The sequence below is a fragment of the Neobacillus niacini genome (genome assembly GCF_046591715.1).
Classification (GTDB): domain Bacteria; phylum Bacillota; class Bacilli; order Bacillales; family Cytobacillaceae; genus Neobacillus; species Neobacillus niacini_L.
In genome coordinates this window covers 1-43,402 of sequence record NZ_JAWVNQ010000021.1, presented here as the reverse complement: position 1 = coordinate 43,402, position 43,402 = coordinate 1, and the positions used below count along the sequence as shown (strand labels likewise).

Below are 43,402 nucleotides of genomic sequence, written 5' to 3'. Positions count from 1 at the left end.
TGATGTCTTAAGCGACAGTGATATTATCATATCACAACTCTATTATTATTTCAATATAATAATTTAAGTTTTTTTCTTATCGCTTTTAACTTGAAAAGCTGTCGTTAAAAGCAACTTCCTTATAGTAACACCTCAGATTCACTTATGCAACAAAAAGTTTTACTTTTTTTCAAAATAACTTTTCTACATTACCTTTCTCCAGGAAAAGATCTAATCCCTTTAAGCTTTACCTTATGTATCAAAGAAACGAAAACATTATAATAAAGAAAGAATCTACTATATATAATGGAATATATTTTTAAAGGTTTAAAAAGGCTCCACAGGAAATGATAGTTTTTTTTAATAGAGAGGAAGTTTTTATGGTAGCTGAAATCTTTTCCACGCTTTTCAACGTGATCGTACCGCTCTCTTTACCTGTAATAGCAGGAGCATTGTTATACAGGTTTGGGAAGCTGAAGATCAAACCGCTTTTAAACTTTGCGTTATATTACATAACTCCGTTCTTGATTTTCGATACATTAATGGAGGCACGCTTGTCGCGTGAGGATGTTTATTTGACCCTTCTGTATTCTCTGTTAAATCTGATTATGCTTGCGATTGCAGCGAACTTACTAGGGAAGCTGCTCAAACTGCCAGCCAATGATATCGCTGGGTTAACCTTGATTTCCTCCTTCACCAACGCAGTGAACTATGGAATCCCACTTACCTTGCTCGCTTTTGGTCAGCTGGGTCTCGAAAAGGCATCGGTATACATTGTCATGCAGATGGTTATGATGCATACGTTAGGAATCTTTTTTGCAGCACGTTCTCATTTTACAATCAAGAATGCCGTTAAATCAGTGTTTGCTCTGCCGGCTATTTATGCTGTATTGCTTGCCCTGATGTTTCGCACATTTGATGTAATCCTGCCAAGCGGTCTCACTACTGGGGTTTCCATGATTGCTGAAGCCTACCCGCCCATTGTTCTAGCGGTTTTAGGAGCACAGATGGCCAGCGTAAAAACAGAAAGTATCACCAGAAATACCCGGATTACCTTTTGGTCAGGCATGGGCATGAGATTATTAATTGCTCCGCTCATCGCTTTATTGTGTCTTTACCTATTAGATATTGAGGGAATTATGTTCTCCACTCTATTAGTATTATCCTGTATGCCTGTCGCCATTAACGCCGGCATTCTGGCAGAAAAATTTGACGCCTCACCAAAAGTGTTAACCAAAACCATTCTTTGGACTACTCTATTGTCCTTTTTTATATTACCGATTTTGATTGTTTTGGTTAAATAGAGATCAGCTGTCTCGTAAGCGGAGATTTTCCGGTTAAATGGAGAATGGAGCTTCTTTTGGGGAATATAAGGGGAGGTTTTCCGGTTATTCATAGGAAAAGCCCCCGTTTTCACGTTTTTCGAGTATATAAGCGGAATCTCTCCGTCTATATAAGCCTTTTTTAATAAAAATTACGAATTAGGCGGAGTTTCTCCGTCTATTTATCAGTTCAGGCAGCTCGGAGTTCTTATCCTTTACCTGATCCCCTAACCTAAAGAATACTAAAGAAAATTTATAGCGGATTCGGTTGTGATGTGTAAGAAAACCTTAAAAGTATGAAAACGTCGTTTCCAATAATTGAAGTATTTTAATCTAATCCAAAAATTTGTATTAAAATATAAATATGAAACCATAAGATTATACACAAACCACGAATAACAAATGAGGGGGATTTATATGAATTCATTTATCGAAGTAACTGATGAAAAATCAAAAGAAAAAATACTGATAAACACCTTGTTAATAGTGGATGTACGAGGAAATTGCATAACAACAACCAGTGGTGCCACAACGAAACTAGGTTTTACTAATCACAAATACAAAACTCTAGAAACTTATGAAGAAATAATGAAAAAATTAGGCATGAGATAACTTCCCTATTATAACAAAATCCGGCATACAGACCTTAAATGTCTTAGCTGTCTTTATCTTGATACTAAAAATCTATATCTAAACCATTCAAAATGTTGGATTTATTGAAATGGATGAGAAGAACTGAGATATTTCAAAGATAGATACTTTTTAAACGGACAGAGTAATAGTAAAAAAACAATAGCCGCAATCTATAAATATCTCACATATTAAAAAGAAACTCCCTTCATCATTTGAAGAGAGTTTTTTTGATGCAGCTCTAGGGACATTACATCTCCCGTTCTGCCATTTTTTCCTCATATACTTTTTCAGCAATTCTGCGGATGTAGATTTTTATTCCTAATAAACTAAGTGCCCCTATTAACAAGGCGGAAAGGTTCGGAATAAATATCGTCCAAATGATCGAAAGCAAATAAAAAACATAATAACTCCCAATGGAAAGATTGGTTTCCCTTTCTGTAATGATCCCGCTTTTCAAAAATTCCACATTTATGGCCCGTATATATTTTATCGATAGAATTAGAATAACCCCAACCACTCCAATAAAGATAAAAAGATCCTCCGCTATAAATACAGCAATACAAAAAGCGTAAAACATATAATCTAGTCTTGAAATGGCTTGATTGATTGGCGTTTCATCCAAAGCCTGCCCCATCTTATAAAACAATTTAACTTCCTTCATTAGATCAAACTGGTGATTCTCCAAGATTTCTTTTATTTTGTAGTTTAGTACGTTCGACAGGACAAAGAGGATATTAAAGAGTGCTATGTGCAAAATAATCGTATTCCATTTGATGTGAATCATATGACCAAATGTAAGGAATAGAATAATTCCGCAGCACATGATTCCTGCATTCATATTGGAATAGATCCTGACTGCACGGATTCTTTTATTAAAAGATAGGACAATGTAAAACGTACATAAAAAGATAAATAACCCGATTGTTGCTATAAACAATATTATTTTAAAAATATTGGCATCGGTGGTTCGGTGCGGAATGGCTAGGATAAATAGTAATAGGCAGAGATAATAAACAATATGAAGTCTCATCAATAATTTCATTCATTATTTCCTTTATTTTTAATATGGCTGTCATAAAAGTTTTTAAATAGTAATCATTTTTTACAGATGCTCTTTTTCCTTTAAATGATAGATTAACAAGTAAATGGAAATTAACACCTACTAGGTACATATATTAACTAAACCATTTCAATAGATAAATAGGGATAAGTAACTAATTCCCTTTTTATGGATGGTGAATTCCGGGAAAAATATATTGTGATAATTAGTTTTTCTCAGAAATATTATTGCAATATGACTGCCACGTAAGTAAACGAATTAACACCTCCCTGTTCTTTTTCTCAGAAAATTCTATGTTAAGATTATTTTAAAATTAGCAACCAAAGAACATGGAGGGTAAAAGAATGCTTAAGAAAATAATATCTATTTTAGCAGTTGCTGTACTCTCAGTAACTGTAAGTGCTAATGTGTTCGCAGCATCCATTACGGTGCAAAAAGGGGACACCCTTTGGGCTCTATCACGAGCAAATAACACGTCAGTAGAAAATATCCAAAAGTTAAATAAACTTACTTCAGATCTAATTCATCCTGGGGATATCCTAACCGTAGCCCCTGAAACACGTTATACCGTTGTAAAGGGCGACACATTATGGGATATTGCAATGGACCATGATGTAACTGTTTCTCAATTAATGGACTGGAACAAACTATATAGCGATCTCATCCATCCTGGATTGAATCTCGTAATCTTTGAGGGAGTAAAAGATACTACTATTTCATTAAACGAAACACCAGCTCAGCCTGCAGCAGAAACTAAAGCGGAAAGTGCACCTGCAGTTGAAGCTCCTGCACCTACCCAAGCTGAAAGCGCACCTGCAGTCGAAGCAGCAGCACCGGCTCCGGCAGAAGCTGCACCTGCAGCAGAAGCAGCTGCACCAAGCGGTAAGGAAATCATTGTAGAAGCTACAGCTTACACTGCTTCTTGTGAAGGCTGCTCTGGTATAACAGCCACTGGAATTGACCTATTATCAAACCCAAATCAAAAGGTCATCTCGGTTGACCCATCTGTTATTCCACTCGGCAGTAAAGTGTATGTAGAAGGATACGGGGAAGCAATTGCTGGAGATACCGGCGGAGCTATTAAAGGGAATAAAATCGACATCTTTATCCCTTCTAAACAAGATGCAATCAATTTTGGAAGACAACAGGTAAAGGTAACAATTTTAGACTAAATAATATAAAAAACGTGCAGAGCCTGAAGACTCTGCACGTTTTTATTATCTATTTATGGCTTTCCTGCGTGATACTGCATAAAAGGCTGCTCCTAAGACTACTAGACCAACACCCGCTAGTAACAAATTAAAACTATTGGTTGCTGTGTTTGGAAGGCGTCCTGTTTTTGATGTTTCTTTGGTATCTGGTGTTGAGCCATTTTCCGTTACTTTGCCTGGGGCAGTTTCTTGATCTGTTGGATTCTTACCTTCTTCAACAGCTCCATCACCCGGCTCCTCAGGGTTTTGTTCAGGATTTTCTTCTGGGGTTTCACCAGGATTTTCACCAGGTGTTTCTCCTGGGGTTTCGCCAGGATTCTCCTGTACCGCTGCTGTCTTTACAATAGCAGTTCCATAAGCAAAGCGTTCCAAGTCCACACTCAGACCCATGATTTCAATACTATACTCTGTATCTGGTTGAAGATCATTTAAATTGTAGGAAGTACCATTAAAATCGGTTGCGACTTCCTCTCCATCAACAACTATATAGTAGAGGAAATCCCGATAGTCATCCACCGTTACTGGAACCCAGCTAATCTCAATGGAATTCTCACTCACTTTATTAACGGAAATATCAAGATATTCATAATTAACCATAACCCCATTGTCTTCTAGTGCCCGAATTACCATTTGCGCCTCAGAACCTTCACTAAAATCTAATGGATTCTTCATTAGTAAAACATATTGCAGGTTATCTAATGTTAGCAAGCTGGAAATATCCTCAATTTCATTATAGCCGATATTAAGATATTCAAGATTTAAACCAGTTAACGGTTTAATATCTTGGATTTTATTCCCTTGTAAGGACAACATGTTAAGCTTTGTAAAAGCAGATAGAATACTAATATCTTTTAGTTCATTATTATCCAGCAATAAAGCTTCTAGATTTGTTAAAGGTGCTAAACTCGTAAGGTCTGACAATTTATTATTACTAATTGATAATAAGTATAAATTGGTTAATCCAGCGATTGGCTCCAGATTCTGAACCGAATTTGAATCCAAGTGCAATTCCATCAGATTAACCGCTGTCTCTAATCCATCAAGCTCACGAATCCCGCGATCACTTGCTTCTAAGCTTGTTAACATGGTCATATCACTCTCGTAGAGATCACGGGAGTAAAGATGCAGGGCATCACGTACCGCTTCTTTTAGCGCTGCGTCTTTAAACTGAACAACCTCACCCTCTGGTACTGGCGGAGTTGTTAAGTACGTGAACGCGCTGCCCCAAATCGAACCGTCTTGATCAACAGCGTCTACTGTAATCTCATAATCCGTTAACGGGTCAAGATTTGAAAACTCGTATTCTGTCTCGCTAGCTGGAATTTCTGCCACTAGCTCACCATCAAGGTAGAGTTGATAGTTGCTAATGAAGTCCGCGAGTCCAGGGAAAACAAGTTCAATTCCAACCTTCGATTCCGTTGCTTCCTTAATGAGAATTTCATTGCTGTCTAACAGCCATTCTACACTAACACCTGCTGTGATAAGGCTTTTCAACACTTCAGCATCCTTGGAACCTTTGGTGAAATCAAGGCCCTCGTTTCCGTATAGCGTCACACTGGAGAGCTTCGGGAACTCTTTTAAAATCTGAATATCTTCAATTTGATTAAAAGCTAAGAACAGAGTTTCCAGGTTTTTTAACCCACGTAAATCATCTAAACTCGTAATCATATTTTCATCTAAATCTAGAAACACTAGATTTGTCAGGTTTTTAAGTGCTGACAGATTTTCTATTTGATTGCCATAAAGCATCAGGTCAACCAGATTGACTGCGAATTCAAGACCTGTTAAATCATGAATTTCTGAATAGCTTGCGTCAAGGAAAGTTAAGCTTTCCATATCATCGGTATAAATGTCGCGATGATCAATATTCAACTGCCTTTTGATTGCATTTTTTAGGTTGTCATCGTCAAAAACAACTACTTCCCCTTTTGGAACAGGTGATGTAGTGACATCCGCACTCAGTGTTTCTATGGTTCCATCCTTGTAGACATACTCTACTTTTACCTGATAGAACGTTTCAGGCGATAACCCGACAGCACTGTAATACGTCGTGAATGGATCGTCGATAGTTTCAACGAGCTCGTCATTTAGATAAACAAGGTATTTTTCTACTTCCTCGGTATTATACGGCTCATCCCAGCCCATTGTTATTGACTGATCATTTACCGCTTCAATTTTTATGGCTTTTTTTATTGCAAGTTTTTCATCTGGTAACACCATTTCAACAGGGGTTGTTACATAATCCTTCCCACTCTCAATGGTGAACTCCTGAAAAATTTCTTCTTCAGTCGAGTAGTTGTACGTTCCCAAACGATAAGTTCCAATCGGAAGTTCAAGGTCACGGGATTCAGAATCATAGTCTACGAAAAAGCCATCCTCATCCAGGTAACCATAATAACTAATTTCAGCTGTCTCATCGCTAATTCCTTCAACGGAAAAATCTAAAGCCCAAGGGATATTTCCTTGATCCGACACTACTTTGATATTGGTCGTGACGACCTCTACTTCAGCTTCATCGGATGCTGCCAATTTGGTTTGAGTGTCTTCATCTACTTCTTCTGCTGCCTCTGCTGCTTCTCCAACAAAAGTAAGTTCAAATGGAGCACTTACTAGTTTTTCACCTGTTGCTGAGTTTGCAGTAATTTCATATGTATATGCGGCATTCTTTTCAACATTTTGGTCTTCATACGAATACCTTTTAACATCATCTTCTGCTGATTCTTGCAGCGGAACTGGCTCAATATCGAGTATTTCACCATTTTTTATTAATTGATAGTTTGTAAGTTCTTCTTCCTTGTCGTTCACCACTTCCCAAACAATAACAGTGGATTCCTGTTTCTCTGTCACATCTAGTATTTGCAGCCCTGCCGAAGCATAGGTTTTTAAACTAGTAAAAGGGTTAAACAGAGAAAATAGTAATACTAGAACGATAGTCAGATTCGTCCATTTTCGATTATGCAAACTGCTCTCTCCTTACTATAAAGTTATCCTAACCAAGCAATTATATATCGAAAACGTGCCATTTGATATATGATTTTTCAAAATTTTTACATATTTCGCTAAGCTAAATATAATTTTACGATATGTTTACTTTTATTGTTACCGAACTACTGCTGTTGCGTAATTTTCAGGCATAATTCAGCTGCTATTGTTACCTAATTTCTGCTCCTGCACGATTTTCGGGCACAATCCTCACACTATTGTTACCCAATTTCCACTCCTTCCCGAATTTCGGGCACAACCCAACACCCAGCCTGATTTGGATACAAAAAAGCCTGACCCCAATAAGAGGCCAGGCTAATGTTTTGAGGCAGCTGTCCGCCTGAGGTGGACAGTGTCCACGAGCGGTGACAGGCACCGAAACAGATTCTAAACAGCGCAACGGTGACAGCACCGAAGCTGCCTATCTCTTCTTCTCAAGTATCCGAACTTCATACGTTTCCAAAGTAAGGTCCCCGCTCACTTCTTCGCCAGTCACTAGGTCTCGCACTGGTGTTTCAATCACTACCGGCTGTTGTTGTTCGGTGAAGTTCATGATAAAGATGTAATCACTTTCGACACCTTGTCTAGCTTGTACTGAAACTCCCTGTTCGTGTTTCACTTTAAACACGGGTTCAAGTGACAGTTCATTGATTAATTGCTGATAGAAATCCCGGTGGAACTGATCTTCTAAACGGCCGCCGATATAGTAGGCTTTTCCGCCTTGATATTCATTTACTGTTACCGCTGGTGTCCCTTTGTAGAAATCATCTTCATAGGTCGCTTCAACGGAACCTGTTCCAACCTTAATCACCGTTGCATAGTCTTTTAACTCATAAGACTGATTGCGGTACATCACTGAATTCCGGTCAGAAGGATAGTACGTATCAGTTTCTACAGGGTTGATGCCGAAGATTTCTTGCAAATCCTTATGCCAGCCGCCCAGATAGGTTAAATCATGTTCATTGACAATACCGCTGATATACGTTGTGACTAACCTGCCGCCGCCGGCAACAAAGCTCTTCAAACGGGCAATGGTTTCTTCACTCATTAAATAAAGCATCGGGATAATCAATAATTTATATGAACTAAAATCCTGTTCCTTGGTGATGACATCAACAGGAATATCCTGTTCCCAGAAAGTGCGGTAATGCTGTACCAAGGTTTGCGGATAGCGCTTTGTCTCCAAACCGTATCCTTGTGCATCATTTAATGCCCAGTTACTTTCCCAATCATAGAGAATACCCACGTCACTTGGACGGTTCGTTCCAACAATCTCACCCAATTTTTCAAGTGTCTGACCCACTTCTGCCACTTCCTGGAACACACGGTTATCTGTACTATTGTCATGGTCCACAACGGCACCATGGAATTTCTCAGATGACCCGCGGGATTTCCGCCACTGGAAGTAAAGGATGCTGTCCGAGCCATGCGCCACCATTTGCATCGAAGCAAGCTTATGCATGCCTGGTCGTTTCGCTTTATTCACAGGATGCCAGTTCACCATGCTTGGAGTGGATTCCATTAGCAAAAACGGCTGTTGCTTTAAACTGCGGTACAAATCGTCAATAAAACCAACGCGCATCGCCAAATCTGCCGTGCTCTCCCAATCATTATGCCAAGCAGGATAAGCATCCCAGCTGATCACATCCAGGTGCTTCGCAAATTTGCTGTAATCAAGCGCTTGAAATGGGATTAACTCATGTGTGTCTGCCATAAAGTTTGTCGTAATCGGAACATCTGGCGTTAGTTTCCTAATCGGTACAATTTCATTCTCATAGAAATCAATCGTTTGCTCCGTAATAAATCGGCGCCAATCAAGATTTAATCCGTGAACCATGCTTTCTCCAATCGACGAAGGCGATTCAATTTGAGACCAATCTGTGAATGTATGACTCCAGAACGGCCCCCACCATGCATCATTCAGGGATTTTATATCGTTATTGTATTTCTTTTTCAACCAGCTTCTAAAAGCATCTTGGCAAAGATCGCAATGACATTCGCCGCCATACTCATTAGAAATATGCCACATCAATAACGCCGGATGATTGCCATAGCGCTCTGCCAGCAGCGTGTTAATCTTCTGAGTTTTTTCACGGTAAACAGGTGATGTAAAACAGTGATTATGCCGTCCGCCATGCAGCTGCTTCACTCTAGCCACATTCACGCGAAGAACTTCAGGGTATTTGTGAGACATCCAAGCAGGACGAGCCCCGCTTGGTGTCGCCAAAATCACTCGGCCATCAATACTATAGATGTCATCAATCACCTTATCAAGCCATTCAAAGTTGTAGACGCCTTCTTCCGGTTCTAACGCCGCCCATGCAAAAATTCCAACCGAGAACGTATTCGTATGGGACAGCTTCATTAATTTAATATCATCTTCCAAAATATCAGGACGGTCCAGCCATTGGTCCGGATTGTAGTCTCCGCCATGAAGCATAAAGTCTGCTTTTGTCACGTAAGTTTTTTCATGTTTAGACATAATAATCTCCTTTTAAAAACTAAAGATTCCTTCTTAGGGCAAATCCTTTTGTTACCTTTAAAGTTTTGTTTTTAAGGTCTATTGGTTTAGGACAAATCTGATTCCTTCCTCGGGAGATCTGTCTTTTATCAAGGTTCTTAAGGACAAATCTGATTCCTTACTCGGGAGATTCGTCCTTCATTAGGGTTCTTAAGGACAAATCTGATTCCTTCCTTGAGAGATTCGTCCTTCATCAAGGTTCTTAAGGACAAATCTGATTCCTCCCTCGGGAGATTCGTCCTTCATCAGGGTTCTTAAGGACAAATCTGATTCCTCCCTCGGGAGATTCGTCCTTCATCAAGGTTCTTAAGGACAAATCTGATTCCGCACTCGGGAGATTTGTCCTTCATCAAGGTTCTTAAGGACAAATCTTCTTCCGCACTCGGGAGATTCGTCCTTCATTAGGGTTCTTAAGGACAAATCTGATTCCTCCCTCGGGAGATTCGTCCTTCATCAGGGTTCTTAAGGACAAATCTTCTTCCGCACTCGGGAGATTTGTCCTTCATCAAGGTTCTTAAGGACAAATCTGATTCCTTCCTCGGGAGATTCGTCCTTCATCAGGGTTCTCAAGGACAAAATTAACCCTTCGTTCCACCTGCAGTCAATCCAGATACAAATTGCTTTTGTAAAAGCAAGAAGGTAATCGCAATCGGAATACTAATTAAAATCGCACCCGCCGCAAAGGTTGTATAGCTCGCACCCATTACATCATTGACTAATTTATATAATCCAATTGGGAGCGTGAAAGAATCAGGTGTTCTGAGAATAACCGAGGATAAGACGAAATCCCCAAGCGGACCTGTGAATCCGTTCATCGCCACAACCGCTAACATCGGTCTTGATAAAGGCAGGATAATCTGCCAAAAGATCCTTGTGTTGCTTGCGCCGTCAATCTTCGCACTTTCATCCAGGTCCATCGGAATGGAATCCATATAGCCCTTCATGAGATAGGTATTCATCGGAATTTGTCCGCCGATATAAAGAAGGATTAATAACCAATGGCTGTTCATCATTCCTAACAGCTGCGCTAAAACGAATAGTGCAATTAACGCCGCAAATTGCGGGATCATTTGAAGTAACAAAAACAGCATTAATGCATTTTTTCTTCCTTTAAAACGAAAACGCGAAAAGGCATAGGCAGTAAAAGATACCGTAATCATTGTCCCTAGCATGGTAAATAGGCTTATTTTTAAAGAGTTCCAATACCATCTGCCATATTGAAGACTCTCTTTTCCTGCAAATAACTCTTTATAGTGCTCAAGTGTTGGATTTTCCGGGATAATCGAGGTACTGATCAAACTGTTCCCTGGATTAAAGCTTGCCCCTACAGTCCAAAGCAAAGGATAAATAATTAGGACAGTCATAAAAAGCAAAAGGCCATAGGTAAAAAATAGACGGACGAGCCGGTTCGTTTTCATTGTTGTCTGCATTTTTTACGCCCCCTCTTTAAATGAATTTGTACGTCTGAATTGCCATAAGGCGATACCGATTACGAAAATCGATAACAAAATCGTTAAGGCTGCTGCCAGTGAGTATTGACTTGATTGCATCGTCAATTTGTAGATCCACGACACCAGAATATCGGTTCCGCCGGCTGTTGAGCCTGCAACAGCAGGACCGCCGCCATTGAATAGATAAATAATATTAAAGTTGTTAAAGTTAAAGGTAAACTGAGTAATAATGATCGGTGCCATTGCAATTAAAATCATTGGCAGAGTGATGTTTTTAAATTTAGCAAATATGGATGCGCCATCAATTGTAGCAGCTTCATATAAATCCTCAGGAATCGACTGGAGGACACCTGTTGTTACGATGAAAATATATGGGAATCCAAGCCAGCCCTGCATAAGAATAAGTGCTACTCTTGCCCACTTTTCATCGGTCATCCAAGGAATCGGATCCATACCGAAGAATGCTAGAATATCATTGTTAATTGCACCAAAACTATCATTAAATAGTCCAGCGAAAATCAGGATGGTGACAAAGCCAGGTACTGCCCATGGTAAAACCAAAATCGTACGGAAAAATTTCTTAAAGCGCACTTCCTTTTGGTTGACCACAATCGCTAAGAATACACCGAGACCCACTTGAAGCGAGGAAGCAACCAGCGTCCAAATTACCGTCCATGCTAAAACATCAAAGAATGTGGAACGCCAAATATCAACAGTGAAGATTTCAGCAAACGTCTCAAGCCCAACCCAATCCGCCAGGTTTGCTGGTGGCGAATGGTATAAGTCATAATTGGTAAACGCTAACGCGAAACTAAATAGAATAGGAAAGATTACCGCAAAAATTAACAGGAACAATGATGGACCACTAATTAGGTAAGGATATCCTTGGCCAATTAAATTTTGATACTCACTCTTTAATGAAGTAACAGGGAAATTTTCATCTCGCAGTTTCCCATTATTATAAGCATCTTTAAGATTCCAATAATAAATACCTAGTCCAAATGCAGTTACTATTAAAGCAATAATCCCTTCTGCTAGAAGAAAGATGGAGTTATCCCTTGGCACTTGTGTACCGAGGGTAAATAATCCCCAAAACCCCATATTTAAGAGATCCCCAAATGCCACAAAAAACGAAGCTGCCAGGATAAGGAATACGAGACCCTTCACCCATTGCTTATTGTAAAACTGTCCGAGTCCAGGAATGATGGATAACAGCGGGGCTATCGTACGATGCTGCACTTTCTTCACCTCTTTATATAGATGACCATTAAATTGAAGGGTTTAATGGTTCTGCAATTCGAATTCATATAAAAAATATGGTGTCAAACATAATTAGCGTTTGACACCATTATTGATTACTAATTATTTTCCGCTATGTTTTGCTTCAATTTGGCCTTTAATGGTTTCTACCGCTTGGTCTAATGCAGCTTTTGGTTCTGCTTTACCTGTTGCGATTGTTTGTAATGCTGAGTCTGCAGGTGCCCATACTTCATTCATTTGAGGAATATTAGGCATTAGGACAGAGAATTTAGATTGCTCAGCAACTGCTTTTGCTGCTGGACTTTCTGTAACAACTGGATCACTAGCTAAAGATGCTACAGCAGGAACTTCTTGTGTAATCTCATATCGCTTTTTAGAGTTCTCTTCGTTTGAAATGAATTCAACAAACTTTTCAGCCAGCTCCGGATTCTTAGAATAAGAGCTTACGTTGTAGCTTTTTACACCAATGAATGCTGCCATGTTCTTACCGTTAGATAGCTCAGGTAACTTTTGTACACCAAAGTTTACGCCAGCTTTTGTAAATGGCTCGATGTTCCATGGACCAGAAATGATCGCAGCCGCTTTTCCTTCAGTGAATAGTGATTCAATTACATTAATACCTTGTTCACCCACGATACCCGCTGGGAATAAACCTTCTTTATAGAACTTCTGGATATATTTCGCACCTTCAACAGCACCAGCATTGTTGATTCCGATATCTTTTGGATCGTAGCTTCCATCATCTTCTTGACCAAAGATGTAGCCGCCATATCCGCTTAATACGCTGTTCGCGTAGTAAATTTGATCAAATAACGCTAAGAAACCAAACTTTTCGCCATTGGCAACACCTTTAGAATAGTCATACCAACCTTCAAGTGTAGTAGGGAGCTTGTCCTCAGTAATTAGATCCTTATTGTAGAAAAGCATGGTTGTTTCTACTGCCTTTGGCAGACCGTAAACTTTACCTTCTACTTTTTGTGCATCCATTGCTGCTTCTGTATAGATACCTTGAGTAGCATCATCTACATCTAGTTCTTTGATTAATCCTTCTGTAACAGCAGTACCAATCTGGTCACTTGGCATCGTTAGAACGTCTGGGCCTGTACCAGCTGGTCCATCAAGACGCAAGTCTTCAATTTGTTTTGTATATTGTTTTTCTACCATTTTTACCTTTACATTGTTTTCTTGTTCAAATTTGGCGATGGCATCTTTGATTCCTTCACCCTTCATAATATCTTCCCAAACGAGTAACTCATTTGATTTATTGGCCTCATTTTTGTTACCGCTTTCTTTCGTATCATCATCCTGCGGGCCACAAGCTGCTAAAGATAAACTTAAAGCTACACCACTCATAACGCTAAAGTATTTTTTAAACTTTTTCATGGATGTACATCCTCTCAACAGATATTTTGTTGTTCTTTGCCATGCACTTTTTTGAAAGCGTTTCATTAAATCAAATATATCATCACATTAGGAAAATTGTAAACAATTTCTTTACCAAATTCGGTAAATATTTTTACGAAATTATTAACTCTTCAGTAAATCAATTTGTACTCTTTCTAACCACCAGTTCACAGCCAATATATAAGGTTTTGACGAGTTTCCGTTTTTCTACCACTTGTTCAAGCAATAACTGAATAGCATTCTTACATATTTCCCTCATATCAATGTGGAACGTAGTAAGCGGCGGAGCCACATACTTTGCCACACTAATGTTGTTAATGCTGACAATATTCACCCGGTTCGGTATCGCAATACCATGTTCATTTAACGCTTGCAGACAGCCTACAGCTATCGGGTCTGCAGCAATAAAGAATGCCGTTGGCAATTGATCCCCCAGCTGCTTTATAGCCTTCTTCATCAATGAATAGCCCGTATCAACCGAAAATCCCCTGCCATGAAAAACATATTGATCCTTAAGTAACCCTTTTTTCTCCATATACCTGCGAAATACGCGTTCACGCAAATCCATTTCATCCATATCAGTGTTCGGATTATGATACGTACCGCCAATAAAACCAATCTCTGTATGCCCTTTTTCCATTAGGAAATCGACCGTTTTTCTAGTAATTTGCGGCAGATCCGGCCTGACTGAGTCAAAATGATTCGGGTCAGGTGAAGTATCTAGAAAGACTCCATTGGATGTAATACTCCTCAAATATGCGAGCTCTTTGTCTGAAAACGTACCGACAGCAATGAATCCTTCAATCGAATCGGGGATTTGGTGAATACCATCGCTAATTTTGTAGGTAATCATTTCTACATTGAATAGCCTTGCCATTTTTTCTAACTCAATGCGCATTGTTTTGAAATAAACATCCTCTAATTCTTCTATATCTGTTAACCAATATAAAAAGGCAATATTTTTAACGAGGAGCCTCAGTGTTTTCTTGCGGTAATTCAGTTCTTCTGCCACTTCGTAAATTCTTTCGCGCGTTTCATCCGAAACCGAAAGGCTTTGATCATTGTTGAGAACCCGGGAAACCGTAGATGTAGAATAACCCGCCTTTTTGGCTATATCCTTTATTGTGGCCATAACAAAACCTCCATATGATTTCTCATTCATTACTAACTAAAGATTAATGAATTTTAGTAAATTAATTTACTAAAATTCTACTTCATTTTATTTATAGATTCAATAGCCTTTTTGTGGTTGATGGTAATAAGAAGCATTTGTGTGGTCATGTTCACACTGCATTAATAATTTTTAGGAAAAAGCATGGTGAACAGATTGAGGGGAGATGTAGTTTATTTTTTCGCCAACAGCGAGATTTTTTGCTGTCCTTTTTTGTATTAGTTCCCTCTGTATCAACCAAATATCCCCCCTTTTTTTCAATCCCTGCCGCTCCAAATCCATCTAAATAAAAATTTCCATTTTATTTACATAATACGACAAAGATTTCACTATTCAATCTAGTAAAATAGGAGTATATTAGGAAAGATTATATAGCATTTCTGAACATCAACTTATGGACTTTGAAATGCTGGGTGTAAAGGTATGCGGGGGGATTTACATGGAAAATGCGATTCAAGAATCACGGGTAGACATATCAAAGGGAAATTCTTTTAAAAAGTTTAAGAATTGGAAGTTCATTACAGCTGGGGTCATCATTGTAATAGCACTTATTTGTGGCGCATTGAGCTTCTACCAGGCCACTCACTTCAATTCGAAGGTTAAGATTAACGGCATTGAGGTTGGCGGCTTAACTGCAGATAAAGCACTTGAAAAGTTAGAAACAACCGTTTTAAGTAACGTTGTTTATATTGGAGATCAACAAATTATTGATGGAAAAGATACTTCCTTAGGCTTTACTAAAAGTGATCTGCCTGAAGTTAAAAAACTCCTAAAAAATCAGTGGACATTTATTCCTACAGCTGATTCAAAAGAGTTTTCATTAACGCCAAGCGAGCCCGATCCATATCGCACTGGGAGCTTGAAAGAGGAACTAGAACAAAAACTGATTTCCATGAACCAGAATTTAAAAGCTCCTACAGATTCCCAGGTCAAACTGGAACAAGGTCAAATTGTGGTTACAAAAGGTGTAATCGGAGAGCAATATGATGTAGAGGGGTTGCTTGAGGACTTTCAGAGTCAGAAATTTACGAGTGAGATTCATTTAAACCCTGTACTTTTACAGCCGCTTACGGAGGAAAGTACAGAGATTGTAGATCAAAAGAAAAAGCTGGAAGCATTGCTTCAGCATACGGTGGAATATAAGGTACAGGATAAAGTACATTCTTTAAAGGGCAGTGACTTGATTAAGAATGCCTCAGTGACAAAGGATTTGACTGTTACGATAGACCCAGGCATCCTAAAAGAGAAAATCGCTGAAATTAATAACACTCAATCAACGTTAGGCAAAAATTTCTCCTTTAAGACTCATTCAGGGGCCGTGGTATCGGTTAAGGGTCAAGGGTATGGCTGGGCGCTTGATGTCGATAAGGAAGCCGCACTGGTTCAAGCAGCTTTTGAAAAAGGAGAGAAGGCAATCGCCGCTTCTAATATTCGTGGAAATGGCTGGAGCGGTGAGGGCTATGGCTATGAAACGCTGGCAAACAACGGTATTGGCGGTACGTATGCTGAAATATCGATTGCCGAACAGCGAATCTGGCTTTACAGAGATGGACAATTAGTATTAACGACGAATGTGGTCACCGGTAAACATAGTACCGGCGAAGATACTTCACCTGGGGTATGGTATGTTCTCTTTAAACGAACACCTTATACCCTTAAGGGCAGTGCTGTCGGCAAACCGGATTATTCCGTTGAAGTCGATTATTGGGCGCCATTTACGAACAGCGGCCAAGGATTCCACGACGCCGGCTGGAGAACAAATTGGAACAGCAATGCTTATCTCACCCAAGGATCAGGCGGCTGTGTCAACGTTTCTCCAAGTATGATGAAAGCCGTGTATGATAACCTCAGCGTGTATCAACCCGTTGTTGTATATTAGAAAACATCAATCAGGGAATCTAATGATTTCCTGATTTTTTTCTGTAAAAATACCACTATAGAAATGGTGGTTCATTATTAATTCTACAAGCTTGGACTTGGGAATACCTTAATAACAGCAGGTGATGGATGCTGCTTTTTACATTGGAACAAAAAGGGTGAGTACTCTATGTTTTGGAATAGGAATAGTAAGGACCGCCTCTTACCCGTCATTACTAGAGTTAGAAATACGCGAAGCCTATCCTTTAAACTGGTGGTTTCTGCGTTAATGGGATTAATTGCTGCCATATTGCAGAGTGCAGGTGGAATCATCCCTGGGATTGGGATGCTTATCAGCCCTCTTGCCACTGCCCCAATCATCATAAGCATGTTAATCTACCCCGCCTATGGATTATTAAGCTATTTTCTAACTATCTTTCTATTACTGCTCATACAGCCTTCAGAACTTATTGTCTTCCCCTTTACAACAGGTGCCATGGGAATTGGAATCGGCTTGGGATTATTACTTTTTAACAAGGTATGGAAAGTGGTATCCCTTTCAAGTTTATTTCTAACCACAGGGATATGCCTCCTACTCTATATCATTCAATTCCCTATCCTAGGGCCGCTCTTCATGGAAATCAGCATAATCAACATCCTCATGATCTACCTCTTTTCACTGCTCTATTGCTGGATGTGGACCGGGACCGTGGGGACGGTTCTCGCGGTCTTTTTTCCTCGTGACCATAGGTGACCGTGACCAGGTGACCATAGGGACGGTTCCGATGGTCTTTTTTTCTTGGGATGACCATCGGTGGGGTGACCACAGGAACCGTCCCTGTGGTCTTTCCCATGGGTACAAAAGAAATGTGACCAGGAGAACCGTCCCCGCGCCCCCATCGCATTTTTTCGTGAAAAAAGGAGAAAATAGGAAAAAGGCAGTTTGAAAGGGGCTTATTATGAAGGCAGCAGATTTACTTGTTCAGTGCTTAGAAAATGAGGGTGTTGAGTATGTTTTTGGCATTATGGGAAAGGAAACGCTGGATTTGATGGATTCATTGTCTAAATCCAAACAAATTCAGTTTGTGAATGTTCGTCATGAACAAGGAGCCGCTTTTATGGCGGATGTATATGGTCGATTGACAAGAAAACCGGGCATTTGTTTAGCGACATTAGGTCCCGGGGCAGCAAATCTTTTGACCGGTATAGCCAGTGCCACTCTTGATCATTCACCAGTTGTGGCGATTACAGGACAAGCAGGCATAGAGCGGCAGTATCTTGAATCCCACCAATATATAGATATCGTTCGATCCTTCGAACCTGCCACCAAGTGGAGTGTTCAAGTTAAGGACCCAAACACCCTATCTGCCATTATTCGAAAAGCGTTTAGAGTCGCACAAAGTGAAAAGCCGGGCGGTGTTTTAATCGAATTACCTGAGAACCTAGCTTCTCAAATCATTACAACCCAGCCATTACCTGTCACACCTATTCCAAAAAGCATACCTATCACACAAGCAATCGTGAATGCTTTGACGCTAATAAATCAGAGCAAAAAACCAGTTGTCATAGTAGGTAACGGTGTTATAAGGCAGGATGCAGCGGCAGAACTGCTCGAATTTGTCGTGAACCTGCAAGCACCTGTGATCCATAGTTTTATGGCAAAAGGAATTTTACCAAAAAACCATCTGCTAAATTACTTTACCTTTGGTTTTAACAAAGACGATGAAGCACTTCCACTCATAGAGGAAGCTGATTTATTACTTGTGGTAGGTTTTGATTTTGTTGAAAAACTCCCAAAGGACTGGAATAAAAAGAGCATCCCCATTTTACATATTGATCCATTGCCAGCCGAAATGGACGAGCACTACCCTGTTAGAGGAGAATTGGCTGGTGATTTAAAGGAGACGTTCCTGCTCCTAAATAAACTGGATATCCCTGCTAAGCCATGGGTTCCGAACGGGAATTTAAAAGAACGGATTGAGACAGCTTACCAACTTCATTTAGACATAAAAGGAAATCAATCTTTATCGATTGAAAATGTTTTAACGGTTATCGAAGGACTAACAACGGAAAAGACAATCGTCGTTTCAGATGTCGGTGCCCATAAGGTATCCATTGCACGTACCTTTCAGCCAAACCAAGCCGGCACCCTTATTCTCTCCAATGGATTAGCCTCAATGGGAATTGCCCTTCCCGGTGCCATTGGTGCTAAACTAGCCTGCGGTGATGCTCCAGTTATTTGTATTACCGGGGATGGCGGCGCCTTAATGAATATTTCAGAATTAGAGACCGCAAAGCGATTAGGCCTGTCGTTTGTTTTGATTGTTTTAAATAACTCTGGGCTGAAACTAGAAGAACAAATGATGCAAGAAAAGTTCAGTCATAGCTTCGGTACAGACTTTGGAAACCCTGACTTTGTACAGCTGGCAGAAAGCTTTGGTATCAAGGGCTTCAGACCGACTCACTTAAGTGAATTTGAAGAAGTTTTGAAGGCTTCATTAAATCAGACAAATGAAATTACACTGATTGAGGTTATCCAAGATTAGAGGAATGACCGCGGGGACGGTTCTCGCGGTCTTTTTTCACTTTGTTGTTAGATACTAGGCAGTGATGGAATACCTGCCTAGTATCTAGGAGTGACCAGGAGAACCGTCCCCATGGTCACAATTTATTAATTTCGTCGACGAGGGTTTCCAGTGCGTTTCCCTTTTGGGATGCTTTCATGTTCTTTTTGAATTCGTATCTGTTTTTATAGACAGTGTTTACCTGTTCGATGAGTGTTTTTGCAGTCAGTTTTTCTTCTTCCAAGGTATGGGAGTATCCTTTTTCTTGGAAGGCCTTGGCATTTAAAATTTGGTCGCCTCTGCTCTGGTTTAATCCTAATGGAATAATCAGCATGGGGATATTTAAGGCGAGAAATTCAAAGATGGCATTTGAGCCGCCTCTTGTGATCACGATATCTGTCGCTGCTAAGATATCTGATAGTTCGTCATGAACATATTCAAATTGTTTATACCTTGGATGAGAGGATAATCTTTCATCTAGGTTATTTTTCCCGCACAAATGAACAATCTGGTAACTAGCTGTTAGTTGATCTAGTGATTGGCGGACTGCTTCATTTATTTTCTTTGCTCCTAAGCTTCCTCCCATAATCGTTAAAATCGGACTATGGTGATCAAACCCAAGAAACTCTCTTCCCTTTATCGCAGACCCGCTTAATATTTCTTTCCTAATGGGTGAACCAATATCAACTGCCTTATTTTCCGGAAAGAACTTTTTTGTTTCTTCAAAGGAAGTAAATATCCGCGTCGCAAATCTTTGTGAGATTTTATTCGCCAGGCCGGCGTCATGTCACTTTCATGAATATAAATCGGTATTCCTAAGGTTTTTGCACCGATGATGACAGGTACCGAAACAAATCCCCCTTTTGAGAATACTAAATCAGGCTTGATCTTTTTCAGCACCCTTCTCGCTTCAAAGCAGCCTTTTAGGACACGAAATACATCCACGAAATTTTCAAAGTCGATATATCTTCTAAGTTTCCCGCTGTTGATACCGAAGTAAGGAATATTAATTTTTTCAATTAGCTCTTTTTCAATTCCCTTTTTCGAACCGATATAATAGCGGTCCCAATTGTCCAGCTCATTAATCAAGGCAATATTGGGCGTTACATGCCCCGCAGAACCTCCACCGGTAAATACAATTTTTTTCTTTGGCATATATCCTCCTAATTCCTCATAGACCTATTATTCATTATACGTTAAATGAAATTTTCCTACATTTGTATTTGTGCATTGTCACATTTATTCCCTCCTCCTCGTCATGAGTAATGAAAATACCGACGGAGGTTATGTGATGACTAATAAATATGATGTTGTGATTATCGGCGGCGGAGTGGCTGGTTATGTGGCAGCAAATTATTTAGCGAAAACCAATTTATCGATATTAATTTTAGAAAAAGGAAAAAAAGCCGGCGGCAGAGCTCGGACTGATGTGATTCGTCAACAATATTTCAATGTTGGCCCGCATGCTATATATAAGAAAGGAAAAGCCAAAGCCATTCTCGAAGAATTAGATATACAACTAAATGGAGGATCTCCAAAGACCGATGCCATACTCGTTGAAAACAATTTGGAATACCAAGCGCCCTTTTCTCCTATCGGGCTATTGACTACTAGACTATTAAACGTGAAAGAAAGGTTGGAATGGGCCGGTGTTTTGTTAAAAGTTGTGTCAGCGGATACTGAAAAGCTAGCATATCAGACCTTCAAAAATTGGGTCCAGCTAGCAGCCCGTTCAGAAAAGATTCAATCCCTGCTGTATGTATTAGGAAGACTGGCGACGTATTGCCATGCCCCCGAACAGGCAAGTGCAAAAATCATCGTATCACAATTAAAGGCCGTCATGAGCGGTGTACTCTATCTTGATTACGGCTGGCAGACCCTCATCGACCAGCTCCATAATAAAGCGGTGATCTCGGGAATACAAATTCGGACCCATACATCCGTAAAACAAATAGATCTAATTGAACAGGACCATTTTCGATTGGTATTACCCCATAGTGAGGAAATCTTTGCGAAGAATGTGATATGTACAACAGGTCCTAAGGAACTAAATCTCATGTTAGGTGAACATTCTCCCAACTCCCTGAACCACTTTTTAACCAACCTGCAGCCGATAAAGGGTGCCACTCTTGATGTTGCATTAACACAGCTGCCAAATCCTAAAAAATTGTTTGTCCTAGGCTTAACTAATCCGCTCTATTTTTCCGTACATTCACCTATTGCTCGTCTATCAAATCACCACGGGAATGCGGTTCTTCATGTATTTAAATATTATTGTCCAGAAGAACCCATAAATGAAACAAGCGTTAGGACTGAACTTGAACAGTTCTTAGAAAAACTCCAGCCCAGATGGCAAAATTATCTCATCACCAGCCGTTTTATTCCTCAAATAATCGTAAATCAGCGCCTTCCTCAAGTTGGAGAGGAAGAAATGTTACAAGGTATGAAAACGGAAATTCCAGGTTTATACCTTGCGGGCGATTGGGCTTCTCCTGATTCAATTTTGTTAGAAGGAGCAGCGAGCAGCGGAAAACAAGCTGCGGAAGAAATCATTAAAAAAGAAATGGGTTGATAGTGTGCAGATTAGTAATGAGGATTACCAAGAATTTAAACCATTGTTGTTCTCCATTTGTTATCGTATGTTAGGTTCCATCACAGAAGCAGAAGACATTGTCCAAGAAACCTTTTTAAAAGCCTATCAAATAAAGGAGCAAAATCCAGATAACAAGAAAGCCTACCTATGCAAAATGGCGACAAATCGCTGTCTTGACGTATTAAAATCCGCACGGCACAAACGAGAAACTTACACCGGACCTTGGAATCCGGTGCCGTTACTGCTAGAAAAAACAGGTGAATTTGACCCTTCGGATGCTGTGCTGCAGAAAGAAGGATTGAGTATCGCCTATTTACGAATGATGGAGCATTTATCACCAGATGAACGCGCCGTGCTTCTATTAAAAGAGGTATTTACCTTTTCATATAATGAGATTGCTAGCATCATTGAAAAGAAAGAAGAAAACTGCAGGAAAATTTTCAGCCGGGCTAAGCAAAAGATTTCCCTAATCGAAGGGGAAAGCTTACATTATGAAAAAAATAAGTCTTTGGTGGATCACTTTATAAAAGCGTTTCAAGTTCAAAATAGAGACGCCTTATTAGAACTTTTATCCGAAAATGTCACACTTTACTCCGATGGCGGCGGAATCGTTAAGGCTGCTGTCCGGCCAATTGTATCCTCAGCCAATGTTCTCGCCTTCTTATTAGGTATTTTAAAAAATGTCCCTGAAGACTTCTACTTTGAAGTGAAAAATGTAAACGGCCAGCCCGCCATCATCAATCACATAAACGGCTCCATTCAAAGCATCATCAGCTTCTCTATCACAAACGGAAAAATCAACGAAATCTATCTCACCCTAAATCCAGAAAAACTTCCTGGATAGGGGGACCGGGGGGACGGTTCTCCTGGTCTTTTTTTCATTTGGATGGCACCTCGGGGCATCCGCCAAGTAAAAGCCAATGATTGTGACCACGAGAACCGTCCCCATGCCCATCTACCAACTATTACCAAAAAAATGACCGCGAGAACCGTCCCCACGGCATTTTTTCACAGACTGAATTTCGGTAAAAGCGCTTGCATTTTTTGAGAATGCTATTATAATACTTGTATACAAGTATTCTTGTATTATAATAAGAGGGTGAACTTATGATAGAATCAAAGGAATTTTTATATCCCGAAAAGAGTCTTTCGAAGGCTTCTGCTGGTGAACGTGTTGCAAGTGAACTTAGAATGCGTATCATTTCTGGCTCTGTTGAAAGCGGCACCATCCTATCGGAGAATAAACTAGCTGCGGATTTTGCTGTAAGCCGATCACCGATTCGTGAAGCATTAAAAATCCTCGCAGCTGAAAATCTTATTCGCTTAGAAAGAATGGGCGCAGTTGTGATTGGTTTAACCAAAAAAGAAATACAGGAGATCTATGAAGTCCGTCTCCTCATTGAAACATTTGTGTTTGAACGTCTTTTAAAGATGGAAACCACTCAACTATCACGAGAACTGGGTAAAATACTAGAGATGATGAAAGTTGCGATTAGATATCGCGATGCTGACGAATTTGCCCTGCAGGACGTCTTATTCCATGAAACGATTATTCGTTCCATTAACCATTCTCATATGCTGATGATTTGGAATAACCTAAAACCTGTGATGGAATGCTTAATTCTATTATCGATGCGTTTCCGGCTAAAAGAAGAGTACGAAGACTTTACCAGGGTTATTAGAAATCACGAGATTTATATTGAAGCGATCGAATCGAAGGATCGAGGGCTGATGCTCGAATCTCTACATTTAAACTTTGATGATGTACAAGTTCAAGGAACGGTTGATGACCTTTGGTTGTCACAGCAATTGCTGGCAAAAGGGTCTCCGCAAAAAACGGACTAAGCAAAATAGCTTACATCATACAACTAGACATAGAACAGCACGGAGGAATTAAAATGCCATTAATAATTGTAGCGTTAGGAATTATCGCCCTGCTAATTTTGATCATGGGCTTGAAATTAAACACCTTTATTTCATTAATCATCGTATCGTTTGGTGTGGCGTTAGCCCTTGGAATGCCATTAGAAGAAGTAGTTAAAACGATTGAAGCCGGATTAGGAGGAACACTTGGTCACATTGGGTTAATCTTTGGACTTGGTGCCATGCTAGGTAAGTTAATCGCTGATTCCGGCGGTGCCCAGCGAATTGCGATGACGCTTGTAAAAAAATTCGGTGAAAAAAATACGCAATGGGCAGTAGTCGTCGCCTCTTTCATTATCGGTATCGCGTTATTTTTTGAAGTAGGTTTAGTATTATTGATTCCAATTGTCTTTGCGATTTCAAGAGAATTGAAAGTTTCTATTCTTTCACTTGGTATTTCAATGACTGCGGCATTATCGGTCACTCATGGTTTCTTGCCGCCTCACCCAGGGCCAACAACAATTGCTGGTGAACTAGGTGCCGACATTGGTGAAGTATTACTTTATGGTTTTATTGTTGCTGTACCTACCGTGATTCTAGCGGGTCCAGTTTTTACAAAATTTGCGAAAAAGCTTTTACCGGAGTCATTTAAAAAAATGGGCAGCATTGCCTCATTAGGGGAACAAAAGTCATTTAAATTGGAAGATACACCGAGTTTCGGCATTAGTGTTTTCACAGCTTTGCTTCCAGTTATTTTAATGTCGATTGCGACCATTATTACCCTGCTTCAAAAAACATTAGGCTACGAAGATAATACAGTATTAGAAGTGATCCGATTTATCGGTGATGCTGGAACGGCTATGTTGATTTCGCTGTTATTTGCAATTTATTCTATGGGAATTGCTAGAAAGATTCCGATGAAAGATGTTATGGAGTCCTGTACACAAGCCATTCTGCACATTGGAATGATGCTATTAATTATCGGCGGCGGCGGCGCCTTCAAGCAGGTATTAATTAACGGCGGTGTGGGTGACTATGTAGCAGAATTATTTAAAACAACTACGTTATCACCGATTATCCTTGCTTGGATCATCGCAGCCATTTTACGTATTGCATTAGGTTCTGCTACCGTTGCAGCCTTAACAACAGCAGGTTTAATCATTCCTATGTTAGGACAAAGTGATGTTAACCTTGCGCTGGTCGTACTTGCAACAGGTGCAGGAAGTGTTATTGCTTCCCATGTTAACGATGCTGGTTTCTGGATGTTCAAAGAGTATTTTGGGTTGAGCATGAAAGAAACATTTGCAACCTGGACGATGGTTGAAACGATTATTTCCGTAGCGGGACTTGGATTTATTCTATTGTTAAGCTTATTTGTATAAAAATTCCTGCCGTGAAAACCCTCTTTTCGAGAGGGTTTTACGGCGTAATCTTAAATTAGAGGAGCGAAATGAAATGTTACATACAATCGGTGTTATTGGTTTGGGAGTTATGGGCAGTAATATTGCTTTAAATATGGCGAATAAAGGTGAACAAGTGGCGGTCTATAATTATACGAGAGATTTGACTGACAAGCTTGTGGGAAAGCTTGATGGACAGAGCATTACTCCCTACTATGAAATTCAAGATTTTGTTCAGTCATTAGAGACTCCGAGAAAAGTCTTTATGATGGTTACGGCCGGTAAAGCAATTGATTCGGTGATTGCGTCGTTAGTACCACATCTTGAAGAAGGCGACGTCATTATGGATGGCGGTAACTCCCATTACGAAGATAGTGAACGCAGGTATGATGAGTTGAAGTCCAAGGGAATCGGATATATAGGAATTGGGATTTCTGGCGGCGAGGTGGGCGCATTAACTGGACCTTCGATTATGCCAGGCGGTGATAAAGAAGTTTACGAAAAAGCTGCACCCATTCTTACAAAAATAGCAGCTCAAGTGGACAATACCCCTTGCTGTGCGTATATGGGTCCAAAAGGTGCCGGTCACTTCGTGAAAATGGTACACAACGGCATCGAATACGCCGATATGCAGCTCATCGCTGAAGCCTATACCTTCTTACGCGAAAAATTGGAACTGCCTCTTGAAGAAATTGCGGATATCTTTGAAACCTGGAATCAGGGTGAACTGAAAAGTTATTTAATCGAAATTACGGCTGAAATTTTACGAAAAAAGGATGAAATTACAGGCTTACCGCTGATTGACGTGATTTTGGATAAAGCCGGCCAAAAAGGCACTGGTAAATGGACCAGTATCCAAGCGATTGATAACGGCATCCCTGCATCGATTATCACGGAGTCGGTATTTGCACGATACATCTCTGCTTTAAAAGAGGAACGGGTACAGGCACAATCCATTCTTACAGGTCCTAAGAACAAAAAGCAGCAATTGGATAAAAATGAATGGATTGACTACATTCGACAGGCGTTATATATGGGGAAGGTTTGTGCCTACGCACAAGGATTCACTCAATATAAAATGACTTCTGAAGCGTTCGGCTGGGATTTGCCGTTAAAGGATATAGCGCTGATTTTCCGCGGCGGCTGTATCATTCGTGCAGAATTCCTAAACGTTATCAGTGAAGCCTATCAGGAAAACCCAACACTCGAGAATCTATTAATCTCTCCATATTTCTCTGAAAAGGTAATAGATTACCAAATGGGCTTACGAAAAGTAGTATGTGAAGGAATCAATTCTGGTATTTCATTCCCATGTTTAAGTGCTTCCCTCACCTATTTTGACAGCTATCGCAAAGGCAGCTCCAATGCCAGCCTGCTCCAAGCACAACGTGACTACTTCGGTGCACACACCTACGAACGCAACGATCTAACAGGAGTTTTTCATACAAACTGGTAAGCTAAAAGACCAAGGGGACGGTTCTCTTGGTCTTTTTTTCATTTCTGAGAGCATGGCGTATGGGGACGAATGGGGGCACAGGGACCGTTCTGCTGGCAATAAAAGACCGGTAGAACCGTCCCTGTGCCCCCTTTCCCCACGTTCCAAAAAGGATTTTCAGAGGTTTTTAGAGAAATTATGTAGTATCTAATAACAATATTGAGTGTTTGCAGGTGATGCTATGAAGATATCAGTTGAAGAGATAAGCTATGAACAGCCAGAGGAAATCCTGATTCGCTGTCATGATTAAAAGGCATAGGCAAATTCAACCCTGAAGAAACGTATTGATAAAATACAGCTAGCAAGGAAATTGACCGCGAGAACCGTCCCCATGGTCACCTGGTCACCCCCTCGGACACCAAAAAAAGACCAGGAGAACCGTCCCCATGGTCTTTTTGTCTTTTATGCTTCTCCCATTTTAAGTCCTTCGATGTCGTGGGCTTGGACGATGATTTCGAGTTCGTCGACTAGGCGGCACATTAGGTGTTTTTTCAGGTCTTCTGGTAAGGTGTTGTAAAATTTCTTTGTGATTTGCAGGTCGTGTCTTTCATGGTTGTTTGCTCCAGGTGCATCCACACCTAAAACAAGTACTGGTCTTGCTTTATCGGAATGGTTTGTAGTTCCGCGGTGAATGGTTAAGGCTGAACGGACTGAAATATCGCCCATCTTTGGCATTTTCTGCTCAGCTAACCCCTGATAACGGGAATACAAATCCTTAGATGGGAACATTTCGTATTCAAACTCACTGCCATCATCCCACTGCGTTCCAGGGGCAATTTCAAATGGTCCCATATCTGGTTCTACATCGATTGTCGTCAAGTTGAAAGCAAGAGAATTCAATCTTCTTCCTTTAACTGTGTCAACTGGAGCTGGGAAATCACGGTGCCATGGCTGGTTTACAGCACCTGGATTTGGTACGTCAAACCCAATTTCGACAATTTTATACTCAGGTCCAAGCACGGTTTCACAAACTGCCTTCACCCATGGGTGTGTTACGATATCGACGAAGCCGCGGATATTTTCCGGATGGATTTCCACGTAGTGGCGTTTCGGGCCGCGCGGTACTGTACCGCCTTCTCTTTGAAGAGCATCCTTATAAAGCACGTCGATGTCTTCCGCAAGCTGAGCGATCAATTCGCGGTCGTAAGCACCTTTTAAGCCGTGAATTCCAGGACCGTAAAGAGCTCCCATAATTTCAGCAGGTTCGTAAACTACATTTGTTTTTTGAGAATCTTTCGTCATAGTCATGATAAATTCCTCCTATAAAGTAAGTATTTTAATAAAATACGAGATGGCTGATTTAATCGGTTTTCTTCTTTATAAAAACACTTTTCTGATTCATTAGCTGTGCTTGAATAATAACAATCGCTAACAGAAAGGTTCCTCGAATGACAGGCTGCCACCAAGAATCCAGTGTTCCTTGCAGGTTAATGACGTTCAATACCACACCCAAAAGCATGACACCGACAAATGTTCCAAACACTCCGCCGCGTCCGCCTACAAGAAGTGTTCCGCCAATGACGACGGCTGCAATCGCGTCCAACTCCCACATGTTACCTGCAACCGGCTGTGCAGCTCCGCCCAGACGGCCGGCAAGAATAATTCCTGTGAACCCTGCCAATGCACCGCTCAAGGCATAAACCATAATTTTCATTCGGTCGACACGAATTCCCATCAGGCGGGTAGCATCCTCGTTGCCGCCAATCGCATATACATTTCGGCCAAATTTCGTTTGATGAAGAATGAAGGAAGCTAATCCTAAAATGATCACAAAAATCCACACCGGATTTGGAATTCCGATAAATGCTCCATTGCCTAAATCAAGGAAGAACTGTTTTTGTTCCGGAACAACCGAGATGGTCTTTTCCTCTGTAAACGCATAAATAAATCCTCTGACTCCAATCATCATCGCAAGAGTCACAATGAAAGGTTCCATTCTAAGTTTTGCAATAATCCATCCATTGATACAACCTAACAGTGTTGTAATCAAAATCGGTACCAGTACGGCAGCGAAAATACCGTAAGGCGAAAGTGTTGCCGCCATTACGCCGCCAAGTGCAAGCAATGAACCAACCGATAAATCGATGCCTTTCATTAAGATGACAAATGTCATTCCAATCGCGACGATCCCGATCATACTGTTTTGTTTTAAAATATTCATGATATTTAGGCTGGTTAGGAAGTTATCGTATTTAATAGAAGCAAAAATAATCAGCAGCACTAAGGCAAGTAAGGCACCCTGCTTTTGAAAAAATGCTCCAGGATTTCCAATCAGTTTGTTTGTAGGCTGATTCGCTATTGTTTTCAACGGTAAGCACCTCCCTGCTATTTATTTTCTCTTTGAAGGTAAATGGCTCCTACGATAATCACGGCTTTGATTACCAATGAATACGAGTACGGAATGTTGTTCATATTGAAGGTGGCCGTGATGATTCCCATTAGAATCGCACCAAATACCGTTCCCCAAATAAATGGCTTTCCGCCTGTCATTAATGTTCCGCCTACGACAACGGCTGCGATAGCGTCCATTTCGATCAATTCACCGATTCTGGTTGCATCCGCCGCGGCCAGCCTTGCTGTTTCAATCATTCCAGCTAGTGCTGCTAGAGCTGCTGCAGCAATATAAACAATCATTTTGACCTTTTTAACATTTACACCAGCCAGAGCTGCTGCCTTTTCATTGTCACCAATCGCTTCAATATAACGGCCAAACGTCATATAGCGGATGATGATAAACGCCGCAATAGCCACTAAAAACATGAGAATGACCGGGACAGGAATGCTCAAGATCTTCCCTTTTCCAATCCATTCAAAGGCAGGATTAGAAAAAGTAACAAGATAACCGTCCGTCATTACCTGCGCTATTCCTCTGCCAGCGATCATGATCGCCAGGGTTACAACAATGGGCTGTACTCCCAGATAGGAAATAATCGCGCCATTGAATAAGCCAATACATGCACAAATTAAGATGGTGCCTATAATAATCACAAAAATATTATAATCAAGCAGGAAAGTAGAAACGACTGCTCCAATAGCCATTACCGCACCAACAGAAAGGTCAATGCCTCCAGTGGCAATTACCAGTGTCATCCCAATGGCAACAAGTGCCGTGGTGGATACATGCAGGAGGATATTCCATATGGTGGCAGCTGCTAAAAAGTTATCTGTAAAGATACTGTTCAACGAGAAGAGAATCAAAATGACAATCGGCAGCGCAAACGTTTTGACTAGGTCTTTATTAGAAGAAATCCGCGCCTTTTTTGCAAAAGGAGGATTGATTTGTGCTGTTTTTACATTAGACTCTTGCATATTGATCCTCCTCTCTGGTTTCTTCGGAATAATGGTTTTCAACAATGACTTTCATGATATTATCCTGGGTTCGTTCCTTCCCTGTTAACTCACCGATTTTCCTGCCTTCCCTCAAGACCACAATCCGATCAGAGTTGTGAATCAGTTCATCAAATTCAGAAGAAATCAAGAGGATGCTTAAGCCATCGCGGGAAAGGTCACTAATCAGTGAATGAATCTCTGATTTCGCCCCGACATCAATGCCTCGTGTCGGCTCGTCTAGAATAAGCAAACTTGGATTAAGAGCAAGCCACCTTGCCAGTAAAACTTTCTGTTGATTACCGCCGCTCAAATTTTTAATTTTTTGATCGGCACTAGGCGTTTTAATGCCCATTCTCTCGATAAACTCATTAACAACCTGATCTTGTTTCTTTCTTGATACAAAACCAAAGGAAGAAAAGTTTTTAAGATTGGCCAGCGTGATGTTCTCTCTAATCGACATGTTTGGAATAATACCTTCTGCTTTTCGGTCCTCCGTACACATCGCAACACCGGATTTAATCGCATGACCTGGTGATTTGAATTTCATGGATTGTTCTTGATAAGTTAAGCTGCCGCCATCAGGGGAAGTAACACCCGCGATAACCTTCGCTGTTTCCGTCCTTCCAGAACCAAGGAGACCCGCTAAACCAAGAACCTCGCCCTTACGTAATTCAAAACTCACATCCGTAACCCGATTTCCTTGTTTTACATTTTCAAGGGAGATGACAATTTTTTCATTCGATTTGTTTACCACTTCTTTCATCTTGGTCAACTGCGCGGCTTCCGCTTCGCTCTTCCCAATCATCGAAGCAATCAATTGATTTTGCGAAAGTTCACTAATCGGCCATGTTCCCACAAAGGAACCGTCACGCAGAATGGTAATTCGGTCGCAAACCGTATAGATTTCATCGAGCCTGTGACTGACAAAAATGATCGAAACATTGTCTCTTTTTAACTTTTCAATCACCTTGAAAAGGACTTCAACCTCTTTATCATCCAGGGAAGAGGTAGGTTCATCCATGACGACCAGCTTCGCTTTCATGGAAATCGCTCTGGCAATGGAAACCATTTGTTGGAGGGCCGTGCTATAGGTATTAACCGGTTTCCTGACATCAATGGAAATTCCCATATTACTCAGCACTTCACTAGCGTCCTTATGAGCTTTTTTCCAATCAATCGTTCCAAATCTTGTTTTTGGCTCTCGGCCTACAAATATATTTTCTGTAACACTTAAGTAAGGAATGAGACTAACCTCTTGGTAAATGGTACTAATCCCCGCCAATTGGGCATCGATGGGTGTTTTAAAGGCTACCTGCTGTCCATCTAGAGAAATACTTCCTTCATTATGATGATAAACACCTGTCAAAATTTTGATCAGAGTGGATTTACCTGCACCATTTTCACCCATTAAGGCATGAACCTCGCCTTTATTAATCTCTAACTCTACCCCTTTTAACGCTTTTACACCCGGGAATTCCTTTACGATGTTTTCCATTTTAAGCAACAGCTCTGTACCCATTTGCTTCCCCCTTTCCTTTCGCAAGGATCACATGTGCGATCCTTGCGAAATACAGGATGTTGTTAATATGCTTCTTTTACGAAATCTTTCGCATTGGACTTATCAAAAAAGCGGTCCTCGATAATAATCTCTTTTTCTACTTCTTTGCCATCTTCTAGGTCCTTGATTACATCAAATACACTTGGTCCGAAGAATGGAGAACTCTCAACCGTTGCACCCATTTCACCATCAATGATTGCCTGCAGGGCATCTTTTGTTCCATCCACAGAGACAATGATGATATCTTTTCCTGGTACTTTTCCAGCTGCTTTGATGGCATTAATTGCGCCAATCGCCATCTCATCATTATGTGCGTAAACCGCGGTAATCTTATCGCCTTCGGATTGAAGCAGGTTCTCCATAACCTTTTGTCCATTCGCACGTGCGAAGTCACCTGTTTGTGAAGCGATAACCTTCATGTCTGGAGCCTTTTCCTTCAGCCTGTCACCAAATCCTTTTTGACGATCCATTGCTACGGAAGAACCAGAAGTTCCTGTTAATTCAACAATATTTCCTTTACCGCCCATTTCTTCAATCAGCCAATCAGCAGCTTTTTGCCCTTGTTCGATGAAATTAGAACCTAGGAAACTTACATAATCCTTTCCAGCTTCTCCAGCTACTTTTCTATCAACAAGAATGACAGGAATATCTGCCTTTTTAGCCGTTTCTAACGCAGGTGTAAGTCCTTCAAATTCGCGGGGAGCTAGAATAATATAATCGACTCCCTGTGCGACCATATCCTCAACATCAGAGATTTGTTTTGCTGTATCACTTTGCGCATCAGAGTAAACCATCTTAATGCCGCGCTTCTCAGCTTCTTCACGGATACTCTTTGTTTCCGCAATCCTCCATGGATTATTGTTTTCCATCTGAGACCAGCCAACAACCAATTCACCATCATCCCCTGCAGTGTTTGTTGCTGCCCCGCTCGTATCTGACCCGCTCGAACAACCAGCCAAAGCAATCATTGCAGCAGAGAACAACGGAATTAAAAACTTCTTTTTCATTTTGATTTCCTCCTCATTTTCCCTAAATTAATTTTTATAAAATGAATAAGTATAACCAGGTGACTGAATATTTAGTTTTATTAACAACTCATAAACCCTATAACTTTTTGGGTAGTAAATATTATAAAATGAATAACAATTACTGTTTGCGGAATCAACAGCCGATCCGCGGCCTAAAAGCGATAGAATAAACCCTTTTCAACTGTGAATACCCTTACAATTCATTTTAAAGAATATTCTGAATAAATTATGTAAAAAAATTCACCCTCAAAAAGGAGGCAATTACGATAAAAATGCGGTAATACAAGTGTTTTAGGTCATTTATCATGTTCCAATATCTTTCCAACTGGGACATTCCACTCACTATTACCGATTTTTTGTTTCAAACATAAACACTGTAACTAAATGATAAAGTCTCCCCTTAAAAAGGTCAATCCTTTTTATGTAAAAATTTTAAGTTTTTTCTAAATTATTTTAATATATAATTTATAACTCTACTTATACAAAAAACCATAAAAAAAAGTCACCTTTATCACAATAAATTGTAATAAAAGAGACCTTTTGAAACCTGCTTAGGAATAGATAATTCTCATTAAAATGTCCTGATCATAATCCCCAAACCCTTTACCAAATAAGTTAATTCCCCCAACATTCACAGCATCACCTTTAACGCCAACTCTTAACTTAATAAAATGCTGCTGAAAAATATCAATATCCTCTAGTGTGATCGGTGAAACTTTAACATCATCTAAATAGCTGCCAGTATCGTCTACCTTCCAATTCTTTAACAATCCGTACTGGGTATGGTTATCCCGGAGCCACGTCGGGTTTAGTTTCCCTCTTCGATCACCGAAGTCGCCTGGGCATGTCCACGTACATATCTCTACATCATTAATCCAGAGTGTAATATCGGATGGCCAATGATGATCATAGTTTGGCGCCTCTGAGCAAAGCTCCATTGAAAATTGAAGCGACTCGATATTAGCACTGCTGGAAACTGACCTTGGAAAACGATACTCAAGAAAGCCCTGACGCAGCCAGATTAATTGAGCTGAAGTCCGATCTGGATGATAAAATAAGGAAAGATCATCCTCCACTCCTTTTTGGTTGATGATTCCGCATGTAGGTGTAATTTCACAATCAACATAATGCCCAATCGGCATCTCTAATTCATAATAATGTTTTGGGTCATTGTGGCCAATATTCATATTTAGAACCATATGAATATCATCAAAATTTCTTGAGCAAACCTTCATCTTTCCCCGAGTAGCTGACTGTATCTCCGTTTTGATAAGTCCCGAAACTTCTAAAACCTTTATATTAGACGCAATCGTTGAAACAGGGAGCTCTAGCTTTTCAGCGATCTCTAGAATATTTAACTTTTGAAAGTTGAGTAATTTTATAATTGAAATCCGAATATCTGATGCCAAGGCATGTGCTACTTTAATAAGGCGATCAGATTCGTCGATGGTTAACTCTAGCAATTTTTACCCTCCCATCATTTTTTAAATTTTTTTAATATTATACAGTTTTTTATGGTAAAAAACACTGTTTTATTTGTAAACGGTTTCGCGTCATTCCAGAGCTGCTAAAAATTCAGATTGTCGTGTGACTGTTTTTATTGTATAGTAAAAATGCAATCGTTTGCATAGGTGGTTATTGACATTTGTAAGCGATTACTATCTTAAAATAAATAGATTAAGAAGTTTCTATATTATGTTCTGAAAGGAATCTAACTAGTAGATTTTTGGAACCTTGAAGGACATGCTTCTTCTTTTTTTATAATTTGCGCAAACGATTGCACACTAGGGTACTCTAAGAGTAACAGACCTCTTTCGCAATTGACTCCCAGACAACCGCTCTTATCCTTCCCTATCAATAATTTAAAGGGGGTATATCAGTTAATGAAAAAAAGCACAAAAAGGACTTTCTCCGTGATTATGACGGTCGTTATGCTTCTCGGCTTGTGGATTCCTTATCTCCCAAGCCTGGAAGCTTCTGCGGCCGAGGAGACGGCGGAGACATCGGCTTCAACTGAACGCGAGATTCGGTTCACGTACATCCGTGAAGATAAGACATTTGGCGACTGGAATATTTGGACTTGGAATACGGGTGTCGCTGATGGTCAAGTGAATTTTGATTCCTATAACGACAAATATGCCAGCGTTAGTATTCCCGTAAGCTCAGAAACCACCCAAATGGGCTTTGTCCTTCGCAGCACCTATGACTGGAATACAGCACAGAAGGAATTTGGCGACCGATTCATTCCGGTTAATAAGAATGATAGTATTACAAAAGCTTACATTACAAGTGGAGTGGAACAAATCCGTATCGTTCCTGATGGATCCTCCCCTGTTATTGATAAGGGAAATGCGTCGTTCTATTATCGCGATAAACTACTTTTTGCAAACGATGCTATGGACACCATCGAAAAAGTAGAATTAAAATTTGATGGCAAAACAACACCAATGACGTTTGAACCAGAGAATGAGAGATTTGTCGTCACATATAACAACATTCCAAATGGCAAAAACGAATATTCCTACCTTGTGACCAAAAAAGATGGCACAACGGAAGAAGTCAGTGATCCTTACAACACTGTTGACGGAGTTTCTTTTATAGACTTCCAGAAAGCTGATTTGACGGTGACAGGCACCATTCAGCCTGCACTGGTTGACTATAATCAAAATGCCGTTCTCTCTGTTGATGTAGAGGGCTTGACGGATGAACTGAAAGTCAGCAAAATGTTTGCCGACATCTCTTCCCTTGGCGGACCTGAGAAGCTTGAGATTGACCCGGCTCTGAAGGAAATCACCATTGCCGTGGATGACGATATCCCAGCGGGAACGAAAACAATTCCTCTTACTGTGATTGACTCCTATGGAAACTACTATACTAGTTCTACTTCAGTTGAGGTGAAAGCCCGCCAGGCCGTGGGGGAAAGTGACTTTGACTGGGATGAAAGCATCATCTATTTCATGCTGACAGACCGCTTCTTTGATGGCGATGTGTCAAACAACGACCCTTATAACCAGAATTATGATGCCAAAGGCGACCGCGGAACCTACCAGGGCGGAGACTTTAAAGGCATCACTGAAAAATTGGATTACTTGGACGAGCTTGGGGTTAACACCATCTGGATCTCTCCAATTGTCGACAATATTAAGTACGATGCGCGCTATAACAACCCGGAAGGACATTCTTACTATGCTTACCATGGCTACTGGGCAAACAATTTTGGAGAATTGAACCCACACTTTGGCAGTATGGAAGATTTCCATCAACTGATAGACTCCGCCCATGAACGCGGCATCAAAATCATGCTCGACGTGGTAGTAAATCATACGGGTTATGGATTAAAAGAGATAGATGGAACTGTAGCAAATCCGCCGTCAGGCTACCCAACGGACGAAGACCGAGCAGTATTCAGCTCCCTTCTCCGCCAAGGTTCGAATGTTGGAACTGATGAGGTTGTTGGGGAACTCGCAGGCCTTCCTGATTTAAAAACGGAAGATCCAGCTGTAAGAAAAGCAATCATTGACTGGCAGACAGACTGGATTGAAAAGTCTAGAACAGATAAAGGAAATACCATCGACTACTTCCGTGTAGATACTGTAAAACACGTGGAAGATGCTACTCTAATGGCTTTTAAAAATGAACTGACTAAAATCATGCCAGAACACAAAATGATTGGTGAATTCTGGGGCGGCAGTGCCGATAATAAAGGCGGATATCTTGAGTCAGGAATGATGGATTCCCTGCTCGACTTTGGTTTTAAAGACATCGCCCACAATTTCGTTAACGGCAGCCTAAAGGGTGCAAACGATGCCCTGATTGCACGCAATGAAAAAATCGATAATACTGCATCTCTTGGCCAATTCCTAGGAAGCCATGACGAAGATGGGTTCCTGTTCAAGGAAGGAAATGACGAAGGCAAGCTGAAGCTGGCAGCCTCTCTGCAGGCAACAGCCAAGGGTCAGCCGGTTATCTATTACGGCGAAGAGCTTGGCCAAAGCGGCGCGAACAACTATCCACAGTATGACAACCGTTATGACCTTGCCTGGGATCAGGTAGAAAACAATGATGTCCTTGAACACTATACAAAGGTCTTGAACTTTAGAGCTGATCATTCTGAGGTGTTTGCAAAAGGTGAACGCTTGACAATCGGAGGCTCTGACGGCGACAAGTTCCTTGTTTTTGCAAGAAACTACGAAAACGAAGCAGCCTATGTCGGCTTGAACATTGCAGACAGCCCTAAGGAAGTTACTTTTACCCTGGACGCAAAAGACGCAGTGGTGACAGACCATTATTCAAACAAAACTTACAGTGCTTCGGAAAATGGAACCGTTACTTTGACCATCCCTGGAAAAGCTGATGGCGGTACAGTTCTGCTTACCGTTGATGGCGGAAACATTACTGATGCAAAAGCTGCTGACAGTGAAGATGGTGATGGCAGTGTAGAACCAGTTCCTGCAAATCACCTTCGTATCCACTACAACCGTAGTGACGGTAATTATGAAAATTACGGTGCATGGCTGTGGAATGATGTTGCTTCCCCTTCTGCCAACTGGCCGGTTGGAGCGACGATGTTTGAAAAAACAGACATCTACGGTGCTTATATTGATGTGCCGCTTAAAGAAGGCGCGAAAAACATTGGATTCTTGGTTATGGATATAACCAAAGGTGATGCTGGTAAAGACGGCGGAGACAAAGGCTTCACCATTACATCACCAGAAATGAACGAAATCTGGATCAAACAAGGATCCGACACAGTTTACAACTATGAGCCTGTAGATTTGCCGGAAAACACAGTCCGTATCCATTATGTTCGTGACAACAGTGATTATGGAAATTACGGCGCATGGCTCTGGGGTGATGTGGAATCACCATCTGCCAACTGGCCGACAGGTGCAACGCTTTTCTCTGGTACAGACCGCTACGGTGCGTATGTTGACGTGAAGCTTGCACAAGGTGCGAAAAGCCTTGGATTCCTTGTGATGGATGTAACCAAAGGCGATACTGGTAAAGATGCTGGAGACAAGTCCTTCAACCTGCTGGACAAATACAATCATCTATGGATTAAACAAGGTGACAACAATGTCTACATCTCTCCATATTGGGAGCAGGCAACAGGAATCACGAAAGCAGAAGTCATTTCTGAGAATAGTATTCTGCTAGGTTTTACGATGACAGATGGTTTGACACCAGATGGTTTGAAGGAAGCACTGGAAATCAAGGATGCTGACGGCGGAGCAGTATCAATTGAATCTGTTGAAATTACAAGTGCTTCTTCAGCAAAAGTAACAGCTTCCTTCGACCTTGAAAAACTTCCATTATCCGTTACTTATGCAGGCAGAACTGTTTCAGCTACGACGGGCTGGAGAATGCTAGATTCTATGTACGGATACGATAGAAATGACCTGGGTGCGACTTATAAAGACGGCTCTGTAACTCTGAAACTTTGGGCCCCAAGAGCTAGCAAGGTTGTGGCAAACTTCTTTAATAAAGATAATGCAGCGGAGCAAATCGGCACGGTAGAGCTCACAAAGGGTGAAAAAGGAATTTGGTCTATTGAGGTTGATCCGGGCAACTTGGATATAGCTGATTTAAAGGGTTATTTTTACCAATATGAAGTAACCAATGATGGAGTAACCAACAAAGTTCTTGATCCTTATGCCAAGTCAATGGCAGCTTTTACGGTCAATACGAAAGGTGAAGCGGGTCCTGATGGAGATACTGTCGGCAAGGCAGCGATTGTTGACCTGAGTGGCACAGACCCGAAAGGCTTTGATTTTGCAAAAATTAAAGGCTATGAAAAACGCGAAGATGCCATCATCTACGAAGCACATATTCGTGACTTTACTGCGGACCCATCGATCGAAGGGGATTTAAATGCCCGTTGGGGATCCTATAGAGCCTTTATTGATAAACTCGATTATCTGAAGAAAATGGGCGTCACACATGTCCAGCTGCTTCCTGTTATGGCTTGGTATTATGGCGATGAAACGAAAATGGGCCAGCGAGAGCTGAACTACTCCGCTGGAGGAAATGAATACAATTGGGGCTATGACCCTCATAGTTACTTCTCTCCAGACGGTGCTTATTCTCTAGATCCAAGCAATCCTGAGAAGCGCGTGAAAGAGTTGAAAGAATTGATTGATGGTATTCATGATGCTGGGATGGGTGTTGTTCTTGATGTCGTTTACACGCATATGGCAAAAGCAAGCATGTTAAATGATATTGTTCCAAACTACTTTGCTTTCCAAGACGATAAGGGCAACTTCCTTGGCGGCTTCGGAAACAACCTGGCAACTAGCCATAAAATGGCTGAAAAGCTGATGGTCGACTCGGTTAAATACTGGTTTGATGAGTATAAAATCGACGGCATGAGGTTTGACATGATGGGTGATGCTACCTATCCTTCCATCCAAAATGCGTATGATGCCGCAGCTTCCATCAATCCAGATGCCCTGTTCATCGGTGAAGGCTGGAGAACATTTGCCGGTCATATCGGCGAGCCTGAGCTAAAAGGAATGGGCGCGGACCAGGATTGGATGGATAAGACGGATAATGTGGGAGTATTCTCTGATGAAATCCGCAATGAGTTGAAATCTGGCTTCGGTTCAGAAGGCGAGCCACGATTCATTACTGGCGGAGCAAGAAGCATTGATACAATTTTTAATAACATTAAAGGCCAGCCGTCTAACACAGCTGAGGATGATCCTGGCGATATGGTTCAATATATTGAGGCACATGACAACCTGACACTTTATGATGTTATCGCCCAATCAATTAAGAAAGATCCTTCTATTCCGGAAAACAACCTGGAAATCCATAAACGGATCCGGATTGGAAATTCCCTGATTCTGACTTCACAGGGAACCGCCTTCCTCCATGCAGGACAGGAATACGGCCGGACCAAGCAATGGCTCGGTGAAGGGGTGCCTGAGCAGAAATACCATGAACTAAAAGATGAGCAAGGTAAGTCATTTGGATACTTTATTCACGATTCTTATGATTCATCCGATGCCATCAATATGTTTGACTGGCAGAAGGCTGTGAATAAGAAAAAATATCCAATCAATACAGAGACGCGCGAATTTACTCAAGGTTTGATTGAACTAAGGAAATCAACCAACGCTTTCCGTTTAGGCGACCAGCAGCTAGTGAACCAAAATGTGAGTTTGCTTGACCTGCCTGAAATAAAGGATACAGACCTTGTGATTGCGTACAAAGCTGTTTCCACGGACGATACTGGAAGCTATTATGTGTTCGTCAATGCCGATACTGAGACACGCACTTTGACACTTGGAGACGTTAACCTCTCTAAAGGCAAGGTAGTAGTCGACAGCGACGAAGCAGGCAAAACCCCAGTTTCCAAAAAGTCAGGCTTCACACTTAAGAATGGATCACTGACCATTGATCCATTAACAACAATCGTAATCAAAGTGGCCGACAATCCTGGTAAAAGCAAATAGGATAAACCGAACATAAACAAAAGAGACCATGCTTTTTGCATGGTCTCTCTTTGTTGTCCAAGGTTTCCGTGGGAGGGGTGACCGTGGGGACGGTTCTCCTGGTCCTATTTAGTTTAGTAGTGACCACACGAACCCTCCCCATGGTCCCAACCAATGAAAATAAGCATAAGAATATACAATATAGATAGGAGTTGATTTCTTGAGCCAATTCAAACCTGAAAAACTATCGGTAGAGTTCACGAACGGTGTTACCGCCAAGGGGCCAATTATTCAAAGACGTTACACACTAACTCACTCTGATGTAACAGGTGAATTATTTTTAACCATTGGAACTCAGTATGCCTGGGATAAAATCAATCCTGCTATGAGAGATGAAGTATTAGGCGAATGGAGATTTAACGGAAACTCTTTACTTTACTGCGTTTATCTTTATATCGACCAAGGCGAATATAACGAAAATACAGCAGCCAAACGCACCGAAATCTTTAGACGTGAATTACCTCTTGCACTGACAGCCATTCGATATGGCGATAGGCTTCTATTTGATACCTATCCTCTCCTCGATCATGCATCCATAATCGTCACCTTCATGTCCAGCTACCCTCACCTAGCAAAACAAGAGAATTGGGGAACCTTCGAGAAAAGACCATAGGGACGGTTCTGCTGGCAATAAAAGACCGGCAGAACCGTCCCCATGGTCACTTAGTTTTTCAATAGAGTTAGGTGCCCAACGATTTCTTTTGCTTCAAACTTCTCCATCGGCGGCAGTGCTATAACGGTCAATGAACCGGATTTAATTTCGGTTAATCCACTATCATGAATACTGAAAAACCCTTTATTTTCTAACTTCTCAAGCTCAGTTTGTTTGCCCTTTAAAATAATTTTCTTCATGCCTGTCTGTACCCATTCTACAAAGTCTTGGTGTCTATCAGGGAAAGGAGATTGTGGAGAAAGCATGTTAATTGTGCTAAGTGTTGCCGCATGAGCCACTTGGGCAGCTGTTTTCCCCTTCGACATGATTAAATCTTGATTTACAATAAAATATTGAACCAGGTCACGTTTATCCATCTTTATGATCATTCCTTTATTATCGATATCTTTCTATCATACAAGCTATGCTTCTTTTGGAAAACTAACTTAAACCCGGATTTTAGAAACGCCTTAGTCGTAGTTCGATTCTCATCACTTCGCTAGTGACCAAGAGAACCGTCCCCATGTCCCGAAAGCGATGAAGGATTATTTTCTTTAGCTTCATCTGCCTTAATGTTGTAATTACCGTTATTATCCATCTAATTTTTTCTATGATAATATTATTATATTTAATATAATTTTTTTGTAGGATTCAGGTGTTTAAAAACCTCGTTTATAAATGTTTAGCGTCCATTAGTGAATTGTATATGATTGAAGCATAATAACGTGTAATGAAAAGGCATCTCATGCATGTTCTAAAAAGGCAGGTGAAAAAGGTGGATATTGAAAAAATTCATAGTAAAAATGTTTTGTTAATCCGTATTTTATGGGGCTGCTTTATTCTGTGTATGTTGGTCCAAATTTTAAAACATAAAGATCCTCAGTTTATCGGGATGCTTTTCGGAAGCGGGATATTAGTTTGTGGCACCATATCCATTTTCGTTTTGAGAAAACAGTTTATTAAGCAAACCATGTATTTATGTGTACTGGGGATGTCATTTGTTACCTTTGTACTAATTGATTTTGAACCGGTAATCTCTAACTTTTATCTCATTTTTTTAGTCATTTTTATTTTAACTTTATATCATGATTACCGTCCCGTCATTTTTATGAGCATTCTTAGTATTTTTATTGGTGCTTATTTTTATCAACTCGAAGAGCGTCTTAATTATACTTATCGTGATGGTGACTTTTCTTACTTTTTATTTACACTTGCTGTTACCTTTCTCGTAGCCTTCCTGCAAATTCGCTATAGTAGAGCGGTTGAAAGAGATGATCATGCGAAAAAGGAAGAAGTACGAAAGGATAACGAACAACAAATTTTAGCCCTTATCAATTCTATGCCCGATTTAATTTATATACAGGATGGCAGCGGAAAATTTACTGAAATGAATCATTATGCCAAAGCCCTATTTAAATTGGAAAACATTGATTATAAAAATAAACATCTAGACGAACTTTTCTTCCAAAATGAATGGTTTAGAAATTTCCAAAATTGCTTTTCGAACGATGAAATTTCTTGGGAGAAAGGCACTCCTTATCGATTCGATTTGGAGCTGTCGATAGAAAATCAATTCTACGCTATTTTCGATATCATAAAAGTTCCTACTTTCTTTTCAGATGGCAGCCGGAAAAGTTTATTAGTGATTGGCCGCGATATTACAGAACAAAGGAAGGCATATGACCTGGTACTAAGATCAGAAAAGCTTGCAGTCGTTGGTGAGCTTGCTGCGGGTGTTGCCCATGAAATCAGAAACCCTCTCACCTCCATCAAAGGGTTTTTGCAGTTAGCTGAACAAAACCGAGAATATGATCACCAATACGTACAAATCATGTTAAGTGAAATATCGAGAATGGAGTCGATTGTTTCTGAATATCTATCATTGGCAAAACCAAATCAAAACTCACCTAAATCTCCTCATGATATTGTTACTCTCATTAGAAATGTGATTACTCTATTTGAGAGTCAAACAAACTTGAGAAATATTATGATTCACTCAGAATTAAATCATTCTTACCAAATCATGTGTAACCCAAATGAGATTAAACAAGTGTTGATTAATATTTTTCAAAATGCGCTTGAAGCGATTGGAAGTAACGGAGACATTTTTATCAATTTACGGGATGTCCCAGAAGGTGGAGTAGAAATTACCTTTGTTGACAATGGATGCGGAATTGAGAAAGAACGATTACGGAAGATTGGCGAACCCTTCTTTTCAACCAAGGAAAAGGGAACAGGGCTTGGGTTATTAACTTCGAACCGTATTATTGAAAAACATAATGGAACGATTAAGATTAGCAGTGAGGTCAATAAAGGTACAGAAGTCAGAATTACTTTGCCTACAGTCAGCTAAATTACCACACAAACCAATGTTCATCTAAAAAACAGCACCTTTTTGTAAAATGGTGCTGTCGGGCTGTCGAGAAACCTCGACAGCCTTTTTAATAACTTTAACATCGGACCACGTTTTTCTAATATTATTGTCGTACAATCCTCAAGATCCCGGATGAAGGACATATCCTACTGGCGGCGCTTACGATTTGTCCTTAAGACCCCGGATGAAGGACATATC

Annotated in this window: 28 protein-coding genes and 1 pseudogene; 14 read left to right on the top strand and 15 right to left on the bottom strand. The window is 40.6% G+C overall.

The window, feature by feature from the left end:
* Positions 1–359 precede the first annotated feature (359 nt).
* Positions 360–1,283, top strand: coding sequence for an AEC family transporter (locus tag SFC47_RS24370; protein ID WP_411257155.1), 924 nt, complete (start codon positions 360–362; stop codon positions 1,281–1,283).
* A gap of 435 nt (positions 1,284–1,718) precedes the next feature.
* Positions 1,719–1,913: a hypothetical protein gene (locus SFC47_RS24365; RefSeq protein WP_411257154.1), complete on the top strand. Its 195-nt coding sequence runs from the start codon at positions 1,719–1,721 to the stop codon at positions 1,911–1,913.
* A 268-nt stretch (positions 1,914–2,181) separates the two neighbouring features.
* On the opposite strand, the gene SFC47_RS24360 is transcribed toward SFC47_RS24365, so the two are convergent.
* Complete coding sequence (locus SFC47_RS24360) at positions 2,182–2,976, bottom strand: hypothetical protein (RefSeq protein ID WP_411257153.1); 795 nt, start codon at positions 2,974–2,976, stop codon at positions 2,182–2,184.
* Positions 2,977–3,338: 362 nt separating this feature from the next.
* On the opposite strand from SFC47_RS24360, the gene SFC47_RS24355 reads away from it, so the two are divergent.
* The gene (locus tag SFC47_RS24355; RefSeq protein WP_411257152.1) at positions 3,339–4,166 is read left to right on the top strand and encodes a LysM peptidoglycan-binding and 3D domain-containing protein; all 828 of its coding nucleotides are present in this window, start codon (positions 3,339–3,341) and stop codon (positions 4,164–4,166) included.
* 45 nt (positions 4,167–4,211) lie between these two features.
* Here SFC47_RS24355 and SFC47_RS24350 read toward each other — a convergent pair whose 3' ends face one another.
* The 6 genes from SFC47_RS24350 to ganR all read right to left on the bottom strand — a co-directional run bounded on the left by SFC47_RS24350 (position 4,212) and on the right by ganR (position 14,955).
* On the bottom strand, positions 4,212–7,166 hold the full coding sequence (locus SFC47_RS24350; RefSeq protein WP_411257151.1) for a leucine-rich repeat domain-containing protein: 2,955 nt from the start codon (positions 7,164–7,166) through the stop codon (positions 4,212–4,214).
* A 442-nt stretch (positions 7,167–7,608) separates the two neighbouring features.
* Positions 7,609–9,672 (bottom strand): beta-galactosidase GanA, encoded by a 2,064-nt coding sequence (gene ganA / locus SFC47_RS24345; protein WP_411257156.1) that lies wholly within the window; start codon positions 9,670–9,672, stop codon positions 7,609–7,611.
* Between the two features lie 614 nt (positions 9,673–10,286).
* Entirely contained in the window at positions 10,287–11,138 is an 852-nt protein-coding gene (ganQ, locus tag SFC47_RS24340) for a galactooligosaccharide ABC transporter permease GanQ (RefSeq protein ID WP_411257150.1), read from the bottom strand.
* 3 nt (positions 11,139–11,141) lie between these two features.
* Positions 11,142–12,398 carry a galactooligosaccharide ABC transporter permease GanP gene (gene ganP, locus SFC47_RS24335; RefSeq protein WP_411257149.1) on the bottom strand — a complete coding sequence of 419 codons (1,257 nt, stop codon included), beginning with the start codon at positions 12,396–12,398 and terminating at the stop codon, positions 11,142–11,144.
* Positions 12,399–12,521: 123 nt separating this feature from the next.
* Positions 12,522–13,802: an arabinogalactan oligomer ABC transporter substrate-binding protein GanS gene (gene ganS / locus SFC47_RS24330; RefSeq protein WP_411257148.1), complete on the bottom strand. Its 1,281-nt coding sequence runs from the start codon at positions 13,800–13,802 to the stop codon at positions 12,522–12,524.
* A gap of 160 nt (positions 13,803–13,962) precedes the next feature.
* A complete protein-coding gene (gene ganR / locus SFC47_RS24325) occupies positions 13,963–14,955 on the bottom strand; it encodes a galactan degradation operon transcriptional regulator GanR (protein ID WP_411257147.1) in 993 nt (330 codons plus the stop codon).
* Positions 14,956–15,433: 478 nt separating this feature from the next.
* Between ganR and SFC47_RS24320 the strand changes: the two genes are divergently transcribed.
* The 3 genes from SFC47_RS24320 to SFC47_RS24310 all read left to right on the top strand — a co-directional run bounded on the left by SFC47_RS24320 (position 15,434) and on the right by SFC47_RS24310 (position 19,397).
* Positions 15,434–16,873 (top strand): L,D-transpeptidase family protein, encoded by a 1,440-nt coding sequence (locus tag SFC47_RS24320; RefSeq protein ID WP_411257146.1) that lies wholly within the window; start codon positions 15,434–15,436, stop codon positions 16,871–16,873.
* A 168-nt stretch (positions 16,874–17,041) separates the two neighbouring features.
* Positions 17,042–17,605, top strand: a complete 564-nt coding sequence (locus tag SFC47_RS24315) for a hypothetical protein (RefSeq protein WP_411257145.1) — start codon at positions 17,042–17,044, stop codon at positions 17,603–17,605.
* Positions 17,606–17,810: 205 nt separating this feature from the next.
* On the top strand, positions 17,811–19,397 hold the full coding sequence (locus tag SFC47_RS24310; protein ID WP_411257144.1) for an acetolactate synthase large subunit: 1,587 nt from the start codon (positions 17,811–17,813) through the stop codon (positions 19,395–19,397).
* A 115-nt stretch (positions 19,398–19,512) separates the two neighbouring features.
* Here SFC47_RS24310 and SFC47_RS24305 read toward each other — a convergent pair.
* Positions 19,513–20,570: pseudogene (locus tag SFC47_RS24305) on the bottom strand (undecaprenyldiphospho-muramoylpentapeptide beta-N-acetylglucosaminyltransferase).
* 136 nt (positions 20,571–20,706) lie between these two features.
* Here SFC47_RS24305 and SFC47_RS24300 point away from each other — a divergent pair.
* From SFC47_RS24300 to gnd, 5 genes are all read left to right on the top strand, one after another.
* Entirely contained in the window at positions 20,707–21,987 is a 1,281-nt protein-coding gene (locus tag SFC47_RS24300) for a phytoene desaturase family protein (RefSeq protein ID WP_411257143.1), read from the top strand.
* 4 nt (positions 21,988–21,991) lie between these two features.
* Positions 21,992–22,852, top strand: a complete 861-nt coding sequence (locus SFC47_RS24295; protein WP_411257142.1) for an RNA polymerase sigma-70 factor — start codon at positions 21,992–21,994, stop codon at positions 22,850–22,852.
* Between the two features lie 263 nt (positions 22,853–23,115).
* A complete protein-coding gene (locus SFC47_RS24290) occupies positions 23,116–23,853 on the top strand; it encodes a GntR family transcriptional regulator (RefSeq protein ID WP_411257141.1) in 738 nt (245 codons plus the stop codon).
* Between the two features lie 53 nt (positions 23,854–23,906).
* Positions 23,907–25,253 carry a GntP family permease gene (locus SFC47_RS24285; RefSeq protein ID WP_411257140.1) on the top strand — a complete coding sequence of 449 codons (1,347 nt, stop codon included), beginning with the start codon at positions 23,907–23,909 and terminating at the stop codon, positions 25,251–25,253.
* Between the two features lie 73 nt (positions 25,254–25,326).
* Positions 25,327–26,727, top strand: a complete 1,401-nt coding sequence (gene gnd, locus SFC47_RS24280) for a decarboxylating NADP(+)-dependent phosphogluconate dehydrogenase (RefSeq protein WP_411257139.1) — start codon at positions 25,327–25,329, stop codon at positions 26,725–26,727.
* 441 nt (positions 26,728–27,168) lie between these two features.
* Here gnd and SFC47_RS24275 read toward each other — a convergent pair whose 3' ends face one another.
* The 6 genes from SFC47_RS24275 to SFC47_RS24250 form a co-directional block, all read right to left on the bottom strand.
* Positions 27,169–28,014: a phytanoyl-CoA dioxygenase family protein gene (locus tag SFC47_RS24275; protein ID WP_411257138.1), complete on the bottom strand. Its 846-nt coding sequence runs from the start codon at positions 28,012–28,014 to the stop codon at positions 27,169–27,171.
* 52 nt (positions 28,015–28,066) lie between these two features.
* Positions 28,067–29,074 (bottom strand): ABC transporter permease, encoded by a 1,008-nt coding sequence (locus SFC47_RS24270; RefSeq protein ID WP_411257137.1) that lies wholly within the window; start codon positions 29,072–29,074, stop codon positions 28,067–28,069.
* A 17-nt stretch (positions 29,075–29,091) separates the two neighbouring features.
* On the bottom strand, positions 29,092–30,075 hold the full coding sequence (locus tag SFC47_RS24265) for an ABC transporter permease (RefSeq protein ID WP_411257136.1): 984 nt from the start codon (positions 30,073–30,075) through the stop codon (positions 29,092–29,094).
* Entirely contained in the window at positions 30,062–31,615 is a 1,554-nt protein-coding gene (locus SFC47_RS24260; RefSeq protein ID WP_411257135.1) for a sugar ABC transporter ATP-binding protein, read from the bottom strand. Before SFC47_RS24260 ends, SFC47_RS24265 begins: the two co-directional genes overlap by 14 nt.
* A 62-nt stretch (positions 31,616–31,677) precedes the next feature.
* The gene (locus SFC47_RS24255; RefSeq protein ID WP_411257134.1) at positions 31,678–32,661 is read right to left on the bottom strand and encodes an ABC transporter substrate-binding protein; all 984 of its coding nucleotides are present in this window, start codon (positions 32,659–32,661) and stop codon (positions 31,678–31,680) included.
* Between the two features lie 572 nt (positions 32,662–33,233).
* Positions 33,234–34,145, bottom strand: coding sequence for an ArsR/SmtB family transcription factor (locus tag SFC47_RS24250; protein WP_411257133.1), 912 nt, complete (start codon positions 34,143–34,145; stop codon positions 33,234–33,236).
* Between the two features lie 468 nt (positions 34,146–34,613).
* On the opposite strand from SFC47_RS24250, the gene SFC47_RS24245 reads away from it, so the two are divergent.
* Both SFC47_RS24245 and SFC47_RS24240 read left to right on the top strand, forming a co-directional pair.
* Positions 34,614–40,139 carry a pullulanase gene (locus tag SFC47_RS24245; RefSeq protein WP_411257132.1) on the top strand — a complete coding sequence of 1,842 codons (5,526 nt, stop codon included), beginning with the start codon at positions 34,614–34,616 and terminating at the stop codon, positions 40,137–40,139.
* A gap of 199 nt (positions 40,140–40,338) precedes the next feature.
* Positions 40,339–40,791: a staygreen family protein gene (locus tag SFC47_RS24240; protein WP_411257131.1), complete on the top strand. Its 453-nt coding sequence runs from the start codon at positions 40,339–40,341 to the stop codon at positions 40,789–40,791.
* Between the two features lie 50 nt (positions 40,792–40,841).
* On the opposite strand, the gene SFC47_RS24235 is transcribed toward SFC47_RS24240, so the two are convergent.
* On the bottom strand, positions 40,842–41,219 hold the full coding sequence (locus tag SFC47_RS24235) for an aminoacyl-tRNA hydrolase (protein WP_411257130.1): 378 nt from the start codon (positions 41,217–41,219) through the stop codon (positions 40,842–40,844).
* A gap of 341 nt (positions 41,220–41,560) precedes the next feature.
* On the opposite strand from SFC47_RS24235, the gene SFC47_RS24230 reads away from it, so the two are divergent.
* Entirely contained in the window at positions 41,561–43,183 is a 1,623-nt protein-coding gene (locus tag SFC47_RS24230) for an ATP-binding protein (RefSeq protein WP_411257129.1), read from the top strand.
* Positions 43,184–43,402: the final 219 nt, after the last annotated feature.

Excerpts from the sequence above, each read along its gene's own strand:
- SFC47_RS24360 (WP_411257153.1), bottom strand. The coding sequence starts at position 2,976 with ATGAAATTATTGATGAGACTTCATATTGTTTATTATCTCTGCCTATTA.
- SFC47_RS24315 (WP_411257145.1), top strand. The coding sequence starts at position 17,042 with ATGTTTTGGAATAGGAATAGTAAGGACCGCCTCTTACCCGTCATTACT.
- ganQ (WP_411257150.1), bottom strand. The coding sequence starts at position 11,138 with ATGCAGACAACAATGAAAACGAACCGGCTCGTCCGTCTATTTTTTACC.
- SFC47_RS24235 (WP_411257130.1), bottom strand. The coding sequence starts at position 41,219 with ATGATCATAAAGATGGATAAACGTGACCTGGTTCAATATTTTATTGTA.
- SFC47_RS24255 (WP_411257134.1), bottom strand. The coding sequence starts at position 32,661 with ATGAAAAAGAAGTTTTTAATTCCGTTGTTCTCTGCTGCAATGATTGCT.
- SFC47_RS24300 (WP_411257143.1), top strand. The coding sequence starts at position 20,707 with ATGACTAATAAATATGATGTTGTGATTATCGGCGGCGGAGTGGCTGGT.
- SFC47_RS24370 (WP_411257155.1), top strand. The coding sequence starts at position 360 with ATGGTAGCTGAAATCTTTTCCACGCTTTTCAACGTGATCGTACCGCTC.
- SFC47_RS24245 (WP_411257132.1), top strand. The coding sequence starts at position 34,614 with ATGCTTCTCGGCTTGTGGATTCCTTATCTCCCAAGCCTGGAAGCTTCT.
- SFC47_RS24285 (WP_411257140.1), top strand. The coding sequence starts at position 23,907 with ATGCCATTAATAATTGTAGCGTTAGGAATTATCGCCCTGCTAATTTTG.
- SFC47_RS24260 (WP_411257135.1), bottom strand. The coding sequence starts at position 31,615 with ATGGGTACAGAGCTGTTGCTTAAAATGGAAAACATCGTAAAGGAATTC.
- ganR (WP_411257147.1), bottom strand. The coding sequence starts at position 14,955 with ATGGCCACAATAAAGGATATAGCCAAAAAGGCGGGTTATTCTACATCT.
- SFC47_RS24230 (WP_411257129.1), top strand. The coding sequence starts at position 41,561 with ATGAAAAGGCATCTCATGCATGTTCTAAAAAGGCAGGTGAAAAAGGTG.
- SFC47_RS24290 (WP_411257141.1), top strand. The coding sequence starts at position 23,116 with ATGATAGAATCAAAGGAATTTTTATATCCCGAAAAGAGTCTTTCGAAG.
- SFC47_RS24275 (WP_411257138.1), bottom strand. The coding sequence starts at position 28,014 with ATGACTATGACGAAAGATTCTCAAAAAACAAATGTAGTTTACGAACCT.
- SFC47_RS24365 (WP_411257154.1), top strand. The coding sequence starts at position 1,719 with ATGAATTCATTTATCGAAGTAACTGATGAAAAATCAAAAGAAAAAATA.
- gnd (WP_411257139.1), top strand. The coding sequence starts at position 25,327 with ATGTTACATACAATCGGTGTTATTGGTTTGGGAGTTATGGGCAGTAAT.
- SFC47_RS24320 (WP_411257146.1), top strand. The coding sequence starts at position 15,434 with ATGGAAAATGCGATTCAAGAATCACGGGTAGACATATCAAAGGGAAAT.
- SFC47_RS24265 (WP_411257136.1), bottom strand. The coding sequence starts at position 30,075 with ATGCAAGAGTCTAATGTAAAAACAGCACAAATCAATCCTCCTTTTGCA.
- SFC47_RS24310 (WP_411257144.1), top strand. The coding sequence starts at position 17,811 with ATGAAGGCAGCAGATTTACTTGTTCAGTGCTTAGAAAATGAGGGTGTT.
- ganS (WP_411257148.1), bottom strand. The coding sequence starts at position 13,802 with ATGAAAAAGTTTAAAAAATACTTTAGCGTTATGAGTGGTGTAGCTTTA.
- SFC47_RS24355 (WP_411257152.1), top strand. The coding sequence starts at position 3,339 with ATGCTTAAGAAAATAATATCTATTTTAGCAGTTGCTGTACTCTCAGTA.